Raw genomic sequence first — 57,671 nt, forward strand, 5'->3', positions numbered from 1 at the left:
TTTGGAAAAGGAAGGAACATTTACTAACACAGAGAGGAGAATTCAGCGTCTTTACCAGGCGTTCGAGCCGCTTGGGGATTCGAAGCCGGATTGGCAGATTATCATTGAAGTTGCAAATCGGCTGGGAGCAGGCTGGACATATACGCACCCAAGCGAAGTAATGGACGAGGCAGCTGGACTTATGCCATTATACGCAGGAGTTACTTATGATAGATTGGAAGGATACAATAGTCTGCAATGGCCCGTGGCTGAAGATGGAACAGACAGTCCTCTCCTCTATACGGAAGGCTTTCCTTTTCCGGATGGCAAGGCAAGACTTTTTCCGGTAGATTGGACTCCTGCTCTTGAATACCCAATGGAATATGATATTCATGTCAATAATGGGCGTCTTCTGGAGCACTTCCATGAAGGTAATATGACCTATAAGTCAAAAGGAATCAGCTTGAAAACACCGGAAGTTTTCCTGGAGGTATCACCTGAACTAGCCGAAGAACGAGGGTTGAAGGATGGTACACTTGTTCGTTTGACATCGCCATATGGCAATGTGAAAGTAAAGTGCCATATAACGGATAGGGTTAAAGGAAAGGAAGTTTACCTTCCTATGAATGATAGGGGCGAAGCCGCCATAAATTTATTAACAAGCAGCTATGCCGACAAGGATACCGATACACCGGCATATAAGGAAACGAAGGTAAAGCTTGAAATCCTGAGTGAAGAAGGAAGCAACCCGCTTCCAAGAATTAATCACCGCTATGGCAATCCGCAGCCGCAGATAGGTGTAAACGTGCAAAAGAAATGGGCAAGAAAAGATTATATTTTCCCGGGAGAAATGGTGAAAAAGGAGCGAAAGCAGCATGGCTAAAGCGATTAATAACATCAAGCGTTTTGAATTAAGCCCAGAGGATAAACGCAAAAAGGACCTGGAAGAAGTGGAGAATGCCCTGATAGATAATAAGGATTCCATTCTTGAGCTACTGACAGCAGTAGGACATATGCATGATCGGGGAATTCTTTCATTATTAAATGGCTTATTTGGACAGGGAGATAAAGTATTGAATGTCCTTGTTAAAGCAGTGGATAAACCGGAAGCTACCAATACAATCAAAAACCTGCTTCTCATGGTTGGAACTCTTGGCACCATTAATGTTCAGCAGCTTGAACCCTTGCTGTTAAAATTAAATTCCGGTATTGCCAGGGTGGCGGAACATAAAGAAACGGATGAAAAAACAAGCTACTTTGAACTGGTAAAGGCATTAAAAGATCCAGAAGTCAATCGTGCGGTTACACTTCTGATTACTTTCCTAAAAGGGATGGGAGAAGATACAAGCGCCATGGAAAGGAACACACAGCTTCCAGAAGACCAGAAAATACACAAAATGGAGAAAAACGAAAGAGATGTTCCTCCTAACAAAAGAGAATGACAACAAGCCGGTGACCCCATTTAAGGTCACTGGTTTTTTATTGGAAATGATAAAATCAGGCAAATAGCCTTAAATATTGTCAATATTCTCTTTAATATCAATTTAATAGCAAAATTTTTGTGGAAAAATGGAAAATCATGTACTAGAATGGCAATATAGGAAAGTTTATTAATTTGCCACCCAAAACATACATCATTTGCGAAGTATAAGAAAGAGGGTAATAAAGTGGGCATTATAAATGAAGATAGTTTCATTGAAACAGTCCACATGAAAGGCTTGCAAATCTCCCTGATTGCTTCGGGGGACGGGACAGAGGTTATTTATCATAAGCTTGATCCGGGCATAATGTGGGGGATTGAACCCCAAGAAGGCTGGGAAGCACTAGAATATTTATGTGTACTTTCAGGGGAATTAATTCTTAGAAATGGAAATGAAACCAAGAAAATAAAAACAGGGAGTTCTTTTTTTAGGGCACCAGTAGAAGAACATTATGTTTTTGAAGCAGCAGCTACCACTGAATTTCTTTATGTAACATCAAGGCCAGTTTTTTTTCATTATAGTAAAGTAACAAAGGAAATGATGGAGTTATCAATATCAATTGAAGAAAAAGATGGATATACCAGAGATCACTGCCAAAGAATTAATAAGCTTTCTATGCTGGTTGGAAAAACATTAGAGTTAGATTCTAAGCAACTAGTAAACTTGAATTTAGCTTCTTTTCTTCATGATGTGGGGAAGTTGCGCATACCCCTGGAAATATTGCAAAAGCCGAGTAAACTCACTCCAGAGGAATGGGAAATAATGAAGAAACATTCTGTTTTCGGAAGAGAAATACTTGAGGAAACAGGATTGCCGCTCTTGATAGATGCAGGAAAAGTAGTCGAACAGCACCATGAGAGATTTGATGGAAAAGGTTATCCTCTTGGATTGAAAGGCAGCGAGATTTCTATTGAAGCTTCGATCATTTCGATTATTGATTCTTATGATGCTATTACCACGGATAGAGTGTACAAAAAGGGCAGGAGTAAGGAAGAAGCTAAAAAAGAATTATTGAATTACCGTGGAACCATGTATCATCCTGAAATTCTGGATGTTTTCCTGGGGCTTATAGATCAAATTTAAATTTATGGGGGAAAAAAATGAAAAAGATAGGGTTTATTTTAATGGCAGTAATCTTGACTGCCGCATTAGGAATTAAAACCGCGGAGGCTGCATATTTACCGGAGTATGATAAATATGTCGAAGTTTCCTATGAAGATGCAAGGAAAATTGCTGATTTGCTGGGATTGAAAGATATACCATTAGGAGAGGAAACAGCAAGGTTATCGTTTGAAATGCAAGAAAAGTTAATCGCTAAAATTGAAGTGATACTTAAAACAGAGATTGACCATTATTATGTATGGTTAACAGTCGATGGACAGCCTGTATTAGGAATTGATCCTCCCGTTCCATTGTATAATTAAATTATAAATTGATTTCAGTGTGAAAAGCCGATCAGAACTTGATTGGTTTTTTTGTCTGAAAAATTAAAATAAAATTGAAACCAAGGTGTGTACAAACACCTTGGTTTGCTAGCTAATAATAATTAGGTTCCTCTTTTATTAATCTTCCGCCCCTGAAACGATCCTTTCAGGATGAGAATAAACATTAAAAGACTGACCGCGTATAAAGCCAACGGCTGTGATATTAAGATCTTCTGCCAGTTTTATGGCCAGATCAGTCGGAGCTGATTTTGATAGAATTATGCCTACTCCGATTTTGGAGGCTTTTAGAAGAACTTCCGAAGAGATTCTGCCGCTGAATGCAATAACTTTATCTCTTACAGGAATCCTGTTTTCAATGCAATACCCAAGGATTTTATCTAGAGCATTATGCCGGCCAATATCTGTTCTGCTGACAATCACTTCATCTGCAGAAAATAAGGCGGCATTATGTACTCCTCCGGTTTCTTGAAAAGTCAGACTGCCTTCCTGCAGCTGTTTCATAAATGAGATGCATTGGCTGGGAGACAAGGTCAGCTTTGATGTAGAAGTTCTGGCTGTCCTGGCATCATTGTGAAAATAAAATTGCCTGCTTTTCCCGCAGCATGAACCAATAAACCGTTTGGAGTGGAACTCATGGCTTGCTGTTGAAGTTTGGGTATGTAACTCCACATATGCAAATCCTTTGCTTTCATCTATTTGTATATCCTTGATTTCGTCAATACTCCTGATGAAGCCTTCAGAAGCCAAAAAGCCGATTGTTAATTCCCGAATATTCTCTGGGCTGCAGACCATTGTTGCGAACTCTTCTCCATTTAGATGAATTGTGAGAGGGTGTTCGGAAACAATTGAATCTTCTGCATCCTGCAGAACTCCATTCTGAAATCTGACAATTTTTCTGCTGCTTAGAATATCCATAATTCTTCCTCCTAGAACCTTTCAACTAACAAAATAGTAGCATATAATTCAGTTAAACAAGAAATTTAGATTGTTTAGTTTGACAATAATTGTATTAATTGATTAACTTATTAAAGTGAAACCTGCATTGGACATGTATAATTGGGATTATACATGAAAATAGGTTAATGAGGGTTGGAATATGAACAAGTATGAAGCTGAATTCAGTAATTTAGTGCGCTCCTTCCGAAAAAAACATATGGGCAAAGGACCTAGCAAAGTTAGGACAACTTTCTGCAAACATTGGGCTATATGTGAAATGGAAGGTAATTTATCTCCTGTGGAAAAATTCATAGCAAGTGCAGACGAAGGGAAACAAATGCTTCGGGCTGCCAGAACAGAAATGGTCAAGGAGATGTATAAAAAGAACCGGCCGGCTGAAATGGAAGAATTTTTGCAGGCAAGACTAATTGACCTGTTTGTGGATATAGATATCGAACGGGATTTTGGAATGTCGGTATTTGTGTTCGATCAGGATATCCAAAGCAAGTTTATGGATTAAAAGTATTCATTAAAGACTGAAATCTGGAAGATAGAATCCGGATTCCAGTCTTTTTTTATTCTTTCCGGAATACAGCACACAACTGTCGTTGGACATCTTCTCTGAGTAAAATAGGGAATTATGTCATATAAGGATGGCGAAAAAAGGGGTTTAATGTCACGTTTGAAATATTTTTGTAATATTTCTATAACAAGTCTGTCAAATAAGGATGGTATAATCCTCCATGGAAAGACAAATTTACTAGAGATATTTATTGTAATCACTTAACAAAATATACATAGATAAATAGTTTTATATTCTTACGGCCAATAAATGACCAAGTACATATTAGAAAGCAGGGTAATGACTTTGAGAAAAAGGCTCATCGTTTTAAATACAACTATTATCCTTGGGCTTGGAAGTGCTTTTTCAATCCCAGGTGTAAATGCTGAATCAATCAATAAGCTCGAAAACCAAAAAAGCCAAATACAGCAGCAGCGTTCCAGCTTGCAGGCCACACTGGCTGAAGCGGATAAGGAATTGGTAAGTGTACTTAAAGAAATCGCTGAATTAAATAATAAAATTAGTAAAGTTGAAAAGGCGATTGAAGATAATAATAAATTAATAGCTGAAACTCAAACTAAAATTGCCAGCACTAAATCCGAAGTAGATCAATTGAAGGCAGAAATGGCTATCATTGAGGAAAGAATCGAAAAGAGAAGCGCGATCCTAAAACAGCGTGCACAATCTTTTCAGGAAAGCGGCGGAACAGTGGCATATTTAGATGTTCTTCTTGGTGCGTCCAGTTTCAGTGACTTTGTTGACCGTGTCGGAGCAGTAACCACATTTGTTCAGGCAGACAAACAATTACTGGAAGAACAGGAACAGGATAAAAAGGCATTTGAAGAAAAGAAGGCTGCAGTGGAAGAAGAGTTAGCGGGATTAACCAGCATGATGACCGAATTAAAAGGCATGCAGTCCATCATGGAAGAGCAAAAGCAGCAAAATAGCTCATTAATCCAGCAGTTAAAAGATAAAGAAAATTCAATTGCAGATAAGAAGGCAAAGCTGCAAAGCGAAGATGTTAAATATGCTTCTATGATTGCTCAAATCGAACAAAGCATTGTGGCGCAAACAGCGCCAGTAGTACAGACAGCTGCATCGACTTCATCATCAGCAGGTTCGGCTTCAGTGACTTCTGCACCAACAGGTTCATCATCTGTCAAAGAGCAAAAAACTGCTGCACAGAAAACAAAAGGATCCAGCAACTCTGCTCCTAAGCCAAGCGTCAAGGGCGGAAGCGCAATTAGCATTGTTACAACTGCAGGCAATAAATATATCGGTAATTCTGTTTATGTTTTTGGCGGCGGCAGAAATGCTTATGATATAGCCAATGGAAGATTTGATTGCTCAGGTTTTGTGCATTGGGCATTCTCCCAGGCTGGAATTAGTGTTGGAGCCAGCACAGATTCTCTTAAGTTTGGCGGGCGCCAGGTTTCAGCAAGCGAAATGAGAGCTGGAGATCTTGTTTTCTTTGATACTTATAAAAGGGATGGCCATGTAGGCATTTACCTCGGCGGCGGTAAATTCATCGGTTCACAAAGCTCAACGGGTGTTGCGGTTGCAAACATGTCCAGTGGCTATTGGAAAACTAAGTTTAATGGACGAGTTGTACGCGTTATAGAATAGTAAAATTAACCTGACTTCCATGTTAAAACGTGGAAGTCAGGTTTTTTATGTTGAACTCACTTTTAGATTATTACCAAATCAGAGTTGGGGATTTATATTTTTTTGGGCCGTGCTGCTTGCAATAACTTGACTGGTTCGGACCCAAAATACGGGATAACCTCAACCAGAGTCCGAAGTTGCACTAGGTTCGGACTCAAATTCCAGGATGAGCTCAACCAAAGTCTGAAGTAGGCTCAGGTTTGGACCCAAAATACGTGATATCCTCAACCAGAGTCCGAAGTTGTACTAGGTTCGGACTCACATTTCAGGATGAGCTCAACCAGAATCTGAAGTAGACTCAGGTTCGGAGCCAAAAAACAGAATCTCTCTACCAGAGTCCAAAGTGCCATCAAGTCCGGACCCAGTTTACTAAACTACCTCAAACTGAGTTTAAAGATACCTCAAGTTTGAGACTCCATCTCCTCAAAAATCCGAAGTTCTCCAGCAATCAAACTCATCCCGCCCATCAAGATAAAATAATTTTTATTAAATTCTAAATATTTTATTGATTATTACAATTAAGCGTGCTTAAATAGTAAATAACAATTAACTTATCAGATATGTGATGTCTGCAAAGGGAGGAGGCGTAAGAATGAATGTAAAAAAGATCTCAACGCGCAAAATTTCTGAGGTTGCTGCTGAGCAAATTCAAGACATGATTGCAAAAGGTTCCTTTAAACCTGGGGATAAGCTTCCTTCTGTAAGGGAGTTGTGTGAACTATTTGGTGTTGGACGGTCAGCTGTCAGAGACGCGCTAACCTCTTTGCAGGGCAAGGGGATTGTGCAGGTAAAGCAAGGAGAAGGCACTTACATAACCCGCTTTGATTCTTCTAAACTGTTTAATAATCCACATTTGCACCCGGATATAAAAGATATCCATGAGTTATTCCAGGCAAGAAAAATGGTTGAGACAGGTCTCGCTGAAATGGCAGCCGCAAATCGGTCTGAAGCGGATTTGGCGAAGATGAATAAGCTGATTTCCGATGCAGCCATCCATGGATGGGAGGAGGATTATCAGTTTCATATGGCGATTGCCCATGCAGCAGGCAATGATATACTTATCCAATTTGTGCAATTTATATCTGAAACACTGAAAAAATCCATGATCGATTTCCATCATTATCTTCAAACACGGGATGATATCGCAAAAAAGATTGAAGAGCAGCATCTGGGTATCTATTTGTCTATTAAAAATAAGCAGCCGGATCAGGCGCATAAGAATATGATTGAACATTTAGAGCTGGTTGAGAAACTTTTGCAAATGAGTATCCTGCAAGAACGTTAATGTTTTTTTGAAATTTATCAGAAACGTTGTTTGCTATTACGAAACAAACGGGGTGGATATGTTGATTGCAGCAGAATCGATAAGTGCTTTAAAAACTTATTTTAGAGAAGACCAGATAATTAAAAATGAAGTTTCAAGCCCATTTGGCAACTCAGGAGAAATGATTATATTACCGGAAACAGAAGATGAGATTGCAGCGGCAATTAAGCATGCAGATTTGAATGGTCTAACCATCAACATTATGGGCGGTGGCACAAAACGTGGATTCGGAGGGTTAAATGAAAAAGCGGATTTTCTTTTATCACTTGAAAAATATACAGGGATTGTGGAACACACACCTGGTGATATGACAGTAACAGTAAGATCCGGAACTCGCTTTAAAGACCTTCAGGATTATCTGGCCAAACATAATCAAAAGATATCTCTCGATCCTTTTTGGCCCGAAAATGCCACAATAGGCGGAATCATTGCAGCAAATGAAAGCGGACCCAAAAGGTTGGGCTACGGTTCAGCCCGTGATGCAGTTATTGGATTAAGGACTGTTTATCCGGATGGAAAGGTAATACGTTCGGGTGGCAGAGTCGTAAAAAATGTTGCCGGCTATGATATGAATAAATTGTTTATAGGATCGATGGGCACACTTGGTGTGATTTCTGAAATTACCTTAAAGCTTCGCCCAATCCCTAAATGTGAGAGTCTGGTTCTCGTTTCGTTTCCAGCCGGAAATCTGGAGGATATAAAGGCGTTTGCAGTGAAGGTTTTGGATTCTATGATTGAACCAGTTTCGCTTGAACTGCTGAATCCGGCACTTTCAGATAGACTCAGCGGAATAAACTCTTACACGATAGCTATGAGTTTTGAAGATGTTGAAAGCTCTGTACGTTATCAGGAAATTTTTGTGGGAAATATGCTGCCGAAAGATGCGAAATTGAGTATAAGCTCCAAGGAAAAAGCGGATTTGTTTTGGGATCGCTTTTACAGGCATATTCCGAATGGGGCAGACAAGGAATTGCTAATTCAAACAGAAGCCTCCTTTAAGGTTGGAACTGTTAATCTCGACGCGGTGAGAATATTAAAGGATACTGAACTGCTTCAAGATAAATTCAATGTGAAAGTCGAATCACACGGAGGTCTGGGCCATGGATTGAGCCAAGTGACCATTAGAGGAGCAGAGCCAGATGTCGCCGATGCCGCTTTACATGTAAGGCAGATCGCTGAAAGAGCAGGGGGATATGCGGTTGCAAAGCACCTGCCATTTGAGCTTCGGAAAAAAGTGGATGTTTGGGGAAATAAACCTTCTCATTTCTTTTTGCTTCAGGGGATTAAAACAAAAGTCGACCCAAATAAAACAGTAAGCCCAAACAGATTCATAGGAGGGATATAAATGAGTGTCCGTGAACTCGATTTAAAGCAAGAGCCGCCATGTACCTCGGGATTGGGAAACTATTTATGGAGCGATCCGCCAGATGAAAAGAAATGGGCTGACTGTGTCCATTGCGGCATGTGTCTGGAATCATGCCCGACATATGAACAGACAGGTCAGGAACAGCATTCTCCAAGGGGGCGTGTACACTTGATCAAATCTGTGGCTGAAGGGAAGCTTCAAGTAAATGAGCAATTCATGGACCCGGTATTTCAATGTCTGGATTGCCGTGCCTGTACAACTGCATGCCCAGCTGATGTCGATGTTGGCGGTTTGATTGAGGAAGCACGCGGCCAGATTCGGCAGGCAATGCCATTAACTGGAGTGAAAGGAGCCATCAGCAAGTTTTTTCTTCATGACCTTTTCCCTCACCAGAATCGCTTAAATACGCTGGGCGGCCTTCTGAAATTCTACCAAAAAAGCGGCATGCAAAAAGCAGTCCGGAAAACCAAATTAATCAATATTATGCCGCAGCACCTTGCCGATATGGAATCCATCATGCCTGAAGTGAAAGAGCCTGTAAAAAAGAAATATAAAGACGTAAAAGTAATCAAAGCAAAAGGGGAGACAAAGCAGGAAGTTGCGATGCTGACCGGCTGTGTAATGGATGTCATGTTCAGTGATATTAATGAATCCACCATAAATGTACTGACCCGAAATGGAAATGATGTTGTCATTCCCCAAAACCAAACATGCTGCGGAGCCCTGCATGTTCACGCGGGAGACCGTGATATGGGCAGGAAGCTGGCGAAGCAGAATATGGAAGCATTCAAAGACTTTGATAAAGTAATTGTTAATGCAGCCGGATGCGGGTGCATGATGAAGGAATACGCAGAATTATTTAAGGAAGACCCTGAAATGCATGCAAAAGCGGAAGAGTTCTCTGAAAAGGTAGAGGATATTTCAAAATTTCTTCATGAAACAGGCTATGAAAAACCAAAGGCAGAAATGAAAACCAGAATTACTTACCATGATGCCTGCCATTTAGCACATGGTCAGGGAATCCGGCAGCAGCCGCGTGATATTCTCCTTGATATTCCTGGTGTTGACATGGTACACATGCCTAATTCAGACCGCTGCTGCGGAAGTGCAGGAATATACAATATTACCAATCCGGAAATGGCCAATGCGGTCCTTGAAAGCAAGATGGAAAATGTTCCAGATGATGTGGAAATGATCTCAATGGGAAATCCCGGCTGTATGCTTCAAATGGCCATGGGAGTTCAAAAATACGGCAGGAATCAGAAAATTGTCCATACTGTCCAGCTTCTTGACTGGGCTTACCAAAAGGAAGACCGTGTGAAGGAGGGAAAAGAGTGAGAACGAAAGATCGGGTTAAATCACAGGACCAACACATCTTAAATTTGGCTGAAATTGTGGGAGGTTCCCGTTCCATTCTTTACCAGAAAGAAGATCTTGTTGCTTATGACTGTGACGGCTTTACGATCCATAAGCACTTGCCAAGAGCAGTCGTTTTTCCAAAGAATACACAAGAAGTGTCGGAGATTGTCACGTACTGCTCGGAAAACAATCTTCCCTTCCTGGCCAGGGGGCAGGTACGGGGCTGAGCGGCGGAGCCATACCTCTTAATGGAGAAATAATAATCAGTATGGTTAGGATGAAAAAACTTATTAGCGTTGATCTTGAAAACCGCCGCGCCGTTGTGGAGCCTGGGTTTGTAAATCTGAAACTCACAAATTCAATATCCGATAAAGGCTATTATTACGCACCGGATCCATCCAGCCAATACTGCTGTACAATTGGCGGAAATGTTGCAGAAAATGCCGGCGGTGCACATTGTCTGAAGTACGGAGTTACTACAAACCACATTCTTGGACTTGAAGTGGTCATGCCTAATGGTAAGATAGTGGAAATTGGCAAGGACGGTATTCCCGATGCTCCCGGATATGATTTACTGGGTCTGATTACTGGTTCTGAAGGGACCCTTGGAATTGTAACAAAAATAACTGTGAGGGTACTGAAAAACCCTGAAGGAAAGCAGACTGTCCTCGCCTACTTCGATCGGGTTGAAGATGGGAGCCAGGCAGTATCAGATATAATATCTGCGGGTATTGTACCAGCAGCTCTTGAAATGATGGATAAGACTGCTATTGAAGGTGTGGAAGCTGCAGCTTTTCCGGTAGGCCATCCAAAAGATATAGAAGCAGTTCTTTTAATTGAAGTGGATGGAATTGCAGCGGGAATTGAGGAACAGATCGACCAAATCCTTGAGGTTTGCAGAAAGAGGAATGTCCGTGAAGTCCGTGCGGCAGGAAGTGAAGAGGAAAGAGCAAGATGGTGGGCGAACCGTAAGACAGGCTTTGGTGCCATGGGAGCCATTTCTCCCGATTATCTGGTTCAGGATGGGGTCATTCCTCGAAGCAAACTGCCTGAAGTTTTAAGCAGAATCAATCAGATTAGCAGTGAATCGGGATTAAGGATTGCTAATATTTTTCATGCGGGAGATGGAAACCTGCATCCTCTTGTCCTATTTGACGCAAGGATACCAGGAGAATCAGAGAAAGCACTTGAAGCTGGAAGCCAGTGCCTAAAAGTCTGCGCCGATGTTGGAGGGACCATAACTGGAGAACATGGAGTCGGCATTGAAAAGCGGGAAGAAATGCGATTTGTTTTCACAGAAGAAGAAATTGCTGCCCAGACAGATATCCGGGAAGTCTTTAATCCTCATAATCTGCTGAATGCTGGAAAACTGTTCCCATCGCCGAGCAGATGTGCTGAAATCAAAAAAGAGATGAAGGCCCAGGCAATTTCATAACAGAATACCCAGCCTTCAATAGAAGGCTGGGCAGTTACCGAATGTTGAAAAACTAAATTCAGCCTTATCAATTAGAAGAATAAAGTTGTGTGAAAATTATTGAAAATCCATTTGGAAACATGCTATTATTTTTTTAAGAGAAAGTTAGAAACGCCGTTTCGTAATAAGAAACAAGGATCGGCAGCCGCATTAAAATTAGAAATGGTAAAAGCAGCAACCAAAGGAGGAAATGAATATGGGAAACTATGTAAAAACAGGAAGCCTGCAAGTTGCAAGAGAGCTTTATGAATTTATCAATTCCGAGGCTCTGCCGGGAAGCGGAGTGGATCAGGAACAATTTTGGCCAGGTTTGGAAGCGCTTATAAATGATCTGACACCTAAAAATAAAGCATTGCTGGCGAAGCGGGATGAAATTCAGCATAAGCTGAACAATTGGCACAGAGAAAATCAAGATTTTGATTTTAATAGCTATAAGTCTTTTTAGAAGAGATCGGCTATCTTGAGCCAAAGACCGAAGATTTTAAGATTACTACGGAAAACGTGGATGATGAAGTAGCTGTGAAGGCTGGACCGCAATTGGTCGTTCCAGTTAATAACGGGCGTTATGCGATTAATGCAGCAAATGCCCGGTGGGGAAGCTTATATGATGCACTTTACGGCACAGATGCAATCAGTGAAGAAAACGGGGCAAATAGAGATGGCGGATATAATCCTGTAAGGGGAGAAAAGGTTATTGCGTTTGCCAGGGAATTCCTTGATCAAACCGTTCCTTTGTCAAGAGGTTCTCACAAAGACGCTGTTCAATATAAAGTGGAAGACGATAAGCTGTCTGTTGTACTTAACAATGGCGAAACTGCAAATCTAAAAGAAGAAGCAAAGTTTGCCGGATACCAGGGAGAGCAGGATCAGCCTTCTGCGGTACTTCTAAAGAATAATGGCCTTTATTTTGAAATTCAAATTGACAGAAGCCACCCAATTGGAAAAACGGATGATGCCGGAGTAAAGGATGTTTTGCTTGAAGCTGCAATTACCACAATTATGGATTGTGAAGACTCAGTAACAGCAGTTGATGCTGAAGACAAGGTCCTTGTGTACCGCAACTGGCTTGGTTTAATGAAGGGAGACCTTTCCGCCGCCTTTACAAAGGGTGCTAAATCAATGACACGTACATTAAATCCCGACCGTTCGTATGTTTCTCCAGATGGAGAGAAGTTCTCATTATCTGGACGCTCATTAATGTTTGTCAGGAATGTCGGACATTTAATGTCCATTAATGCGATTTTAGATGCGGATGGAAATGAAGTACAGGAAGGTATTCTGGATACGGTAATTACCAGCCTGATTGGCAAGCATACATTGCTTGGAAATGGCCCATACCAAAACTCATCAGAAGGTTCCATTTATATCGTTAAGCCAAAGATGCACGGTTCCAAGGAAGTTGCTTTTGCAAACGAGTTGTTTGACCGGACAGAAGATCTGCTCGGACTTGAGCGGAATACACTTAAAATTGGTGTAATGGATGAAGAGCGCCGTACATCTTTGAACCTGGCAGCCTGCATTCGTGAAGTAAAGGAGCGCATCGTCTTCATAAACACTGGGTTCCTGGACCGGACTGGGGATGAGATGCATACTTCCATGGAAGCTGGCCCAATGATCCGCAAGAATGACATGAAGGCAACAGCTTGGCTAAAAGGCTATGAAAAATCCAATGTCAATACAGGCCTTGAAACAGGCTTCCAAGGCCGTGCGCAGATTGGAAAAGGTATGTGGGCTATGCCTGATATGATGGCTGATATGATGGAGCAGAAAATCGGCCATCTGAACGCTGGAGCCAATACAGCCTGGGTACCTTCTCCAACTGCTGCAACCCTTCATGCTTTACACTATCATCAGGTGGAAGTTCAAAAGGTGCAAAACCAGCTGCTGGAAGAAATTTCGGACCTTCGTGATGAAATCCTGCAGATTCCGGTTGCTGAAAATCCGCAATGGACTCCAGGGGAAGTTCAAGAAGAACTGGATAACAACGCACAGGGTATCCTGGGATATGTTGTCCGCTGGGTTGAGCAGGGCATCGGCTGTTCCAAAGTTCCTGATATCAATAATATTGGTTTAATGGAGGACCGTGCGACATTAAGAATATCAAGCCAGCATGTTGCGAATTGGCTGCACCATGGAATCTGCACGAAGGAGCAAGTGCTTGAGACACTTAAGAAAATGGCTAAAGTTGTGGATGAACAAAATAGTGGAGATCCAGCATACCGCCCAATGGCTGCTGACTTTGATCAATCAGTTGCATTCCAGGCAGCATGTGACCTCGTTTTTGAAGGTTATGATCAGCCAAATGGCTATACAGAACCTATTTTGCACCGCCGCCGTCTTGAAGCTAAGTCCAGGTATGCTGTTAAACAGTAATAGTTTTAGAACAGGGCATGCATGTGCCCTGTTTTTCTAAAGATCTGCAGACTTAAAGTAATTGAGGGGAGAGGGAAAAAGATGAAATTTACTAGATTTGAAGTTAAAGGGGCAGTACATACAGGAGTAGCAGAGGGGGGCATATTTAAAGAAATTAAAGGTGATATTTTCGGAGATTGGGAGTATACTGGCCAGAGCTTTTCGCAGGATGAAGTTAAGCAGCTTGCTCCGCTGGTTCCAAATCAGATTATTGGTATTGGAGCTAACTATGTGTCAGTGAAATCAGATTTGCCTGAGACACTCCCGGAAATCCCTGTATTCTTCTTTAAGCCTGTATCTTCTGTTATAGGGCCTGATGAGGATATTATCATTCCTGAAGGCATTGAAGAGGTGAAATTTGAATCAGAACTGGCAGTGGTCATTGGCAGGGAAGCTAAAAATGTAGCAGAGTCAGATGTGCTTGATTATGTTTTTGGCTACACAGTTGGGAATGATGTTACTGCACCGCAATTCTTCCATAATGATGGACATTGGACAATTGGCAAATCCTTTGACACATTTACTCCGCTTGGTCCGGTTATCGAAACAGACCTGGATCCATTTCAGGTTAAAGTTGAGGCTAAATTAAACGGCTCAGAGAAGCAGAGCAGCAGCACAGAATTAATGATTATCCCAATTCGAAAAATGATTTCCTACCTGACTAATGTCATGACGCTGATGCCAGGTGACGTAATCCTTACAGGAAGCCCTGTTGGGGCTGAAATGGTTAGGTCAGGCGATGTTATCGAATGTGAGATCAAAGAGATTGGAACGCTGCGGAATACCTTTGCAGTGGCACGTGAAAGCGCAAAAACGGTATAATCTATTTGTAATGGATTAAGGTTTTTGCACCAGAGGTGAGTATTGTGGAAAGAGAAAACATGGTCAAGTCCGTCAGCAGGGCACTGGATATTATTACATTGATCAGCCTGAAAAAAGCGGTCTTGGCGTAACGGAAATTGCCAATCAGATTGATATCAATAAAAGCTCTGTTTATCGTATCCTCTCTACTCTTGTTCAGTACGGATATATAGAGCAGGATAGCGAAACCGGCAAGTACAAATTAGGGTATAAATTCCTGGAGATCAGTTCAAAACTGCTTGAATCAATCGATTTGCGTGCAGAGGCAAGACCTTTTCTTCAGGAGCTGGAAAATGAAACAAATGAAGTCATTCATTTGGTCGTCTACGACCAGGGAGAGGTTGTGTACATCGAAAAGCTTGAGGGCAATGAGACTTTAAGGATGCATTCTAAAGTTGGCAAACGAGCTCCGATGCATTGCACTTCTGTCGGAAAAGCCATTCTGGCTCATCTGCCTTCAAGCGTTGTTTTTGATATCCTTGAAAGAAAAGGGATGCCGGTTCATACAAATAAAACCATAACGGATAAAGATGAATTTATGAAAGAATTGGGGCAGGTCAGGCAAAATGGATATGCCCTTGATCTGGAAGAAAATGAATATGGGATTACTTGTGTTGCCGTTCCTATTTTTGACCACCTCGGCAAAGTTATTGCTGCAGTCAGTATCTCAGGCCCGACAATGCGGATGACTAGTGATCGACTTGATGCATTAAAGTCTATAATGGTAAAAACCGGACAAGGGATTTCCGCCCGGCTCGGACATGTCAGCCGAATAAGTTAGGATTAGCCCAATATATCTTGATAAAAAGATATATTGGGCTAATTTTTTTGTATATACATACAAATTTTTTTGTGTAAATGCATAGATTAAATTTTCCAAATATTATTGAAATTATGAAAAATGTTTGTATAATAAAAATAAGCTTGATTCATTGTTGTATAACAAAACAATTATAGTTATATAACATGTTTCGCAGTCCGCAACAAAGTGCAATTATTGTTCGCTATTACAAAACAAAAGGGGGAAAAGTAAGTAATGAGTACTGGAATGTTAGCTTTATTATCATTATTGCCAATTATTGCAGTTGCAGTATTCCTTGTCGGACTAAGATGGCCGGCAAGTAAGGCCATGCCCATCTCGTACCTTGTAGCTGTTGTCCTGGCTCTATTTGTCTGGAAGGTGTCGGGTGCAAAAGTGGCGGCTGCATCCATTAATGGCCTGGTTGTCGCCGGAACACTCCTATACATTATTTTTGGTGCAATACTGCTTCTGAATACTCTGCAGGAAAGCGGCGGCTTAAAGACCATCCGCCAGGGATTTACCGATATCTCTCCTGACCGCAGAATTCAAGTGATTATCATTGCCTGGCTATTCGGTTCTTTCATTGAAGGCGCATCCGGGTTTGGGACTCCTGCAGCAGTAGCTGTACCGCTATTAGTGGGTCTGGGCTTCCCGGCTATGGCAGCTGTAATTGCCGGGATGGTTATTCAAAGCACACCAGTTTCATTCGGTGCAGTAGGCACTCCGATGCTCGTTGGTGTGCAGTCCGGTTTATCTGGCAATGCGAGCCTTACAGATAATCTGCTTGGCCTTGTAACGCAAATTGCCGGACAAGTAGCTATTCTCCATATGATTGCAGGCACATTAATTCCTTTATTTGTAGTAGCTTTAATGACAAGATTCTTTGGCAAGAACAAATCGTTTACAGAAGGGATAAAGATTTGGAAGTTTGCCCTGTTCGCATCTTTTGCCATGACAATCCCTTATGTAATTGTTGCCAATGTTCTTGGACCTGAATTCCCGTCTATGATTGGAGGATTAACTGGTTTAGCAATTGTTGTTGTTGCGGCAAAAAAGGATTTCTTATGCCTCCTAAGGATCAGGTTTGGGATTTTGAAGAGAAATCCAAGTGGGATCCGGAGTGGACTGGTAAACTTGAAATCAAAGCAGTTGCCCACAAAAGCGGAAGCATGAGCATGCTGCGTGCCTGGACTCCTTATGTTTTAGTTGGCCTGTTCTTAGTATTGTCCAGATTGAAATCGCTTCCATTCCTGGAGTGGCTCCAGGCGTGGACGGTTAAGTTTGAAAACATTTTCGATTCCGGCATCACCTCAAGTTTCCAGCCGCTGTATTTGCCGGGGACCATTTTTATTCTTGTATCCGTTATCACCTATTTTATTCATGGAATGAATTCTGGTTCATACAAAAAAGCCTGGGCAGATTCAGGAAAAACAACCGTTGCTGCTTCAACCGCATTAATTTTCACTGTTCCGATGGTACAGGTTTTCATCAATACCGGCGGGGGAGAGGCAGGCTATAATCAGATGCCGATCGAACTTGCAAACGGTGCTGCAGCACTTGCAGGGGAATTCTGGCCGTTCTTTGCAACGTTTATAGGAGGCATGGGTGCTTTTATCGCGGGAAGCAATACTGTCAGTAATATGATGTTTTCTCTATTCCAATATGATGTTGGTTCACAGATTGGAGTGGATGCAACCTGGATTGTAGCTCTTCAGGCAGTCGGCGGAGCAGCTGGAAACATGATTTGTGTCCATAACGTAGTTGCTGCATCAGCTGTTGTTGGTCTTGTCGGAAAAGAAGGCACTGTCATTCGGAAAACCCTTTTCCCATTCTTCTATTATGCCTTGCTGGCTGGGTCAGTGGGCTACTCGATTGTATGGTATTCGCAAAAAGGGATCTTCAATCTCGGATCCTTCATTGCGGTTGGCATCGCATTCGCAGCTGTTTATATTATCGCAACAAACAATAGACGTTCCAACATGATTTTGCCTCCGCCTCCGGTGAATGTGAAATCAGCTAAATAATTAATTATAACTGGTTTAGCCCTTTGGCTGAGCCAGTTTTTTCTTTTATAAAAATTTAAATTTCCTCTTCTCTTTTCCAATTACTTGTAATATAATCTAACTGTATTAACTGTACTATGAATGATAGTACACTACGTACAGATGGGAGGGTAAACATGTTTGAATTGGACGTAAGGAGCCGAAAGCCTATATATGAACAGCTGGTTGAGCGGCTTAAAGAGCTGATCATCACCGAGGTCTTAACAGCAGATGAACAGCTGCCTTCCGTTCGAACACTGGCCCATCAGCTGACAATCAATCCCAATACGATTCAAAAGGCATACAGGGAACTAGAATCTCAGGGCTATATTTATTCTATAAAGGGGAAGGGCAGTTTTGTCAGTCCAGCAACTCCCAATCTGAACAGAGAAAAAATAGAAAAAGTGAAAAGTGAACTTTCAAAGCTTTTATCAGAAGCTATATATCTTGGAATTACAAAAGATGAATTATTTAATATGATTCAGGAATTAGAAGCAGCTATAGGGGGAGGGATAGAAGATGATCAAAATCCGTAATGTACGTAAATCATTCGAGGAGATGGAGGCTGTTGAAAATGTCTCCATCGAAGTCAATAAAGGGTCCATATACGGCTTGCTTGGTTCCAATGGAGCCGGAAAAACAACGCTCTTGAAGCTTTTGGCAGGCATCTATGTGGAGGATGAGGGGTATGTTGCCATTGACGGCCAGCCGGTCTTCGAAAATCCGGTAATTAAGGAAAGGATCTTTTTTATTCAGGACCATCCCTATTTTCTGCCTCAATATACAGTTAAGCAAATGGCACAATTTTATCAAAATATTTACAGCAGATGGGATGACGGCCGCTTTGAAGAACTTGCTGCTATTTTTGAAATGGACATACATAAAAAGATTCATAGATTTTCAAAAGGCATTCAGAGGCAGGCTGCTTTTATCCTGGCTTTGTCTGCCAGGCCGGAAGTTTTAATTTTGGATGAGCCTATGGATGGGCTGGACCCGGTCATGAGAAAAAAGTGAAAAGCCTGCTTATAGATGAGGTTGCCGAAAGAGAAATGACCATCCTTATTTCCTCTCATAACCTGCGTGAAGTGGAAGATTTATGTGATTTTATTGGCATCATGCATAAAGGGCGTATGATCCTGGAAAAAGACCTGGATGACCTTAAAACAGATACACATAAGATTCAAGTGGCTTTTAAAGGATCTGTACCAGCCATTTTCGATCCGCTGAAAATCCTTCATAAAGAAAAAAGAGGCAGCATTATGATCTGCATTGTAAAGGGAGATGCGAAGGAAATATCATCATATGTAGAACAATTTAAGCCTGTGATTTTCGATATGCTTCCCCTTACATTAGAGGAGATCTTCATCTATGAAATGGGGGATATTGGATATGCAGTCCAGAACATCCTTGGTTAAAAGGGAAATTTTAAAAACGATTTTCAGAAGTGTAGGCTGGGTTTCCATTGTATATTTTCTCGGTCTGTTCTTCGCTATTCCACTTGATATAATAATGAATTCTTCAGAGGAACAGCGGAAATTTCTGGACATTGACAATCTGTTTCAACACAACTTCCAAATCCAGTTTATTTTTAATATATCAGTGCCGGTGATCTTGTCAGTGTTCTTATTCAGATACACACAGGTAAAACAATATAGCGATTTAATGCACAGTCTCCCAGTCAAGCGGGCATCCATTTTTCATCAGTATGCTTTAACTGGCATCATGCTATTAATTTCGCCGGTTTTACTCATTGCTTTGATAGTTCTGATACTGTACCAGCCCATGAATTTGCAGGAGTTCTATTCAATTGGGGAGATATTCAATTGGGTGGGCATCACCCTTTTGTTTAATATTGTGATTTACCTGGCAGGAGTTTCTGTGGGAATGCTGACGGGATTATCCGCCGTTCAAGGTGCCTTAACGTATATTTTCCTCTTGCTCCCTGTAGGCCTGATCATTTTAGTTTCTATTAATTTGCCATTCTATTTATTTGGCTATCCAGACCAATATTATATGGCAAGCAAATTTGAGAAGTTTTCTCCCTTAATTGCACTAACTCAGATGAACATGCGCACTCCCTCAAGCGCAGAGGCTGTTATTTATCTCTTTCTTATTTTGTCTCTGTATTGTCTTGGTTTGCAGATCTATAAAAGGAGAAGGATGGAGGCTGTCTCCCATGCCCTGGTTTTTCCGATTACAAAACCCATCTTTAAATATGGTGTAACTTTTTGCACGATGCTTTTAGGGGGAGGATATTTCGGTGAGATGCGCGGCGGCATGAGCTGGCTTATAGCTGGCTACGTGTTTGGAGCATTGATTGGATATGCGGCTGCCGAAATGGTTCTGCAAAAATCATGGCGTGTGACCATTAATATGAAAGGATTGCTGGCATACACAGCTTTAATGGCGGCTTTATTCGCCTTATTCCAATTTGACTTTACTCAATATGAAAAAAGCATACCACGGGGCAATGAGATTGAGCGGGTTCATTTTAGCGAGAGTTTTTACCTTTATAGTGATATCGATACTGAGGAACCCTTATATTTGAAAGAATACGAGAATATTGATTTGGTCAGAAGATTTCATGAGACGATTGTAAAGGATGAAAACAGGCTTGCGGAGATTCCGGGCCGCGATTCAGTTTTTATCGTGTATGAACTGAAGAATGGTGAAAAGCTAATCCGTGATTACAGGATTAATAAAAAGGAATACAAGCCATTTCTTAAGCTGATTTATGAATCAGATGAATATAAAAAGGCAACAAATGAAATTTATCAGGTTTCAGCAGATGCTGCAACGAAATTGACGATTACTCCAACTGGCCCAGTTACGAAGCGGGCGGTCATTACAGACGATAAAGATCTAAAAGAGGCTATTGAGATATTAACTGAAGAAGTTGATTCTGCTTCCTTTGAAGAACTCCAGGGAAGTGACGAGCCATATGCGCACATTGAGATTTTTTATAATGACAGCAATAAAGCTTATATGCCCTGGTATCCTTCTTATTCAAGATTTGAGAAATGGCTGGAAGAAAAGTCACTGCTGAATGAAGCAAGAGTGAACAGCAATGATATCTCTTATGCTTTGGCTGCAAAAGCGAAGGATATCGATATCAACTTTGCAGCAGGGTACTCGTATGAAGAAGTTTTTGAAGAAATGAGAGATAGCAAATCTGCCGTCAAATTAACGGATAAGGAACAAATTGAAAGCAGCTTGAAGAATTCAGAAGGATTCGTGGATGGAGACTATATTATTGCGTTCTATTTTGATGAGCAAAGGACAATTGATATTAAAAGCTTCACGGAAAAAACAGTTCCAGCCTTTATAAAAGAACGGCTTCAATAAAAGGTTAGAAACCTATAGGAGAGGGGGATTAAAGTGATTAAACCTTCAATGGATATGAGAGAGATCTGCAGGCTCTACAATAAACGGCTCTATCATATTGCTTATAATATAACTCGGGATCATTATCTTGCACAGGATGTTGTGCAGGAATCCCTGCTCAAAGCATATAAAAAAATGGACAGCATTGATGATCAGGAAAAGCTGGGGGCCTGGTTATCCTCGATTGCAACCAGAACTGCGATTGATTTTGTCCGGAAAGAAAGAAGGACAAATGAGAGAATACAGGATTCTTTTGATTTTGAAAACTGCATGGAAAGTAAATTTATTGATGCTGGGCAGGAAGCAGAAGTTAATTTGCTTGAGGAGCAGATATACGCTTATGTGGATTCCCTCTCCTATGAACAGAAAAGGGTTTTCCTGCTTAAAACAAAGCACGGGCTGAAAGAGAAAGAAATAGCGGACATTCTCCATCTCAACCCAAACACTGTCAAAACTAAATTGTATCGGGTCAGGCAGCACCTTAGAGAAATTCTTGGCGATCGGTATTTGGCATAGAAAAACAGCTTCTGAAAAGGAGCTGTTTTTTTGTGCAATTACAAGGAATTGATAAATAATCAGCAGGGAATTCGGCCAGTCAGCAGGAAAATCTCCATTCTTAATGGAAATGTCTTCATAGAAAACCTGATTAATAAAAGGAGGTTCACTATGGAATTGAAAGATTGCAGGGCCATAATCACTGGCGGCGCCTCAGGGCTTGGCGAGGCGACTGTGAGAAAAATAGCCGGATGCGGCGGAAAAGTTCTTATTGCAGATTTGGCGGAAGATCGGGCAAGCCATCTTATCAAGGAACTGGGAGGGAATGTTTATTTTTTAAAACGGATGTAACAAAAGAAGAAGACGTGCAGGGAGCAGTTGCATTCGCTTCTGAAAAATTTGGCAGCTTTAATACTGCCGTTAACTGCGCCGGCATCGGAATTGCCGCCAAGCTGCTTGGCAGAAAGGGAGTCCACACACTGGATATGTTCCAAAAGGTCATAACGATTAATCTGGTCGGGACTTTTAATGTCATTCGCCTGGCTGCTGAACAAATGGCAAAGAATGATCCGAATGATCAAGATGAAAGAGGCGTCATTATTAACACTGCTTCCGTAGCAGCCTTTGAAGGACAAATTGGCCAGGCTGCATATAGTGCATCGAAAGGCGGTGTGGTTGCCATGACCTTGCCAATTGCCAGAGAGCTGGCGGATTATGGGATTCGTGTTATGACGATTGCCCCTGGATTGTTTAATACACCTATGTTTGATTCACTGCCTGATGAGGCAAGGGATTCATTGGGGAAAATGGTGCCCTTTCCTTCAAGACTGGGATATCCTGAGGAGTATGCCAGGCTGGCTGAGAGTATTTTAGTGAATCCGATGCTGAATGGAGAAACGATCCGTCTGGATGGCGGCATCCGTATGCAGCCTAAGTAAATAGAGAACCTGCCCTTTCTGCATAGAATAGGTTCTTTTTTTGAAAAATTATTTTAATGTTCTAAAAATATCGATAATTATTGTACAATATAAATGTAAGCCTTTTCAAAGGTGAGGAATAGTACTTTGTGTTATGTCAAAAAAATTTTAGATTCGGAGGATCATAATATGGCTGCTTCATACATACAGGAAGAGCATGAAATTTTTCGGCAATCACTGCGTAAGTTTTTAGAGAAGGAAGCCTATCCGAATTATGACAAATGGGAAGAGGACAGGATCATTCCCCGGGATTTTTGGTACAAGATGGGGGAGCAGGGTTTTTTATGCCCTGATATTGAAGAAAAATATGGCGGAAGCAGCGTTGATTGGGGCTTCTCAGTAGTCATCAATGAAGAACTTGAACGTGTTGGCTCAGGCATGGTGGGAATTGGGCTTCACAATGATATCGTTGTTCCGTATATTACTGCTTATGGAACAGATGAGCAAAAGGAAAGGTGGCTGCCAAAGTGTGCGGCAGGAGAAATCATTACTGCTATCGCAATGACTGAACCTGGCGCCGGATCTGATTTAGCCGGCATCAGAACGACAGCAAGACTTGAAGGGGACCATTACATAGTGAATGGCGAAAAGACCTTTATAACCAATGGAATTCATTCCGATTTAATCATCATTGCCTGTAAAACCAATCCCAATGCAGTTCCCCGGCATAAAGGAGTAAGCTTGCTTGCGGTCGAGAGGGAAACCAAGGGGTTTACAAGGGGAAGAAAATTAAACAAGGTCGGACTTCACTGTCAGGATACGGCAGAGTTAATTTTTGAAGATTGTAAGGTTCCGAAAGAAAATCTGATTGGAGAAGAAGGGAAAGGTTTTCTTTATTTGATGGAAAAGCTGCAGCAGGAAAGACTTGTCGTAGCAATCGCTGCCCAGGTGGCTGCAGAGGAAATGCTTAATTTAACAATGAATTATGTTAAGAATCGCGAGGCATTCGGAAGACCGGTCAGCCAATTTCAAAACACTCAATTTAAGATTGCCGAAATGGCAACAGATATAGAGATGGGAAGGTCGTTCCTTGATCAATTGATCACAGAACATATGGCAGGCAAAGATGTAGTTACAAAAGTCTCCATGGCGAAATGGAAGCTTACAGAAAATGCCCGGAATATTGCCGCAGAATGCATGCAGCTTCATGGCGGCTATGGCTATATGGAAGAATACGAGATTGCAAGGAGATACAGGGATATACCGGTTGCCAGCATATATGCAGGTACAAATGAAATCATGAAAACCATTATTGCGAAGAACATGGGTTTATAAGGAGGAGTAAACATGCGTGAAGCTGTCATCGTCGAAGGTGTCAGAACGCCAGTAGGAAGAAAAAACGGCTTTTTAAAAGATATCAGGGCGGATGATCTGGCTGCTGAAGCACTAATGGCACTTGTCGAACGTGCAGGTATAGATCCGCAAATTATTGATGATGTCATTCTTGGGTGTGTCTCGCAAATAGGCGAACAAACAGGGGATATTGCAAGGGTCGCAGCTTTGATCGCAGGGTTTCCGATTGAAGTGCCAGGTACCACCATTGATCGTCAATGCGGCTCCAGCCAGCAGGCTGTCCATTTTGCAGCTCAGGCGATTTTGGCGGGAGATATGGAAATTGTTATCGCAGGCGGTGTCGAAAGCATGTCCCGTGTCCCAATCGGCTCCAGTTATCAGGGTGTAGGATTCAGTGAAAAACTGACAGACAAACATGAAATCATCCACCAGGGCTTATCAGCTGAACGCATTGCTGAAAAATATGGTTTTACAAGAGAAGAACTTGATCGCTATTCATTAGAGAGCCACCAAAAGGCTTTAAAAGCCCAGGACGAAGGACGTTTTGAGAGAGAGATTGCACCATTAAATGTGAAATTGCCTGATGGACAGCTCATGACGGTTTCGGAGGACTCTGGCCCCAGAAAGGAAACGTCGCTGGAAGCACTTGGAAGTTTAAGGGCTGTTTTTAAGGAGAATGGGGTCATTCATGCAGGAAATTCAAGTCAAATCAGTGATGGAGCCGCAGCACTATTAATTATGTCACGCGATAAAGCAGAGGAGCTTGGAATGAAGCCGAGATTCAGGATACTTTCCCGCACAGCAGTTGGCTCTGATCCTACTTTAATGCTGACTGGACCGATACCTGCAACCGAGAAAGTGTTAAAGAATGCTGGACTGGCTATTGAGGACATCGATGTGTTTGAAGTGAACGAAGCGTTCGCTCCTGTTCCGCTTGCCTGGCTGAAAGAAACTGGAGCCGACCCTGCAAAGCTTAACCCAAACGGCGGAGCCATTGCACTCGGCCATCCTTTGGGAGGCAGCGGTGCACGGCTGATGGTCACCATGATGCATGAACTAGAAAGAACAGGGGGCGCTATGGACTTCAGACCATGTGTGAAGGCCTTGGTATGGCCAATGCGACTATTATTGAACGTTTAGACTGAAGAATGGGGAGGAATGAAAATGACTACTACTATTGGAAGAATTTTCGATCTAACTGCCGGAAAATTTCCGAATAAAGAAGCCCTGTATGATGTCAGAAAAAATCTGCGTCTTACCTATAAGGAATGGAGCCTTGAGATCAATAAATTGGCGAATGCCTTAATGAATGAGGGAGTCAGGAAGGGTGACAGGGTTTCAACCTACCTTTTTAATACTGAGGAGCTTGCAACAGCATTTTTTGCATGTGCAAAAATCGGCGCCATTTTTAATCCGATCAACTTTAGGCTGATGTCAGAAGAAGTTGCTTATATCCTTCAGGATGCAGAGCCAAAAGTAGTGTTATTTGAACAAATGCTGGAATCCGGCATTACCCCAATTGCTAAACGTTTTCCGCATACAGCCTTTTGGTACATTGATGACAAGGCACCCGGATATGCTTCATCCTATCGGGAAAAAGTGGATGCAGCATCACACGATGAAATTGAAATAGAAATGGACGAAAATGACTTATACGCGATCATGTACACAAGCGGTACCACGGGAAGGCCAAAAGGAGTTGTCCACAGGCACCGGGATATGGCTGAACAAAGTTTAATCGTAATAGGAGCCACAAAGCTTGAAAGCAGTGACAATGGTCTCGTGACTGCACCAATGTTCCACTGTGCAGAGCTTCACTGTGCCTTTTTGCCAAGGGTGCATGTGGGGGCAAAAAATACCATCCTCCATCACTTTGATGCAAAAGAAGTATTACAGTTAATCTCAGATGAGAAGATTACAAAGTTTTTTGCAGCACCTACCATGTGGAATATGCTGCTGCAGGAAAACTTAAGCCATTATAACCTGGAAAGCCTGAAGCTGGGACTGTATGGAGCAGCTCCAATGGCTCCGGCACTTGTTTATGCCTGCCGGGAAAAATTAGGCGTATCCCTCGTACAGGCATATGGAATGACCGAGATGGGGCCAGCGATTACGTTTTTATCTGAAAATGATCAAATCCGGAAAGCAGGGTCTGCCGGGCAGGCATGTTTAAATCATGAGATTAGGATTGTAAGGCCGAATGAAAATGGTCCATCAGATCCTGAGAATGTGGTGCCGACAGGGGAAACAGGTGAAATCATCGTAAAAGGTCCATGCATGATGAGTGGTTATTTTAATCGGGATGAGGCAAACGATCTTGCCATGCACGGGGGCTGGTACCATTCAGGTGACATAGGATATCTGGATGACGAAGGCTACTTGTACGTTAAAGACAGAGTCGATGATATGATCATTAGCGGCGGTGAAAACATTTACCCTAGGGAAGTGGAAGATATTTTATATACGCATAATGGCGTACTGGATGTGGCAGTGATCGGCCAGCCTGATGACCGCTGGGGTGAGACGGTCACAGCATTTGTAGTTAAAAAAGATCCGGCACTATCTGAAAATGAGCTGGATGAACTGTGCAGGAATAGTGATGAACTTGCTAATTATAAGCGGCCGAGAAAATACGTATTCTGTGAAGCTCTGCCAAGGAATGCAAGCGGCAAGATTCAAAAGTTTATGCTCAGAAAGCAGCTGGAGGATCTGTTCGCTGACGGAAAAATTTAGCCGGAAGAAAGGGATGCATGATGTTAAAAGGCATTAGAGTAATTGATTTTTCCAATTATCTCCCCGGTCCGTTTGCTTCCCAGAGACTTGCAGAGCTTGGAGCTGAAGTGATTAAGGTTGAATCCTTGACTGGTGACCCCGCAAGGCAGCTGGATATTAAAATAGAGGGTACAGGAGCCGTGTTTGCCGCCAACAACCGCGGTAAAAAAAGCATTACACTCAATCTGAAGAGTGAGGATGGAAGAAATGCAGCCCTAAAGCTGATTTCTGAAAGTCATGCCGTGCTGGAAAGCTTTCGGCCAGGAGTCATGAAAAAGCTCGGACTTGATTATGAGACTGTAAAAAGACACAAGCCCGCTATCGTTTATTGCTCCCTTACAGGCTACGGGGGCAATGAAGACTATCAATATTTAGGCAGCCATGATTTAAACTATATGGCAGTAAGCGGCGCCCTTTCCCAGCTGAAGGACCCCAGCGGCCGTCCAGTTCACCCGTCCAATACAATAGCGGACTTTATGGGAGGAATGGCCGCGAGTGAAAGGATACTGGCAGCCCTGCTTTCCAGCAGGATTTCCGGAAATGGCGGGCATCACTGCATTTCCATTGCTGAAGTGATGGCTTCCATCATGGGAAACCATTTGCTGATTGAAAACGAAACGGGTTATTCAAATGGGCTATCGGTACTAAGCGGGGAGATCGTCGCCTACTCTATTTATGAAACAAAGGATGCGAGGTTTGCTGCTCTTGCTGCATTAGAGCCGAAGTTTTGGATTAACTTCTGCAAGAGTGCCGGCAGGGAGGATTGGATTGATTCCCATTTCTCCCGTGCTTCTGGCAATAATCCTGTATATTTGGAGATGACCGAATTATTTAAAAGCAGGACATTAAAAGAGTGGACTGAATTCGGGCAAAGAGTTGATTGCTGCCTGACTCCGGTATTGGAGACGGGTGAATTAAAAGACTTTCCACTTTTTAAGGAGATTTATGAACAAGACGGGAATTACCCTTTAGTTAAAATGCATGGAGGAATTGACTCAGCATTGACTGGCCCTCCAAAACTGGGAGAACATAATGAGGAAGTTTTAAGCAATATTGCTGGAATGTCAGCGGAGAATGTTAAAGCTCTGACAGCAAAATAAATATTCTAAATAAAAGTCGGCGAACTTGTCTTTCAGATAGCCGATCTGTAACTTATGAATTCATGAAGAGCCCTAAATCCATATGATGGATTATGGCTCTTTCTTTTTTGGCGGCGAATGTTTCTATGAAAGAGGAGGGCTTTAAAGAAGATTAAATGGTATAATGAAAGGGAATATATAATAAAATAAACTTTTTTCTATTTTTGGAGTGTGATGGTCACTAGTGCGTTTTATTAAAACAATTCCCAATATGGTCACTTTGGGTAACTTATATTGCGGTTTTCTTTCAATCGGAATGGCTGCCAATGGCGAATTTAAAAATGCAGCAATATTAATTTTAATCGGCATGATGCTTGATAGCATGGACGGCAGGCTGGCAAGAATGCTGAAAGCGGATAGTACGCTTGGAAAAGAACTTGATTCACTGGCAGATATTGTTACATTTGGGGTTGCCCCTTCATTTTTGGTCTTTTATACATACTTTTTTCAATTTGGAATCCTTGGATTAATCGTTTCAGGTCTTTTTCCTCTATTCGGGGCATATCGGCTTGCCCGATTCAATATCAGTCCCCCAAAGTCCTCATTAAATTATTTTATAGGAGTTCCAATAACAGCAGCAGGAGGGATAATGGCCATACTGACCCTTTTTGGTGACCGTATTCCCAATATCATTACAACTGTTGTGTTCACAGCACTATGCTTTCTGATGGTAAGCAGAATTCGGATTCCCAGCTTTAAGGAAGTTCCTCTTCCAAAATACGGGACGATTGTTACCATTTTTCTTGGAAGTGTTCTGTACGTTATTTATAAGGGCTCCTATGGACCATTTCCCGATTTAATTTATATTGCGATTCCGCTTTACATAGCGTATTTGACATACCGATTCATTAAAGGTAAAAACAAAAAAGAAATCGATTAATTAGAAATGCGGAAGCGCCTTGCCCGCGAAGGAACGCAGACTTAGACCGCCACCCTCCCAAAAGCTGTTGCTTTCGGTCGTGTGATGTTTATGCTGACGCCCTGGGGCCTCACCTCGAGGAGGCAGGCTGCTTGCGCAAACAGTTATCAGAGTTCAAAGTTATACTTTTTTACAAATAAAAAAGGCCGGGATGGCCTTTTTTATTTGTAAAATACCTTGTCTATATTAAATTTTGCATGAAGGGTATTAATGATATAAGTTTCATAAATTTCGCGCTCCATGCTGTCTTCCACGTAAATGACCGCAATTTTATAGATATCATCGCGATGATTTTTTATTGGAGAAACATTATCTTCAAAATGTTTTTTCACGCGCTGCCTTAATTTTCGTGCCTTCCCTACAAATAGCAGATCTTCATTCGCATCGAAAAACAGAATCATGCCGCCCTTGTCTCTTGGTATTTTATGATAATCTGTGAAACCATAGACACTGCTAAGGTCACTTTCTCCTGCCTGTCCCGTTTGCCTGCTTCTTGTAATTACGAGATCAGGCTGAGGGATTTCAATTTTTATCAATATCATCACTTCCTATTCTAAGATTAAAGAGTACCATAAATTTCATATGTAATCTACATTAAAAAGTATCATTGGATCCTGCCTTGCCGCAGAAGCTCCTTATATGAAGTGTAATTGTTTTTGTCTTTCTTTTGTCATATTCAGCAGCACTTCATTATTAAGCGAGCGTGCCATTTTAAGGGTAAGATCCAAAATCTTTTGATTCCTTCCTTCTGGCCGTAATCAATAGCAACCCGATCACATTGAACTTCAGTATCTGTACAAATTATATTCTTTCCAGCAGGATAGGTAATATGTCCAATTTCATGCCAGATTATCGCTTCTTTTATTTCTCTGTCTGAACAGAACTTTTCATAATCATAGACGACAATAAACCAGTCATAATGCGCATACAGGGATTGATAAAACATAGTCAGGAGTCTGCAGTCAATATTCCACAAGTTCAGCCAGCTTCCATCGTTTAGACCAAAGTTTTTTAAAACAGTATGTTTATCTTCTAAAATGGCTATTATTCCGTCCAGGCCGCAATAGGATAAGGAAAGCTCTTCACACAAACAGATCAAGTCAGATTCTCCTTTTAATTAATTTCGGTTTACTAGCATTGTTATGTAAGCGGCACTTTTTTAATCACCAGCCTATAAAAAAATAAAGAAATGAATGGATTTGTTTGCAAACTGCCATGCGGCAGTATGATGCAAAAACGTGGCAGCAGATACATTTCAAGAAAATCTGCAAGGTAATTAATTTAGGTGTGATTTAACTAGTAATCCAAAAGCGGGGCCTCAGCAGCCTTCATGGAGGGGTAAAGGTTGCTCGAGACCAAACTTTCATATGCACAGCGGCTTTCCAGCACACTTTCAGCTAAGCCTGGTTAACGGCACTTTAAGAAGTTAATCGTGTTTTTTCCTGATTATAGTAAACCAAAATGGGTATATTCTAATAAAAATTAACATTGAACGGGTGAATTCCTAAGCTGAGCACATCTGTGTTAGCTTTTTTTCGTTCTTTTTACATAAAGAGTTTCCCTCATAATTATTACTTAGCTTATAGTGAAAAATACTTACACATAAGGAAATTGTCATATCAATATTCCATTTCACATAAAAATGAAAAATAGCTAAGGGCTAAAAAATATTTTAAATATAAAAAGGAGAAAATAAATATGTAAAGAATATTAAAACTATTCATAATTTTATAAAAAATATTTTGTGTTTCGAAATAAAGGGGTTAGCAAGTTGGGGATATTAGAGATTAAAGATGCTACTTTGAGGTTTGGAGGCGTAGTGGCGCTTGACAACGTCTCATATGAAGTGCAGGAAGGAGAGATTTTTTCACTTATTGGGCCAAATGGCGCAGGGAAGACAAGTATGCTGAATTGCATTAGCGGACTATACAAGCCTTCATCTGGTTCCATCCATTTCAAGGGGGAAGATATCACCCGCTATAAACCTCACAAAAGAGCCAGTATGGGCATTGCCAGGGCATTCCAGAACATCGAACTTTTTCCGCATTTATCTGTTTTGGACAATCTGATGCTTGGCAGGCATGTGAGAATGAAAACCGGACTCCTTGCAGGAGGATTTTATTGGGGAAAGGCGCAAAGAGAGGAAATTGAACATCGGAAAAAAGTTGAGCAGGTGATCGATTTTCTTGAAATTGAGGATATCCGCAATACTCCCGTGGGTACCCTTTCGTATGGATTGCAGAAAAGAGTCGAAACCGGCAGGGCTCTGGCACTGGAACCTGACATCCTTCTTCTGGATGAGCCGATGGCAGGCATGAATAGTGAGGAAAAAGAGGACATGGCCAGATACATTATCGACATTCATGAAGAAATGAATACAACTATTATATTAATTGAACACGACATGGGGGTTGTAATGGATTTATCCGATCACATTGCAGTTCTTGATTTTGGTAAGCTGATTGGTTACGGGACGCCTGAAGAGATTCAGAATAATCCTAGAGTCATAGAAGCTTATCTGGGAGAGGAGAATGCCGTATAAAAGATGATTCGTCTAAACGGTAGATTAATAGTTTTGTAGGGGGAGAGATTCTTTTGAGCATGACATTTCCGCAGCTGCTTATTGAAAGGGCATACATAAATGGGTCACAAGTTGCTTTAAGAGAAAAAGAATTTGGAATTTGGAATGAGATAACGTATGAAGCGTTCTTGGAGAAAGTTAAGAATTTCAGCTTGGGATTGGCCTCTTTAGGACTAAAAAGGGAGGATAAGCTAGCCATTATCGGCGATAACAGACCTGAATGGGTAATCAGTGAGCTTGCTGTGCAAAGCTTGGGCGGCATTTCAGTTGGAATCTATCAGGAATCCTTATCTGCAGAACTTAGTTACATTATTGATAATTGTGACGCAACTATAATAGTTGCGGAAGATCAGGAGCAAGTGGATAAGCTGATGGAGATTAAAGACTCCATTCCTAAAGTCAGAACGATTATTTATTATGATTCACGGGGCATGAGAAGTTATCGGGAGGATTTCCTGTTTGAATTTGAAGAGGTTCTGCAAATGGGACAAAGCTGTCACTCGGAGCAGCCTGATTTATTTTCGCAGGAAGTTGATAAAGGCACTGCAGATGACGTGGCGATTTTATCATATACTTCAGGAACGACAGGCAATCCGAAAGGAACGATGCTTACCTACCGGAATCTGCTGGATATGGCTAAAAATTTGTCAGACATTGATCCGCTGACGGACAAAGATGAATATGTTTCATTCCTTCCGCTTGCCTGGATCGGGGAGCAGATGATGACCCTTGCGATGGGCTTATACAATGGAATGACAATTAATTTCCCTGAAGAGCCTGCAACCGTTTTGGAAGATCTGCGGGAAATTGGGCCACAGGTTATGTTTTCGCCGCCAAGAATCTATGAAGATATGGTGTCGCGCTTTCAGGTCAGAATTCAGGATAGCGGCTGGCTGAAAAGAAAGATATATAACTGGTGCAAGCCGATAGGCGAGAAGGTAGCTAAAGCCCATTTTGGGAATAAACCTGTCAGCGCAGGTACGAAGGCTCTTTATAAAATTGCTGATTATGTGATGTTCAGTGCAATTCGCGATCACTTTGGACTTTTGAAGATCAAGCGTGCTTATACCGGCGGTGCTCCTTTGGGCCCGGATGTATTTGAATTCTTTCACAGTATTGGAGTCAATGTAAAAAGCATTTACGGGCAGACAGAAGTTGCCGGCATATCCATTGTGCACAGGGATGGCGACATTAAGCTTGATAGTGTCGGAATTCCTATTCCGGGAACAGAAGTGAAAATTTCTGATGAAGGGGAAATTCTGATCAGGAGCTCGAGTGTGTGCAAAGGGTACTACAAAAACGAGAAAAGCACAATCGAAACCATACAGGAAGGCTGGCTGCATACAGGGGATGCAGGGAGGCTGGATAAGGAAGGGCATTTGTATATCATTGACAGGATTAAAGATGTCATCCGTCTTGATACAGGTGAGATGTTCTCCCCGCAATTTATCGAGAATAAGCTTAAATTCAGCTCGTTCATACAGGAAGCGGTAGCAATCGGGAAGGATCGCCCATATGTGGTTGCCATGATCAATATTGATATGAAAAATGTAGGGCGCTGGGCCGAGAAAAATCAAATCAGCTATACCACGTATACCGATTTATCTTCCAAACCTGAAGTGCTGGAATTAATCGAAAAACAGGTGCAGGAAATCAACCAGACCCTGCCTGAAAAAGCCCGGGTTAAGAAATTCGTACTTCTATATAAAGAACTGGATGCCGATGATGAAGAGCTTACAAGAACAAAGAAAGTCCGCAGGCAATTTGTTGCTAAAAAATATCAGGCATTGATCGACGGGCTTTATACAGAGGACAAAAAAATACGTGTAAATGGCACGATCAAATATCGTGACGGCATGGAACAAACCATCCAAACAACGCTTCAAGTCATTTTTATGGATGAAGGAGAGGGGGCAGCTTAATGACTTTTTCTTGCAGATGCTTGTAACAGGAATCGTGGTAGGAAGTGTTTATGCACTTGTGGCATTGGGCTTTGTGCTTATTTATAAATCCAGTGACGCCATCAACTTTGCACAGGGTGAGTTCCTTTTAATTGGAACGTATGTATGTTTAACGCTTATTACAGCCTACAACATCCCGTTTATAGCAGCCCTTTTAATTGCGCTTATGTTCAGTGCCGTTTTGGGATTTGTCATTGAACGGATTGTTCTGAGGCCGTTTATCGGAGAGCCGGTCATATCCATGATAATGGCGACGATCGGTTTATCGAGTGTTCTTGCCGGGATTGTCCATATTATTTGGGGCCATGAAACACGTGTGTTTCCAAAAATCTTCTCAGAGCAGCCTGTTAATCTGGGTGAAATTGTCATTGCGCCCGTCTATTTATGGTCACTTTTAATCGTTGTGGCTATGCTAATCATTTTCACTCTATTTTTCAAATATTCGAAGCTGGGAATTGCGATGAGGGCAACCGCAGATGATCAGCAGGCAGCGATGTCGATGGGAATCAGCGTAAAAATGATTTTCGCAGTTGCCTGGGCGATTGCTGCCATTGTTTCAGCAGTTGGAGGCATCCTTCTCGGGAACATAAATGGTGTTAATGCATCCCTTTCAGCGATCGGGTTAAAGGTACTTCCGGTTGCCATCCTTGGGGGACTTGACAGTATCCCAGGGGCCATCATCGGCGGACTGATTATCGGCATTCTTGAGAGCCTGACCGGGGGATATCTGGATCCATTGGTTGGTGGCGGTCTGAAAGAGGTTATGCCGTTTGTCATCCTCGTATTTATCCTTATGTTCAAGCCATATGGTTTGTTCGGAAAAAAGAAATCGAGAGGGTGTAGCCGAGTGAGAAATCCTTTTGTAATGGATTGTGGAGAATTCCATGTGAATTATAAACAAGATATGGCTATCTGGAAAATAACCAGAGTAAGGATGCGTGTCTTCATTCTTCTGGCTGTATTTGCAGTATTCCCGATGTTGGCATCCGATTATATTATTGGACTGGCTACGCTTTGCGGAATTGCCGCGATTGGTGCTATTGGTTTGAACATCCTGACGGGTTTTACCGGCCAGATTTCCATAGGGGTAGGCGCCTTTCTGGGGGTAGGCGGTTATACATCGGCCATTCTGACAGCAAAGCTGGGGTTAAGCTTCTGGATTGCTATGCCGACAGCCGGCATTGTGACGGCGATTGTAGGCGGACTATTCGGATTGCCTTCCTTAAGGCTAAAAGGATTATATCTAGCCATTGCCACCCTGGCAGCACAGGTAATCATCCTGTTTGTTATTTCCCGCTGGGATGCGCTGACTGGCGGAACAGCCGGAATGGTCCTATCCAGGCCTGAACTTGGCAGTTTTGTCTTTTACAGTGAGCGGAGCTATTATTATCTGATGTTTACGGTGCTGATTATTACAGCCGCCTTTACCTTAAACCTCTTCCGATCGCGGGTCGGCAGGGCATTCATAGCAGTCCGTGACCGTGATGTCGCTGCAGAAGTTATGGGAATCGATTTGTTTAAGTATAAGGTATTGGCATTTATTGTTAGTTCCTTTTTCGTCGGCATCGCCGGAGCTTTACTGGGTCACTATACGATGGTTGTAAGTCCCGAGCTTTACAGCATCACAGTGTCCATTGAATACTTGGCAATCATACTGGTAGGCGGTTTAGGGAGTGTATTCGGGTCGATTTACGGAGCCGTTTTTATTACACTGCTTCCGGTTGTCCTCAGGTCAGGTGTAGAAATGATGAGCGGGGTTTTCCCAGACTTATCTGCAGTCTTAATAGGAATGAAAGAGGTGGTATTTGGCCTCGTGATTATCTTATTCCTGATTTATGAACCGCAGGGGCTCGCAAAAATATGGAAGAATATTAAAGACTACTTTAAGCTGTGGCCGTTTTCTTATTAATTCCCGGGTAATAATTTCTGAAAATTTTGAAAGCAAAACTTTCAAATTTTTATAAAAAAGAGGTAAAAATGAGGGGGAACATTATGAAGAAGGTGTGGAAAGGTTTATTGGCAGCAACATTAATGGCTGGAATGCTTGCTGGCTGTTCAGGAGGCAGCGAGGGAGCATCCGGTGACAAGAAAGGCACTGTCAAAATCGGCGGTATCTTTGACCTAACGGGCGGTACCGGTGATGTAGGAACACCATATGCAGAAGGTGAAAAAGCATTTTTTGAATCCATTGCAGGTGAGGAGATCAATGGCTATAAGCTCGAATTAATCGGTGATGACTATGCTTATAAAATTCCTGAAGCTCAAAAACTTTATCAGAAATTAAAATCAAAGGATAAAGTATCGGCTATTTTAGGATGGGGAACAGGTGACACAGAAGCTCTTCGCCAGCAGGTGGCAGCCGACAAGCTTCCATTCATCTCGGCTTCATACTCAGAGAATCTAAAAAATATTGACGAAAGTCCATATAATTTCCTGGCCGCCGCTTCTTACTCCGACCAGGCAAGATCTGTACTGAAATGGATAAAAGACAATCACACTGGCGGCACACCTACTGTTGCCTTAATTTACAACGATACGGCTTTTGGAAAATCCCCAATTGAAGATGCCAAAAATTATGCACAGGAAAATGGCATTGAAATTGTTGATGAGCAAATAGTTGACCTGAAAACACTTGATGCAACCTCCCAATTACTGAACATGGAAAAGAAAAATCCTGATTATGCGATTATCAACCAAACTTGGGGGCAACCGCAACGATTCTCAAAGATGCTAAAAAGCTTGGCCTTGATACAAAATTCATCGGTTTAAACTGGGCTACCGGAGAAGGCTTGCTTCCAATTGCGGGCGATGCGGCTGAAGGATTTATCGGGGTTGTCACACATGCATTCCCTTATGAAGATCTTCCTGGAATGGAAGAAATCAAGAAGTTCGTAGAAAGCAAGGGAGAAAAGCTGGAAGACAAAAACCAGAAATTTATCCAGGGATGGGTTTCCGCAAAAATTATGGTTGAAGGCCTAAAACTTGCTGAAGACCCGACTTCAGGCGAAGGGATCCGATCTGGCCTTGAGAAAATCTCAAATCTTGATCTTGGCGGTCTAGCTGCCCCAGTTACATTTTCACCTGACAATCATGCTGGTACAAACCAAATTCGGTTGGCAGAAGTCAAAAACGGCCAGTTTGAAGTGTTCACTGATTATATCGGCTACTAAAATGGTGGGGGCGAGGTTTTATACCCGCCTCCTGTTAACTTTTAAAGGCTTGGATCATTACTAGATTGAGAACTTGGCAAATAAACTCGAAATTTGGCAAACAAACGATTTGAATCCGCAAACAAATCTCAGATTTTGCAAATAAACCGAGAAAACCAGCAAACAACAAATGATTCAGAACTTGACCTTGGGACGAATAAATAGAGAAAGAGTTTATAAAGCTGGGAGGACAGATGAATGCTGACAATAAACAATGTCGAAGTGATGTACGATAAGGTCATCCTTGTACTAAAGGGGATGTCAATGGTGGTGCCCAAAGGGAAAATAGTTGCGTTGCTCGGCAGTAATGGCGCCGGGAAAACGACTACCCTTAAAGCCATTTCCGGACTGTTGAAAAGTGAGAATGGTGAAGTAACAGACGGATTTATCGAGCTGTATGGGGAGCGCATTGATGTAAGCGATGCTGAAACCATCGTAAAGAAAGGCATTTTTCAGTGCATGGAAGGAAGGCGCGTATTCAAGCACCTATCTGTGGAAGATAACCTGATTGCGGGTGCACATACCAGGAAAGACCGGAAGAATATTAAAAGTGATATTCAAAAAGTCTATCATTATTTTCCAAAGCTTGAAATGCTGAAGCACAGGCAGGCCGGCTATCTGTCAGGAGGAGAGCAGCAAATGCTGGCCATTGGCAGGGGGATCATGGCAAAGCCAAAGGTGCTGCTTCTTGATGAACCTTCATTAGGACTGGCCCCACTATTAGTAAAAGAGATTTTCGGGATCATAAAAAAATCAATGAAGAAGAGGGGACCACGATATTGGTAGTTGAACAAAATGCCAATGTTGCCTTATCGATTGCCGATTATGGATACATCATGGAAAACGGCCGGATTGTGATGGATGGAACGGTGGACCGGCTCCTTTCCAATCAGGATGTGCGTGAATTTTACCTGGGAATGGGGGATAAGGGACGGAAAAGCTATAAAGATATTAAATCTTATAAAAGAAGAAAGAGGTGGCTGTAGTGGAAAAGCTGAAGGAAGTGATCCAGCATGCCTATGACAATGCAAGAGGCTTTAAAAGTCAGCTTGATGAGGCACATATTTCTCCAAGTGACATTCTATCTCTAAAGGATTTACAAAAAATTCCCGTGCTTAAAAAAGACCAATTGCCGGAACTGCAATCTGCAGATCAGCCCTTCGGAAGCCTTTCAGCTGTAAAGCCTAATGAGATGGCACGAATCTTTATGTCACCAGGACCAATTTATGATCCGCAAACCACCGAGAAGGATTTTTGGCGTTTCTCAGAAGCTCTCAGGGCAGCTGGTTTTAACAGTAATGATATTGTTCAGAATACATTTTCCTATCATCTTTCACCGGCAGGCTTTATGTTTGACTCGGCACTCCGAGAATTAGGAGCAACTGTCATCCCGGCAGGAACCGGGAATCGGGAACTGCAGATTCAGATCATGAAGGATACCAGGGTAACCGGCTATGTGGGAACTCCCAGCTTCTTTAGCCTTTTACTTGATGCCCTTGAAGAAAAGGGATGGAAGATGGGAAATGATGTTGTCTTGAACAAAGCTTTCTTTACTGCTGAAATGCTGACTGAACAAATGCGGAAAAGGTGTGAAGACAATGGAATTTCGGTATATGAAGGCTATGGGACTGCGGATTGCGGATGTATTGCTTTTGAAGACAAGCAGGGCCCGGGGTTGAGAATAACTGATTCTGCCATCGTGCAAATCTGTGACCCGCAGACTGGATGGGAGGTTTCAGATGGAGAAGGGGAAGTGGTTGTCACTCTATTTGATAAGAGCTACCCGCTCATCCGCTTTGGCACGGGCGACCTCTCCCGCTGGGTTAAAGGGTACGAAGGAAAAAGGATTGCAGGAGTGCTGGGGCGTGTTAGTGATGGTGTAAAGGTAAAAGGAATGTTTGTAAGAGAAAAACAGCTTGCAAAGATCTTGAATGAAGCAGGGTATTCGATTTTCCAGGCTGTTGTCACAAATGAGAACGGGCAGGATCAGCTTGCCATTTTCATAGAGTCTGAGGAAGGCTTGGAATCTGAGCTTTCAGCAAAAATTCAGGATGTGATCCGGGTCAAGCCAATCCTGAAATTAACAGCGGCAGGCTCAATTAAAAAGGATGATAAGAAGCTGGTGGATAACCGGAATTACGAATTAAAGAAGGTGTAGTCAAAGGAGGCTGATTGAATCGGCCTTCTTTTTTATAGAGAACTGAAAAGGATTTCTAATTTTGAACTATGAATAAAGGCGAAAGTGGATCATGAATAAGAGAATGGGAGTAAATCTTTCACATTAATGACGAAAATGCGCTAGGGGAGAGGAAAATGGTAGTTAACCAGCCGGATTAACGCTGAAAATGTGGTTGTGAAGAGGAAACTGGTAGTTAATCGACTGGATTAACGCCGAAAATGTGGAGGGGAGGAGGAAAAGGGGAGTTAATCGACTGGATTAACGCCGAAAATGTAGAGGGGAGGAAGAAACTGATAGTTAACCAGCCGGATTAAGGCCGAAAATGTGATAGGGGAGAGGAAAAGGGTAGTTAATCAGCCGGATTAAGGCCGAAAATGTAGAGGGGAGGAAGAAACTGATAGTTAATCAGCCGGATTAAGGCCGAAAATGTGGTAGGGGAGAGGAAACTGGTAGTTAATCGACTGGATTAAGGCCGAAAATGTGGAGGGGAGGAGGAAAAGGGTAGTTAATCGACTGGATTAAGGCCGAAAATGTGGAGGGGAGGAGGAAACTGGTAGTTAATCGACTGGATTAACGCCGAAAATGTAGAGGGGAGGAAGAAACTGATAGTTAACCAGCCGGATTAAAGCCGAAAATGTTAAGAGGGAAAAAACGGTAGCTACTCAGCTGCCAACAACAAAGATAGAGTAGCAATCCCAAATGGTGCCGCTAATTAAACATTAAAGGCTGCCATCGCTATTCTCACACTCCATTACCAGAAACAATCCTTTATAATAGGAAGCCACATTCGTAACCTTCATGCCGGATTTCTGAATAGACAGAAGTGTATCACGGTTTAGGTGGCAGCCGTCACAAATTCGTTTCCATAGAGGATTCAGGGCTTCCTGGGCAAATGCCAGAGCGGGCTGCTCCATTTTAACATGCTCAAAGAATAGTATTTTTGCCTTTGGCTTACATACTCGTCTGATCTCCGCTAGCGCTTTGTCAGGATTTGGTATCGTGCAGAAAACAAGAGTGGCAACTGCTGAATCAAAAGTTTTGTCCGCAAATTCAAGAACTTCAGCTGACTGCCGGTGGATATGGATAGGTACTGCGGCCGCATTTTTGCGAGGAATAGATTTTTCAATCATTGCCTGGTTTGGTTCAATGGCATCGACCCGATCCGCCTTTTTGTATAAAGGGAAGTTAATGCCTGTGCCGGCACCAACTTCGAGTACCCGGCCGTCCACCATGGAAAGAATTTCACTTCTGATTTTCCGGAATTTTCTTTTTTCTAGAGGCTGCATGGCCAAATCATATAGGGATGGGAATAAGCTGCTCAAAAAATTCACTCTTTTCATAATAGCTGTCTTTTTCTATTTTACTCTTATCCTAAAATGAAACAAGCCGGTACCTCTCTTAGGGGCACCAGCATCAAATAATCAGGGAGGCTGTCGAACATCTCGTTAAGCTTCTCATACGTGTCCGGATACTTTGCCTCATACTGAAGGTAGGTTGGAACTGGGTAGCGCACACCGCCTTTGTGGGTTTGCTGTAATCCCTCAGCAAACTCATCTGCCATGGAAAAAGGAATGGTAAAGGCCATTTCGTGATCATGTGTCTGCCCGAAAACCCGATCTCCATAGCATGGCAGGATCACTTGCGGCTTACCGGTTTTTATGGTCTTAATAACGATATCGGCACAGTCAGCTCTAGCCGTAAAAGTGGATGTAATTTCACCGCCCGTATGATAGAGGGCAGCCGCAACCATTCTCATGACTTGGGCTGAATTACCATAAACAGTGATTACTTCCGGTTCAAATGCTGCTCTCCCCAGAGGAGCCATTAATACAGTTCCGGCTTCCTCTTTTGAAAATTTAGGAACTGCCGCTTCGGTTAAGGCGCCAAGGTCACAGGTTTTTGTATACATGCCATCTGTTAAGCTGCCTTTTGAGTAATAGTCGAGTTCCTCTTCAAATCCAAAAGCGATTTTGGCAATTGGGCATGATAAGTCTTCTTTGCCCATGGCAATGGACCAGCCATATCTTCTAGACATTGTCACACCCTGACAGATGCTGAATGTTTTGCCAAAGTCTCTTGCCGGACGTTTTACCCTGACAGGCAATTCCTCCTCTTTTTTCAAAACTCTTATAGCCAGCGGAAAAGTATCGGGTCTCACATATGTAAGAATCGCAGTTTCCAGATCAGAAAGTTTTTGGGCTTGAATCGTTTCCTGCATCATGATCCCTCCTTTAGATATTAGATTAATTCTGTAAATTATATGGATTAACCTGCATATTTAGGCTTTATTTTAGAAAACATCATAATATTCCAGTTGACATGAAACCAAAAGGTTGTATATGATTTAAATGAAACCAAAAGGTTGTATTTTATAATTAAAGGAGAGTATGTAAATGGAAACACTTCAGGATATTAAACAAACAGTTATACTTAGTGCCCCGATTGAAAAAGTTTGGAAGACAGTCTCTACTTCGGAAGGGATCGAAGCGTGGTTTATGCCAAATGATTTTAAGGCTGAGCTGGGCTATGAATTTCATATTCAGTCCCCATTTGGTCCGTCCCCGTGTAAGGTCACAGAACTGGATGAGCCCAACCGGCTTTCTTTTAAATGGGATACAGATGGATGGTTTGTATCTTTCCTATTGAAAGATTTGGGCGGCAAAACTGAATTTACTCTTATACATGGCGGCTGGAAACAGTCAGATGAACTGGTTGAGAAAGCTCAAGCTGAGAGTGCAGTTATCCGTGAAAGAATGTCACATGGATGGACTGGAATTCTTGCGAAGCTTGGCAAGGTTGTTGAGGAATAATGGGTGCTTCTGCCAGGAAACATGATGTGTTTCAGGCAATCGCCGATCCAACTAGGAGAGAAGTATTGAGGCTGCTGGCTGAAAAAGAACGCCCGATCTCAGAGATAAGTGCTCATTTTCCCATAAGCCGTACCGCCATATCAAAACATCTTCAGATCCTTTCTGAAGCTGAGTTAGTAAAAGGGAAAAAGGCAGGCAGAGAAAGAATCTACCATCTCCAGCCTGAGCCGCTGACAGAATTGAAGCAATGGCTGTCCTATTATGAACAATTCTGGAATAATAAGCTGCAAAAACTTAAATATATACTTGAAGAAGAAAATGAGTGATGTCCTGAAAAAGAGCTTCTGCAGCTCTTTTTTCTTTTGTCTAAAAATAAGGTCTTTATTCTTAAAGATATAATATAATGATATTTATGATTAATATTTTGAGAAGGAGTCCTTAGGATGTATCAGACATTTACTTTACAGGAGAAGATCAGGCAAATTACCATCATGTTAATTCCCATTTTAATCACGCAGCTTGGCATGTTTGCAATGGTCTTTTTTAATACGATCATGTCGGGAAGATATAATGCTTCCGACCTTGCTGGCGTAGCGATAGGCTCCTCCATTTGGAATCCTGTTTTTACCGGGCTCAGCGGAATTTTAATGGCTGTATCTCCAATTGCGGCTCAAGCGTTTGGAGAGAAAAAGAACAAGGAAGTAACTTCTATCGTAAAAAATGGAATATTTCTGGGCTTTGTTATTGCCTTTGCAGTCATTCTGTTGGGTTCATTTTTGCTTGACCCGCTGCTAGATAGCATGAATCTGACTAATGCTGTGGAAGCAACGGCTCGGGGCTATCTTGTGGGACTCAGCTTTGGAATCGTTCCTTTATTCATATTTAATGTTTTAAGATCTTTCATCTATGCACTCGGCAAAACGAGAGTTGTAATGGTGATTTTGTTTTGTTCGCTTCCAATCAATTTCTTTCTGAATTATGTCCTGATATTTGGCTATTGGGGATTTCCTGAACTGGGAGGAGCAGGTGGAGGGTATGCAACTTCTATTACTTATTGGTTCATCCTTGTCATGACTGCTTTTATTATAAAAACGAAGGAGCCTTTTTCAAACTATACGATATTCAGCGGTCTTAATGATTTTTCATGGGATAAATGCAAAGAAATCTTAAAGATTGGAGTACCCATGGGATTGTCAATCTTTTTTGAAACGAGTATGTTTGCAGTGGTGACCATCTTAATCAGTAAATTCAATGTGACAACTATTGCCGCTTATCAGTCTGCATTAAACATTGTTTCCTTCCTGTATATGATCCCGATCAGCATTTCCATGGCGCAGACAGTGTTAGTCGGATTTGAAGTGGGTGCAGGCAGGTATAAGGATGCAAAAGCCTACAGCTGGCTTGGCATCTATTTAGCCGTATTGATTGCCTTGTTTACTGGGCTGCTGGTCGTATTTTTCCGCTATGAAGTTGCAGGTTTTTATTCTACTGATAGTGCCGTTATTGCCTTAACTGCCCATTTTCTGATTTACGCCCTGTTTTTCCAGATTTCTGATGCCATCCAAGCTACTGCACAAGCTGCATTAAGAGGATATAAAGATGTGAATATTTCGTTTGTTATCACATTGATTGCTTATTGGCTGATTTGTCTGCCTGCTGGCTACGTTCTTGCACATCATACCAGCCTCGGGGCTACTGGATATTGGCTTGGCCTTACCTTCGGGCTTCTTGCTGCAGGTGTTTGTCTTTCAATGCGGCTCATCTTTATCCAGAAGAGGAAATTTATCAATGAAGAAATTCGGGAAGCAGGCTAAAAACCGTCTGGCCGTTTATTGCGGCATTGACGGTTTTTTTATTTGTTAAGTTTTTTTTGACATCTACCTGACATATTGCCCGGATATAGTAAAGTCGAGGTTAAGAATGCTTGGCCTTGAAAATATTCAGGAGGTATAGGAATGAAAAAGACAATCATTGGTTTTAGCCTTGCAGGTTTATTATTGGCAGGTGGATATGCGACAACATCTTTTGCATCTGATACAGTAACTTCTGCAGAAAAAGGCGAGTTAAGCTGGAAATTTAAAAACAAGTGGTTTGGACATCATGGCAGGGGGTTTACTAATGACTCTGAATCTGTCCTTCAAAGGGCTGAAGAGCTCGGCATTAAAACAGAAGGAAAAGATGCCGAAACTTTAATTGGTGAAATCAGGGAAGAAGAAATTCTGAAAGTAGCGAAGGAGCTTGGGATTAAAACGGATGGAAAAGATACTGAAGACCTTATGAAGGAAGTAATGCTTGCTAAGCTGAAAAAGGAAGCTGCAGAATTGGGCATCAAGACAGAAGGAAAAGATGCAGAAGCTCTTCATGAAGAAATCGGTACAGCAAAACTGAAAGAGGAGGCCAAAGAACTGGGAGTATCGACTGAAGACAAAGATTTGGATACTCTTAAGAAAGAAATACAGGCTGCTTCCTTAAATAAGAAGGCAAAAGAGCTTGGGATTTCTACTGATGGAAAAGACTTGCAGACCTTATCAGAAGAAATATACACAGCGTCCGTAAAAAAAGAGGCAGAAAAGCTGGGAATCTCCATAGAAGGCAAAGATATCAGGGAAGCTTGGCAAGAGGTATTTTCCGTGATGGTCAAAATAGAAGCGAAGGAACTGGGCATATCAATAGATGGGAAATTTATTCAGCAAATTGCTCAAGAGGTCAGGGAGAAAAAAGTGACTGATCTCGCTAAGGACTTGGGTATTTCCACCAATAATAAATCAACAGCAGAACTTATCTCGGAAATAGAAGAGAAGGACAGTGCTAAATTACAGGATGTACTCGGAGAAAATTTTATGGATATTAAAGGGTTGGGCATGAAGGAAATGAGAGGCAGTCATGGGCATGGGAAAGATGGCAGCATGAAGCAGCGCGTATCTAAAGAAAGTCTAACTGAAACAGATACAGACTCAGGCTCTTTGTAATAAGTTTTAAAAATCCCCGTGTACAAATCCGGGGATTTTTCTTGTATAGTTAACATATTGGAGGAAAGTAAAATGAAAAAGATCCTTGTGGCAGAAGATGAATTGGCTATTTCCAGGGTTTTAAGCGCCTATTTGCAGCGAGAAGGGTTTGAAGTTCTAACAGCATATGACGGCACCAGTGCTCTTGAGCAATTTTTCAGTCACTCACCACAGCTTGTGATCCTGGATATTATGATGCCTGGCATGGATGGCTGGAGTGTGCTTGAAAAAATTCGTGAAAAAAGCGCATGTCCTGTTATCATGCTTACAGCGCTGGGGGATATTGATTACAAGCTGAAGGGCTTGAATACAGGTGCAGATGATTATATTTCAAAGCCTTTTATCGGAGATGAGGTTATTGCACGTGTGAATGCCGTATTGAGGCGATCAGCAAATGTGTACACGGATGAACATATAAAACAATATGGAAGTTTAACGATAAATTTTAATGCGCATACCATTTTCCTGAATGGCAAGGAAGTAAGTTTGACTCCGCGAGATTTATCATTGCTTCTGTTTTTGGCTGAACGGCCTAACAGAACTTTCACCAGGGATCAGTTGATTGAACATGTCTGGGGAATGGATTATGACGGAAGCGACCGTGCTGTCGATTTGGCCGTAAAGAGGATACGGCAGGCATTAACAGACTGGCCGGAAACAGAAGGTGAAATAAGGACGCTCAGAGGAATGGGGTACCAATTCCATGTTTATGAAAAATAACAAAAGAACAACACTGCTCCGCTATTGGACAACCCGCTATCTTATTACACTTGTCATCGGACTTATCTTACTGGCAGCGGGATCTATGTGGTGGATCAGGCAGACAACTCTTGAAAACCGGCTGAATTTGCTGCAGTACGTTGCTGTTGAAACAGCAGATCGTGTCGTACAGCAGGACGGCGGCATCGAATTTGATCCATTTTTTAATAGAATGCTGGAGGAAAGAGCGAAGCTGCTGGAATTTAAGTTTGATCCCCAGGTTTTTATAAGCGATTTAAATGGACAGATATTATATAAAAAATCTGGACGTATGCAGAGAAATAACCAGGCTGGTCCCAATCTCGGAACTTTGCCTGCAGATTTGCTTGAGAACCAAAAGAACGTCCAAAAACTGGAGACAGAGGATGGTCAGGCGGTGTATGCTGTTAAGTCGGAGATATCATTCGATAATAACCAGGTTGGATGGGTCGTGGTGGTCCAAAGCGCAGATGATTTGACGAATGTAAATCAGGAATATTCCTTGTTATTTATCATGCTCACAGGATTGGTTTACTCGGATGGAGTGTCATTTATTTTCTTTCCAGGAAAATTTCGAGACCCATTCAGGAAGTGGCTCAAGCTGCCTCGAAGGTCAGCGAAGGTGACTATAAAATCGAACTGAAAGCCAGGGCCAATGAGGAAGAGATTCATAATTTAATCATATCGTTTAAAGAAATGACTGAGCGGCTTATGCACCTTGAAAAACTTAGGGCAGAATTGCTGGCTGGGGTCACACACGATTTGAAAACACCTGTCACATCTATAAGCGGTCTAATTCAGGCAGTGCGTGATGATGTTGTAAGCGGGGAAGAAAAAGAGGAATTTCTTGATATTTCTTTAAAAGAAGTCAGCCGTTTGCAGAAAATGATTGAGGACTTGCTCGATTTTAATTCTCTTTCGTCCGGTGCTTTTTCAATCAGGCCCGAAAACTGTGATATGAATAAGCTCGTGCAGAATATTGTAAGGCAATGGGCACTGGCTCAGAAAGGCCATTTTCACTATCGTGTAGAAGTGCCCTCTGAAACCATCTGCAGATCAACAGACCCGTACCGTCTGCAGCAGATTATGATTAATTTATTGAATAATGCTTATCATGCCATTGATGAAGATGGCAGCATTACTGTTATATTGAGTGAGAAATTTATTGAGGTTCATGATACTGGTTCAGGAGTAGCGGAAGAGGAGCAGCCTTATATTTTTGAGCGTTTTTACAGGGGTGAACAGAAAAAGCTGAAAGTAAGAGGGCTTGGCTTGGGGCTTCCATTCAGCAAACTGCTGGCTGGTGCTTTGCACGCAAATTTATTTCTAAAAGAAAGTTCGGCAAAAGGCAGTACATTTACGATTATGTGGGAAGAAGAAGGGTAGGTATAAGCTGGGAGACTTGCTTGCCTATCTCTTTTTTTGGAGGTGAATAAAAAACTCTGCACGATAAGATGCTGAAAGTTGAATGGATTTTGACTCGCAGGCGGCAAATTTCAGCAGCTATATTTCAAAGGTTTTTTTCATATTTAATAAGGGTTTAACAGAAGCATATACATTTTTGACTCCGAAATAATCTTGAGGGTAGAATAATAATGTTCTTTAAATAGATGACTAGACAGCAACGAAAGTATAAAATGAGGGGGCATTCGATGGAGACTAAATCTTCCAAATATGAAATAAATGTAAATGGATCTTTATTCGATTGGGATTTGGATGATGCAACGTTTAGATTTGAGAACGACGATGTGGTAGTATTTTGGATAAACACAGCTTTCAAGACACTGCTGGACTCCATTGAAGAAATCTCTGGTGAAGAGTCGGCCAAGCTTGTGCTGGAAACAGCAGGGTACCGTACAGGGAAAATTGTCAGCAAATTTTATTTGGAATCGAATAAAGAAAAAGAAGACATTATCAATCATCTGCCCAATATTTATCTAACTGCTGGTTGGGGAAAAACAGACATTGTTTCCTTCTGTCTCGAAGAAAAGAAAGCCATTGTACGTGTTAACAGCGGCTGGGAATATAAGATTAATATTGCTCAAAAGAAAAAAACAGAAGGCACTTTTTTGCCTGGACATTGGGCAGGGGTGTTAAGCGGCCTGTTTGAAACAAATATATGGTATAAAGTGAGGCAAAGCCAGGTCCAGGGGGACCAGTATTCCGAATACGAATTTTTCGAATCCGAAATTACACCTTCCCAGAATATTAGCGCAATGATAAAAGAGCGGACACAGAGCTCCCAGAAAGAGCTGGAAAAGGAAATTGCTGAGCAGACCAGAGTATTGTCTGAAATCATTAAAGAGATTTCTTCTCCTATTATACCTGTGATCGATTCCATTTTAGTCATCCCTTTGGTTGGAAGATATGAAGAGCTGCGGGCAGAGGAATTGCTGAACAGAACATTACTGAATCTTCCCCGATATAAAGCTGAGTATCTAATACTGGACTTAACTGCATTAAAAGGGGTAGATCAATATACTCTGGATTTCCTGAAGAAATTTGTCCGAGCCGCTTCCCTATTGGGCAGCAACTGCATATTTGTCGGGATTTCACCAGAACTTAGCCTCCAAATAATAGAGAGCGGAAATAAAGAAACACAAATTCCTTGTTTTTCTATTCTGCAGCAGGGTATCACCCACGCACTGGATCAATTGGGATTGGAGATTTCTACTAAAAGATAATGAGGAAAAACCAGCATTTAGGGCCAGTGCTGGTTTTTTACTGCTTATTAATGCAACTAGACTTTAACGATATTTCCTTCTGCAGGTATCGGATGAGCTTTCAACATTCTAGCAAAATGGATTAAATTATAGGCCATTATTTTGGCATGCTGTCTTGTGAAGTCATTTTCATAGCCCTTTGCTTCAATGAAGGATGGGCCGGGACCAGCCTCTCCAACCCAATAGGTGTCAACATTTGGCGGTATGGTGAATCCCATATGGGAGAGTGAATATAGCACAGAACGCGAAACATGTTTGGCTCCATCTTCATTGCCGGTCACCACTACGCCGCCAACCTTATTGTAATAAATATACTGCCCTTTTTCATTGGTCAGACTGCTCCCTCCATATAATCTTTCGATCACTTTAGTGGTGATGCTGCTTTGCTCGCCAAGCCAGATGGGAGAACCAAGGATAAGGATATCTGCCTCTTCAACCTTCTTAAAAATATCCGGCCATTCATCCTCCTGATCCACAGCTTCAGAAGTAATGCCATATCCAATCTTAAAGTCTGCAGCTGTAATGACCTCTGTTTCCACTTCCGTTTCATCAAAAAATTTAATAACCTCATCTATAAGTGCATCGGTATTGGAGGGTTCACTGCTCTTTTTTAGCGTACAGTTTAATACTAAAGCATTAATTGTCATGGTTAATCAACTCCCTTTCTATTATCCAATACTCTTAATTCCCTTTACTTTGGTTCAAAAACAATAAAATAAAGGAAATGTGATGATTTTAACGAATTACATAAATTGGAATGGGATGGGAGGACTGAAAATGATCTATGAAATGACGATTCAATTCAGGGTGCTGGACATGAAAAAGGGACTGTGGTGGTACGAAACTTTACTTAATAAACAACCTGATTTCATTCCGCATGAAGGTTTTGCAGAGTGGGAACTCATCACAGGGTGCTGGCTTCAGATAGCTGAGGGAACTCCCAGTATAGGAAGCGGTCCAATTAGGCTGGGTGTGCCTGATCTTGAACAGGAACGTGAAAGGCTGATCACAGAATTAAAAATAACACCATTTGATATCCATTCGAGGAAAGAAGTCCCTGTTAAGTGGGCAACATTCTCGGATCCCTGGGGAAATAGAATTGGATATTTTGAATATATCGATAAGCATGAACGGGAAACTCAAATAAAAAAGGTAATCAAAAATGAACGGGGGAGATGACAGCTATGGAGCATCATTTTATAGAAAGAGAGGAAGGCTTTACCCTTCATTATCTGGAATGGATACCTGCATTCGAGAATGACAGCCTTCCTGTAATATGCATTCATGGGAACCTTTCAAATGGAAGAATGTTCAGGTGGATTGGGGAAAAACTATCTCAAGGAAAATGGGGAAAACCAAGACGGGTCATTTCAATTGATTTAAGAGGGTGCGGGGACAGCGGCCTTCCGAAGACCGGCTTTACAATCCGGCATCTGGCCAGTGATATTGAGGCGGTTCTCCAGCACGCCGGAATTGAGAAAGCACACTTTATTTCATTTTCCAGGGGAGTCCCGAATACTGTGCAGTTTGCAGTAGATTATCCGGGCAAAATAAAGGGCTTTGTGGTAGGGGACTTTCCTGCAAAAAGCTTTGTTATGAAAAAGGAATGGGTTGAAAACATAATCGCCAGAAATAAAGTTCATCAGACATGGGAGGAGCATTATCAGGCTATCTCCCCTAATCAGGAAATCAGCCCGGAAGAATTTGCAGAAAGAAAGGAAGAATTCTATGTGAAAAAAGAAGATGGAATTCACGCAAGGGTTCATAAAGATCTCCCCATGAAACTTCAGATGGATTCAGAGGATTTGGACTTAACCTATGGGCTGGATCAAATTGAAGGGCCGGTCCTTTTATTGCGCGGAGAGGAAAAAGGCACTCTGATAAAGGAAGAAGAGGTGCAGGAATTTAGAAGATATCACCCTTCATTAAAAGAAGAATTGATTGCAGGGGCAGGACATTCCGTTTTTGATCCGAAAGAACAAACAGAAAGTATTTTCAAAGATTATTTTGAAAGCCTTGACATAAAAAGGAGGACATAATGAAGATTCGAAGTATTGGCCATTCAGAGCCCCCTCCTATGAACCTGCTATTATTGGCAGATCCTTCAATTGAATTTATTGAGGATTATCTAAATCGAGGGGAAACATATATTGCTGAACTTAACGGAGCAGCAGTCGGCGTTTATATCCTTCTTGCCACAAGGCCAGGAACCTGTGAGATTGTTAATATTGCCGTTAGTGAAAAATATCAGGGAGAGGGCATCGGCAAAAAACTTCTTCAGCATGCAATAGAGCTTGCTTTTCAAGGTGGAAATAAAACCCTTGAAATTGGTACGGGGAATTCCAGTATCGGGCAGCTGGCTCTTTACCAAAAATGCGGTTTTAGAATCACTGGGGTCGATAGAGATTTTTTTGTGCGGCATTACAAAGAAGATATCCATGAAAATGGAATTCTTTGCCGGGATATGATCAGGCTGTCTATGGATTTACAAAGACAGAGCCCAAAATGATTAGGGAGGGCAATGAAAAGGGCAAACTAAAAGCTGATTTCATGAATGTTATGCTGTAATGTGTTACGTTAAAATTAGAACAGTCAGAAAAGGAGTGTTTGGTTTTGCGTGAAAAGGAAACTTTAAAGGAAGACATTCTGAATGCCTATCAATTCAGGCATGCGACAAAGGAATTTGATCCAAATAAAGAAATTCCCGAAGAAGATTTTCGATTTATATTGGAGACAGGCCGTCTGTCACCAAGTTCATTTGGCTTTGAACCATGGCGTTTTGTGGTTGTTCAGAATCAGGAGCTCCGTGAGAAAATTAAGAATGCCTCCTGGGGAGCATTCGGTAAACTGCCTGAAGCAAGTCACTTTGTTTTAGTCCTGGCAAGAACGAAAAAAGATACTAAATATGATTCCCAGTATCTGCAGGATCATTTTAGAAATACTCTGGGGATGCCCGAAGAAATGATGGAAAAATATTTGCAGCGGATAGAGGAATTCCAGAAGTCTGATTTTGATCTTCTGGAAGGAGACCGCCCTCTCTTTGATTGGGCCTGTAAGCAAAGCTACATCGCACTGGGGAATATGATGACCGCTGCTGCACAAATTGGCATAGACTCCTGCCCAATTGAAGGTTTCGATATTGAAAAAATGAATAAGCTGCTGAATGAGGAAGGTTTGCTTGAAGAAGGAAGCTTCGGGCTGTCGGTAATGTGTGCATTTGGGTACAGAGTGAAAGACCCAAGGCCGAAAACACGCAGACCATTCGATGATATTATAAAGTGGATTGATTAGGAAAAGAGCTTTGACTCTTTTCCTTTTTTATTGCTTAAGAAAGGAAATTGAAATTATAGCTAGAAAACTAATAAGAAATCAAATGCGCCTAATTAAGAAAGGAATAATTTATGAAGATAACGAAAGAAAGATTTGAGAATACAGGCAGATGGATTAAAAGAAATGCAAGGCCGCTTGAATCAGCTTTATGGTCATACCATTTTGAGGATCTTAATGATGAAGGGGTAATAAAATGTATTGAAGCTTTTCAGAATGACGATGGAGGATTTGGCCATGGCATTGAACCTGATTTCTGGTCCCCTTACTCGTCACCGATGGCTTCATGGGCGGCCGGACAAATTTTGATGGACATTGAAGCAAAACCCGAGTTAAATGTTGTACAAAAACTAGTAAATTATTTAGAACACAGCTATATGCATGAGAAGAAAATGTGGCCATCAGTTATGCCTTCAAACAACGAGTACCCACATGCTCCATGGTGGCATTGGACAGAGAATGTCCAGGAAAATTGGTCTTATAACCCAAGTGCGGAGCTTGCCGGGTTCTTATTGCATTGGTCACCACCTGGTACCAGTTCTGCTGAAATAGGGTGGGAAACAATTAAGGATGCAGCTGATTACATAATGGAAGCTGATGAGATGGATAGGCATGAAATTAACAATTTTCAGAAGCTGGTAAAGTTAATGTCTAAGCAGGAAACTGAATTTGATTCCAGAATTAATTACACTCTCAAGCATACGGCTGAGAAAGTGAATGCTCTTGCATACAAAGCTGCCGGGAAGAAAAAGAAGATTGGGGATTAGGCTATACAGCCACTCCCTTGGATTTTGCTGAGCATCCAGAAGATTCTCTTTCTATGAAATTTGGAACGTTAATTGATGATAATCTTGATTTCTATATTGAGCAGATCTCAAATGAAGGAACATGGGATATTTCCTGGAGCTGGGGACAATTTGATAATGAATTCCAAATTGCACGCAATCATTGGAAAGGAATACTTGCAGTTAAGCGATATAAAATATTGCATTCTTTTGGAAGGCTTGACGTTTAATAAATGAGGTGAAAATTATGAATCTAGTGATGAAAAGTGACTTAGCTGAGAGGCTGGACCAGGCAGAGACAGATGTGCTGCACTCCAGATTGACAGCTATTAAAAATCGGGATGAAAACCCAATGGGCGTTGAGATTAAAAGAATTGGCCAGACAACCGCTTTTTTTGCCAGGAATATTCCGGGTCCATCATTCAATCTCGTTAAAGGATTTAAGGAAGCCGATACAGAAGTTCTGGATCAAATAGTTGATTTCTACCAGGGAAAAGGAATCCCAATTCGATTGGAGATCACACCATCAAACGGATCATCAGATTTACTGAAGCTGCTTCATCAAAAAGGATTTTATCAATGTGATTTCCATACCACTTTGTTTGCGGAGCCTTCAGATCTTGTGGATCTTCCCATTCATGCTGGCATTGATATACGCAGGATACAAAGAAAGGAATTTGATCTTTTCGGCGAGGTATATACAAAGGGATTTGGCATGCCTGGTTTCCTTAGCCAGGGGATAGCTGAAAATAATGAGGTGCTTTATGGCAATGAAAACTGGGCCTTTTACCTAGCATTTGTAAACAACGAACCAGCTGGAATAGGTGTCATTTTTATGGAAGAAGGGGTGGCAAATCTTGCGGCCGCGGCTGTTTTGCCTTCTTTCAGAAACATGGGAGTCCACAGCGCGCTTATTCAAGCCCGAATCTGCCAAGCGATTACAAATAATGCCGAGCTGCTGACTGGTCAGGCAAGGTTTGGTTCGGTAAGCCAGAATAATATGGAAAAAGCAGGTTTGAAAATTGGATATACAAAAGCAATTTGGATAAGGGAATAAAACCGCTTGAAGGCAGGAAGGTGCAAAATGAAGCATAAGATACATATCAGGAAAACGGCTATTGAGGATATTCCCAAGCTTGCCCGTTTAATGGGAGACTTGGGTTATCCTGTATCGCAAGAGCAAATGGAAACAAGACTTAATAACATCGGCTCACATCCTGATTACTGCACATTAGTGGCATGTCTAAAAGATAAGGTTATTGGCATGGCTGGATTCCATACAGGTCTTTTATACAATACTGACGGCATTCATATCCGTGTTATTGCTTTAGTTACTGATAGTAATTACAGAGGGATTGGTGCAGGCAAGAAACTGATGCTGGCTGTGGAAGATTTTGCAGAACAATTGGGGGCTGCCGGAATCGTACTAAATAGCGGAAACAGGACTGAGCGTGAAGACGCTCATCATTTTTATTTAAGTTTAGGGTATCAGGCAAACAGTACCGGGTTTGTGAAAACTCTCAACTAGGCAGCGGGAATTGAGGTGAAGGAATAGGAAAACCAGGCTGTTTAAGAGCCTGGTTTTTCTTTATAAAGAAGCTTTTGCATCCATCCCAGAAAGGGACGAGTCTATACTCGCGATACCACTCTAATTCTGCAGTTCAAAACTGTAGCACTCAGCTACGTACAATCATACGCGTTCCAATGTAACGGTGGAAAACCCGTCAAAGCTTACTGTATTTCAGCTTTGCATCTCAGAGATGATCTTCGGATCAGGTACTGGACACCGGCTTTCACCATATGCCGGCTCTCTTTGGAAAAGCATTCCTGTCTTACTCTTCTCGTCAGCGACTTATTATTTGAAATTAATTAGTTGACAAGTAAATATTTTTTGTTAATTAAAATTACTTTTTTGGATAAAAGCGTTAAAGTAGACGGATATAGAGGTATTTACCGAATTATTACAGTAGACTGACTAGAATAAGAAAGTATTTTCTTGTTTAACAGTGCAAGGTGAAGAGGTAAATAATAAATATTCAATTGGAAGAGTGCTCATTAGGATATCGTTATCAAAAGTGGAAAAAATACGTTTACAGAATGGAAAGACTAGGAGACAATCATGATTAGAATACAAGCTGTAAATAAGAAAGATGAACTGCAGAAAGATATTACATTTGAGAGGCTGAAAGCAGAGTGGGAAAGTTATAAGTGGTTTTGGGTTGATTTTGATCAGCCAAACGAGGAGGAAACAGCTGAACTCGACAAGACTTTTCATTTTCATCCCCTGGCAATAGAGGATTGTGTTGTTAAACTCCAGCGTCCTAAAATGGATTATTATGAAGACTACAGCTTTTTTGTCACCCATAGCTTAAATCATATTAACGAAGATAAGCAGGAAATCAACTTTTTCATCGGTTCAAATTACATAGTATCGTACCACCATGAGCTCTCCAAAGAAATGAATGATGTTTGGGAAAGGCTGAGCCAGAGTAAGAAAATCAATAAATGGGACCCCTATTTGGTCATGTATCATATCATTGATAAAATAGTGGATAATTACTTTCCCATCGTTTATCACCTGGAAGATCGTTTGAGTCTCATTGAAGATAATCCAAATGATGAAACAATGGAAGAATTATTGGAGAAATTATTTGATATCCGTCATCATTTATTGCAGATAAGATATACAGTCATTCCGATGCGGGATTTAATATACCGTGTCATTAATTCTCACAGGCTTAAAGGCGTAAAGGAAAGATACGAATACTTTGCTGATATTCATGACCATTTGTTGAAATTGACTGAAATGATTGATGAAAACAGGGAATTGACGACCGATATCCGTGACAGTTATTTATCGATCAACTCCCATCAGACAAACCGGGTGATGAGAGTCCTTACCGTGATAACCACCATATTCATGCCATTAACCTTCATAGCGGGCATTTACGGAATGAATTTTGAAAACATGCCGGAATTAACATGGAAATATGGTTACTTTGAAACGCTGTTTTTAATGTTTATTATTGCCTTAGGCATGTTTTGGTGGTTTAAGAAGAAGGGCTGGTTTCGATAAAAGCATAATGAAAGCTTTGCCTGAAATTTTTGGCAGAGCTTTTTTATTGGTTTTGTTTTGAGGAAGGGAGGAGAACTTTTTACTTATATGGAATGTTAATGTAATAGATTCGCCAGAGGCGGATTGGATAGAAAAATTAAGAAACGGGTGAACGGGTATGGATATTTTCGAGGTTAAATCCATTGAAGGATATAAAAAAGAGCTGTCCAAACTATTAATTGAGGTGGTAAATGAGGGAGCGTCAATAGGGTTTCTGCCTCCGCTTGATCAAGCTAAGGCAGAGGAATATTGGGAGGATTTATTAAAAAACAATGATGTGGTTTTGTTTTTAGCTGTAATGGATGGAAAAGCTGCCGGAACAATCCAGCTCCATTTATGCCAGAAAGAAAATGGAAGCCATCGTGCGGAGATTGCAAAATTAATGACTGACCCCTCCATCCGCAGAAAGGGTTTGGGACGATTGCTATTAAAAGCGGCAGAAGATAAAGCGAAACAGGAGGGCCGAAGCCTGCTTGTACTTGATACAAGAGAAGGTGATGTTTCCAATATCCTTTATCAATCAGCAGGATATCTTAAAGCAGGCATCATACCAGGCTTCGCACAGTCTGAACAAGGCAATCTGGAGGCGACAGTGATTTATTATAAAAATCTAAACGTGACTTATGACACAAAAACTTCAAGTTAATAGAATGCTTCACTAAATTTTTCATTTATAATGATAAGGTATATTATATTTACAGATGTATTTCTATTTACAAAGGAGTTTATATGATTATTTTCAATCAGCTGGGAGTATTAAAAGAGAGTAAAAACCGGGATACGGAACAGCTTTTCTACGTATTTATGCAATCTGAACAAGGTATGTCTAAATGGAGCAATACGGTTTTTCTTACCTGCTGAAATGATTCAATCCGAATACTTTTGGTCACCGGTTAAACTCTCACTGGAAATTGCCTCTATATCGCTTCTCGCTGTTTTAGTGATAGGGGTTTTAGCTGCAAAACTGATGGCAAATCGGACGTTTAAAGGCCAGGCAATTATAGATACTTTGCTGCTTTTGCCATTGGTCCTTCCACCTTCCGTTGTAGGATTTCTGCTTATTGTGGTTTTTGGAAAGCAATCTTTCGTCGGACGAGGGATTGAATCGCTGTTTAACGGGCCAGTCATTTTTACGTGGTGGGCTGCTGTCATTGCCGCGGCCGTTGTAGCATTTCCACTGATGTATCAATCTGCCAGGGCTGGTTTTGAATCCATTGACAATGAGATTGAAGACGCCTCAAGAGTCGATGGTGCATCAGATTTAAAGGTTTTTCTGTATGTAACGATGCCGCTGGCTTCTAAAGCCATCATGACAGGAGCAATATTAAGCTTTGCCAGGGCAATAGGGGAATTCGGCGCCACATTAATGTTTGCAGGCAATATTCCCGGAAAGACACAAACACTTCCCACCGCGATCTACGTTGCTATGGATTCAGGGGATATGGAACTGGCTTGGATGTGGGTTTCAATTATATTACTTATTTCAACTTCCATGCTTGTGTTCATGAATTTTATTAAGAAACGTTTCTAGAAAGGCGGAATGCAGTCATGTGCAAACCGCCTTTTTTTGTGTGAGCAATTGGATTAATTCACATCAATAAGCGCCACTCGTTCATGAGTATTCTATCTGAAAAGCACTATTCCTAGTGATAAGCGCCATTGGCTGATGATGATTCAGTCCAAAAGGCATTATTCTCATTCATAAGCGTCATTGACTGCTGTTAATTCAGCCTGAAAGGGCGCTATTGGGAATAGATTAGCGCCATTCACACAAGCTGATTTTGCTTGAAAGGCAATATCTAATCATAAGAGAGCCATTCGTTCTTTATTGTTGAACCTTGAATCGTATAGCCAAGCTAAGGGAGAGAGAAATGCTTGCATACATATACGAAAGCATTATTATCACAGGGATAAGCCTGTTAACAGCCAATGTATTTTTTCAGAGCGAAGGTGCTCCTGGTGAGTGGCAGTTTATAAGAAGGTATATTGAAACTGGTATTTCTTAAATAAACTTTTAACAAATTGATTTTTAAATAAAGAAAGGCACAGGAATTTCCCTTTTTAATCTTTTATCAGCTGGTACAGTCTAAACATATCATCTCTGCTGAAGATTTTCGGAACAGGATACAGGGGATTGGCTTCCTTTAAGGCACGTTCAGCCATGATTGGAATGTCCCTGTCTTGAATTCCGCTTACTTTTGGCGGGATCCCCATTCTGCTGTTTAGGGATTTTATGCTAAGAATAAAATTTTTAGCATTTTCTTCAGCCGAATCTGACGCATTGCCGATACCTGCGGCCACTGCCAGCTCGGCCAAAGGGTCCCATACTGCCTCTCCATAATGCTCCAGGACATATGGAAGGATGACGGCATTTGCCAAACCGTGAGGGACCGAATAAAAACCTCCGAGTGTATGGGCAATAGCATGAACATTGCCAACATAGGCCCTGGTGAAAGCCAATCCTGCAAGATACGCAGCTTTCTGCATATTGGCTCTTGCCGTCAGGTTTTCGCCATTCTGGTATGTTTCATAAAGATTATCATAAATT

At 41.7% G+C, this 57,671-nt stretch carries 48 protein-coding genes, 10 pseudogenes and 1 other annotated feature (2 of these 59 only partly in view); of the genes and pseudogenes, 51 read left to right on the forward strand and 7 right to left on the reverse strand.

All coding sequences use genetic code 11. The annotated features are described in order from the left end of the window. The 4 genes from fdhF to M5V91_RS03180 all read left to right on the forward strand — a co-directional run. Positions 1-862, forward strand: the 3' portion of a protein-coding gene (gene fdhF, locus M5V91_RS03165; RefSeq protein WP_217025492.1) for a formate dehydrogenase subunit alpha. Its footprint begins 2,105 nt before the window's first position; the window shows 862 of its 2,967 coding nt (coding positions 2,106-2,967); the start codon falls outside the window, past its left edge; the stop codon is at positions 860-862. Further along, complete coding sequence (locus tag M5V91_RS03170) at positions 855-1,421, forward strand: helical membrane plugin domain-containing protein (protein WP_217025493.1); 567 nt, start codon at positions 855-857, stop codon at positions 1,419-1,421. The genes fdhF and M5V91_RS03170 overlap by 8 nt, the downstream gene beginning before the upstream one ends. 345 nt (positions 1,422-1,766) lie before the next feature. Next, positions 1,767-2,543, forward strand: a complete 777-nt coding sequence (locus M5V91_RS03175; RefSeq protein WP_251174989.1) for an HD domain-containing phosphohydrolase — start codon at positions 1,767-1,769, stop codon at positions 2,541-2,543. A gap of 17 nt (positions 2,544-2,560) precedes the next feature. Next, on the forward strand, positions 2,561-2,884 hold the full coding sequence (locus M5V91_RS03180) for a hypothetical protein (RefSeq protein WP_019381201.1): 324 nt from the start codon (positions 2,561-2,563) through the stop codon (positions 2,882-2,884). 138 nt (positions 2,885-3,022) lie between these two features. Here the strand turns inward: M5V91_RS03180 and fdhD are convergent, their stop codons facing one another. Then, positions 3,023-3,820 carry a formate dehydrogenase accessory sulfurtransferase FdhD gene (gene fdhD / locus M5V91_RS03185; RefSeq protein WP_019381202.1) on the reverse strand — a complete coding sequence of 266 codons (798 nt, stop codon included), beginning with the start codon at positions 3,818-3,820 and terminating at the stop codon, positions 3,023-3,025. Positions 3,821-4,001: 181 nt separating this feature from the next. Here fdhD and M5V91_RS03190 point away from each other — a divergent pair, with 181 nt between their 5' ends. The 20 genes and pseudogenes from M5V91_RS03190 to pssA all read left to right on the forward strand — a co-directional run bounded on the left by M5V91_RS03190 (position 4,002) and on the right by pssA (position 28,648). Then, complete coding sequence (locus M5V91_RS03190) at positions 4,002-4,361, forward strand: Na-translocating system protein MpsC family protein (RefSeq protein WP_009333537.1); 360 nt, start codon at positions 4,002-4,004, stop codon at positions 4,359-4,361. A gap of 342 nt (positions 4,362-4,703) precedes the next feature. After that, positions 4,704-6,029 (forward strand): C40 family peptidase, encoded by a 1,326-nt coding sequence (locus M5V91_RS03195; RefSeq protein WP_009333538.1) that lies wholly within the window; start codon positions 4,704-4,706, stop codon positions 6,027-6,029. 631 nt (positions 6,030-6,660) lie between these two features. Then, the gene (locus M5V91_RS03200) at positions 6,661-7,353 is read left to right on the forward strand and encodes a FadR/GntR family transcriptional regulator (protein WP_019382478.1); all 693 of its coding nucleotides are present in this window, start codon (positions 6,661-6,663) and stop codon (positions 7,351-7,353) included. Positions 7,354-7,414: 61 nt separating this feature from the next. Further along, on the forward strand, positions 7,415-8,737 hold the full coding sequence (locus tag M5V91_RS03205) for an FAD-binding oxidoreductase (protein ID WP_251174988.1): 1,323 nt from the start codon (positions 7,415-7,417) through the stop codon (positions 8,735-8,737). After that, the gene (locus tag M5V91_RS03210) at positions 8,738-10,096 is read left to right on the forward strand and encodes a (Fe-S)-binding protein (RefSeq protein ID WP_019382480.1); all 1,359 of its coding nucleotides are present in this window, start codon (positions 8,738-8,740) and stop codon (positions 10,094-10,096) included. Further along, a pseudogene (locus M5V91_RS03215) lies at positions 10,093-11,552 on the forward strand (FAD-linked oxidase C-terminal domain-containing protein). Before M5V91_RS03210 ends, M5V91_RS03215 begins: the two are co-directional and overlap by 4 nt. A 235-nt stretch (positions 11,553-11,787) precedes the next feature. Then, positions 11,788-13,964 (forward strand): annotated as a pseudogene (locus tag M5V91_RS03220) (malate synthase G). Between the two features lie 81 nt (positions 13,965-14,045). Next, positions 14,046-14,825, forward strand: a complete 780-nt coding sequence (locus M5V91_RS03225; protein ID WP_019382483.1) for a fumarylacetoacetate hydrolase family protein — start codon at positions 14,046-14,048, stop codon at positions 14,823-14,825. A 44-nt stretch (positions 14,826-14,869) separates the two neighbouring features. Further along, a pseudogene (locus M5V91_RS03230) lies at positions 14,870-15,645 on the forward strand (IclR family transcriptional regulator). 255 nt (positions 15,646-15,900) lie between these two features. After that, positions 15,901-17,690 (forward strand): annotated as a pseudogene (locus M5V91_RS03235) (L-lactate permease). Between the two features lie 155 nt (positions 17,691-17,845). After that, positions 17,846-18,244 carry a GntR family transcriptional regulator gene (locus M5V91_RS03240; protein WP_009333547.1) on the forward strand — a complete coding sequence of 133 codons (399 nt, stop codon included), beginning with the start codon at positions 17,846-17,848 and terminating at the stop codon, positions 18,242-18,244. Beyond that, positions 18,228-19,123, forward strand: a pseudogene (locus M5V91_RS03245) (ABC transporter ATP-binding protein). The gene M5V91_RS03240 and the pseudogene M5V91_RS03245 overlap by 17 nt, the downstream one beginning before the upstream one ends. Then, on the forward strand, positions 19,077-21,053 hold the full coding sequence (locus tag M5V91_RS03250) for a DUF6449 domain-containing protein (RefSeq protein WP_251156796.1): 1,977 nt from the start codon (positions 19,077-19,079) through the stop codon (positions 21,051-21,053). The pseudogene M5V91_RS03245 and the gene M5V91_RS03250 overlap by 47 nt, the downstream one beginning before the upstream one ends. Before the next feature lie 33 nt (positions 21,054-21,086). After that, positions 21,087-21,608: an RNA polymerase sigma factor gene (locus M5V91_RS03255; RefSeq protein WP_019382486.1), complete on the forward strand. Its 522-nt coding sequence runs from the start codon at positions 21,087-21,089 to the stop codon at positions 21,606-21,608. 150 nt (positions 21,609-21,758) lie between these two features. Next, a pseudogene (locus M5V91_RS03260) lies at positions 21,759-22,525 on the forward strand (3-hydroxyacyl-CoA dehydrogenase). A 168-nt stretch (positions 22,526-22,693) separates the two neighbouring features. Next, complete coding sequence (locus tag M5V91_RS03265; protein WP_009333552.1) at positions 22,694-23,839, forward strand: acyl-CoA dehydrogenase family protein; 1,146 nt, start codon at positions 22,694-22,696, stop codon at positions 23,837-23,839. A 12-nt stretch (positions 23,840-23,851) separates the two neighbouring features. Then, positions 23,852-25,002, forward strand: a pseudogene (locus M5V91_RS03270) (thiolase family protein). Positions 25,003-25,021: 19 nt separating this feature from the next. Continuing rightward, a complete protein-coding gene (locus M5V91_RS03275; protein ID WP_217025502.1) occupies positions 25,022-26,590 on the forward strand; it encodes a fatty acid--CoA ligase in 1,569 nt (522 codons plus the stop codon). A gap of 20 nt (positions 26,591-26,610) precedes the next feature. Beyond that, a complete protein-coding gene (locus M5V91_RS03280) occupies positions 26,611-27,729 on the forward strand; it encodes a CaiB/BaiF CoA transferase family protein (protein ID WP_019382491.1) in 1,119 nt (372 codons plus the stop codon). Positions 27,730-27,952: 223 nt separating this feature from the next. Next, the gene (pssA, locus tag M5V91_RS03285) at positions 27,953-28,648 is read left to right on the forward strand and encodes a CDP-diacylglycerol--serine O-phosphatidyltransferase (protein WP_009333556.1); all 696 of its coding nucleotides are present in this window, start codon (positions 27,953-27,955) and stop codon (positions 28,646-28,648) included. A gap of 200 nt (positions 28,649-28,848) precedes the next feature. Here the strand turns inward: pssA and M5V91_RS03290 are convergent, their stop codons facing one another. Next, positions 28,849-29,223, reverse strand: coding sequence for a nucleotide excision repair endonuclease (locus M5V91_RS03290; RefSeq protein ID WP_019382492.1), 375 nt, complete (start codon positions 29,221-29,223; stop codon positions 28,849-28,851). Between the two features lie 140 nt (positions 29,224-29,363). After that, complete coding sequence (locus tag M5V91_RS03295; protein ID WP_284521713.1) at positions 29,364-29,786, reverse strand: hypothetical protein; 423 nt, start codon at positions 29,784-29,786, stop codon at positions 29,364-29,366. Positions 29,787-30,458: 672 nt separating this feature from the next. Between M5V91_RS03295 and M5V91_RS03300 the strand changes: the two genes are divergently transcribed. The 7 genes and pseudogenes from M5V91_RS03300 to M5V91_RS03330 all read left to right on the forward strand — a co-directional run bounded on the left by M5V91_RS03300 (position 30,459) and on the right by M5V91_RS03330 (position 38,596). Then, the gene (locus M5V91_RS03300) at positions 30,459-31,229 is read left to right on the forward strand and encodes an ABC transporter ATP-binding protein (RefSeq protein WP_009333559.1); all 771 of its coding nucleotides are present in this window, start codon (positions 30,459-30,461) and stop codon (positions 31,227-31,229) included. Between the two features lie 59 nt (positions 31,230-31,288). Then, entirely contained in the window at positions 31,289-33,190 is a 1,902-nt protein-coding gene (locus M5V91_RS03305) for an AMP-binding protein (protein WP_192908963.1), read from the forward strand. 16 nt (positions 33,191-33,206) lie between these two features. Further along, positions 33,207-33,962, forward strand: a pseudogene (locus tag M5V91_RS03310) (branched-chain amino acid ABC transporter permease); the annotation flags it as partial. 114 nt (positions 33,963-34,076) lie between these two features. Then, a complete protein-coding gene (locus tag M5V91_RS03315) occupies positions 34,077-35,138 on the forward strand; it encodes a branched-chain amino acid ABC transporter permease (protein ID WP_019382495.1) in 1,062 nt (353 codons plus the stop codon). An 83-nt stretch (positions 35,139-35,221) separates the two neighbouring features. Beyond that, positions 35,222-36,399: pseudogene (locus M5V91_RS03320) on the forward strand (ABC transporter substrate-binding protein). Positions 36,400-36,636: 237 nt separating this feature from the next. Next, positions 36,637-37,424: pseudogene (locus M5V91_RS03325) on the forward strand (ABC transporter ATP-binding protein). Next, positions 37,424-38,596 carry a phenylacetate--CoA ligase family protein gene (locus M5V91_RS03330; RefSeq protein ID WP_019382498.1) on the forward strand — a complete coding sequence of 391 codons (1,173 nt, stop codon included), beginning with the start codon at positions 37,424-37,426 and terminating at the stop codon, positions 38,594-38,596. The pseudogene M5V91_RS03325 and the gene M5V91_RS03330 overlap by 1 nt, the downstream one beginning before the upstream one ends. Before the next feature lie 740 nt (positions 38,597-39,336). Here the strand turns inward: M5V91_RS03330 and M5V91_RS03335 are convergent. Together M5V91_RS03335 and M5V91_RS03340 are read right to left on the reverse strand one after the other, a co-directional pair. Beyond that, positions 39,337-39,939, reverse strand: a complete 603-nt coding sequence (locus tag M5V91_RS03335; protein WP_251174984.1) for a class I SAM-dependent methyltransferase — start codon at positions 39,937-39,939, stop codon at positions 39,337-39,339. Positions 39,940-39,983: 44 nt separating this feature from the next. Beyond that, the gene (locus M5V91_RS03340; RefSeq protein ID WP_284521714.1) at positions 39,984-40,838 is read right to left on the reverse strand and encodes a DUF169 domain-containing protein; all 855 of its coding nucleotides are present in this window, start codon (positions 40,836-40,838) and stop codon (positions 39,984-39,986) included. Between the two features lie 172 nt (positions 40,839-41,010). On the opposite strand from M5V91_RS03340, the gene M5V91_RS03345 reads away from it, so the two are divergent. The 8 genes from M5V91_RS03345 to M5V91_RS03380 all read left to right on the forward strand — a co-directional run bounded on the left by M5V91_RS03345 (position 41,011) and on the right by M5V91_RS03380 (position 47,857). Further along, positions 41,011-41,427, forward strand: coding sequence for an SRPBCC family protein (locus tag M5V91_RS03345; protein ID WP_251174983.1), 417 nt, complete (start codon positions 41,011-41,013; stop codon positions 41,425-41,427). Next, entirely contained in the window at positions 41,427-41,753 is a 327-nt protein-coding gene (locus M5V91_RS03350) for an ArsR/SmtB family transcription factor (protein WP_251174982.1), read from the forward strand. Before M5V91_RS03345 ends, M5V91_RS03350 begins: the two co-directional genes overlap by 1 nt. Before the next feature lie 117 nt (positions 41,754-41,870). After that, positions 41,871-43,241: an MATE family efflux transporter gene (locus M5V91_RS03355; RefSeq protein WP_009333570.1), complete on the forward strand. Its 1,371-nt coding sequence runs from the start codon at positions 41,871-41,873 to the stop codon at positions 43,239-43,241. Positions 43,242-43,382: 141 nt separating this feature from the next. Next, positions 43,383-44,396, forward strand: a complete 1,014-nt coding sequence (locus tag M5V91_RS03360) for a hypothetical protein (protein WP_251174981.1) — start codon at positions 43,383-43,385, stop codon at positions 44,394-44,396. A gap of 72 nt (positions 44,397-44,468) precedes the next feature. Beyond that, on the forward strand, positions 44,469-45,155 hold the full coding sequence (locus M5V91_RS03365; RefSeq protein WP_251174980.1) for a response regulator transcription factor: 687 nt from the start codon (positions 44,469-44,471) through the stop codon (positions 45,153-45,155). Next, a complete protein-coding gene (locus M5V91_RS03370; RefSeq protein ID WP_284521715.1) occupies positions 45,139-45,816 on the forward strand; it encodes a hypothetical protein in 678 nt (225 codons plus the stop codon). Before M5V91_RS03365 ends, M5V91_RS03370 begins: the two co-directional genes overlap by 17 nt. Then, entirely contained in the window at positions 45,765-46,559 is a 795-nt protein-coding gene (locus tag M5V91_RS03375) for a HAMP domain-containing sensor histidine kinase (protein ID WP_284521716.1), read from the forward strand. The genes M5V91_RS03370 and M5V91_RS03375 overlap by 52 nt, the downstream gene beginning before the upstream one ends. A 266-nt stretch (positions 46,560-46,825) precedes the next feature. Further along, positions 46,826-47,857: an STAS domain-containing protein gene (locus M5V91_RS03380; RefSeq protein ID WP_251174978.1), complete on the forward strand. Its 1,032-nt coding sequence runs from the start codon at positions 46,826-46,828 to the stop codon at positions 47,855-47,857. Positions 47,858-47,913: 56 nt separating this feature from the next. Here the strand turns inward: M5V91_RS03380 and M5V91_RS03385 are convergent, their stop codons facing one another. After that, the gene (locus tag M5V91_RS03385) at positions 47,914-48,543 is read right to left on the reverse strand and encodes a flavodoxin family protein (RefSeq protein WP_009333575.1); all 630 of its coding nucleotides are present in this window, start codon (positions 48,541-48,543) and stop codon (positions 47,914-47,916) included. Between the two features lie 130 nt (positions 48,544-48,673). On the opposite strand from M5V91_RS03385, the gene M5V91_RS03390 reads away from it, so the two are divergent. From M5V91_RS03390 to M5V91_RS03445, 12 genes are all read left to right on the forward strand, one after another. After that, a complete protein-coding gene (locus M5V91_RS03390; protein WP_019382508.1) occupies positions 48,674-49,075 on the forward strand; it encodes a VOC family protein in 402 nt (133 codons plus the stop codon). Positions 49,076-49,080: 5 nt separating this feature from the next. Next, positions 49,081-49,935 (forward strand): alpha/beta fold hydrolase, encoded by an 855-nt coding sequence (locus M5V91_RS03395; RefSeq protein WP_251174977.1) that lies wholly within the window; start codon positions 49,081-49,083, stop codon positions 49,933-49,935. Next, on the forward strand, positions 49,935-50,405 hold the full coding sequence (locus M5V91_RS03400) for a GNAT family N-acetyltransferase (RefSeq protein ID WP_009333578.1): 471 nt from the start codon (positions 49,935-49,937) through the stop codon (positions 50,403-50,405). The genes M5V91_RS03395 and M5V91_RS03400 overlap by 1 nt, the downstream gene beginning before the upstream one ends. Positions 50,406-50,509: 104 nt before the next feature. Continuing rightward, positions 50,510-51,187 carry an NAD(P)H-dependent oxidoreductase gene (locus M5V91_RS03405; protein WP_192908882.1) on the forward strand — a complete coding sequence of 226 codons (678 nt, stop codon included), beginning with the start codon at positions 50,510-50,512 and terminating at the stop codon, positions 51,185-51,187. A 110-nt stretch (positions 51,188-51,297) separates the two neighbouring features. Beyond that, positions 51,298-51,990, forward strand: coding sequence for a hypothetical protein (locus tag M5V91_RS03410; protein WP_284521717.1), 693 nt, complete (start codon positions 51,298-51,300; stop codon positions 51,988-51,990). A gap of 53 nt (positions 51,991-52,043) precedes the next feature. After that, the gene (locus M5V91_RS03415; RefSeq protein WP_284521718.1) at positions 52,044-52,238 is read left to right on the forward strand and encodes a hypothetical protein; all 195 of its coding nucleotides are present in this window, start codon (positions 52,044-52,046) and stop codon (positions 52,236-52,238) included. A 17-nt stretch (positions 52,239-52,255) separates the two neighbouring features. After that, positions 52,256-53,065 (forward strand): GNAT family N-acetyltransferase, encoded by an 810-nt coding sequence (locus M5V91_RS03420; protein WP_251156804.1) that lies wholly within the window; start codon positions 52,256-52,258, stop codon positions 53,063-53,065. Positions 53,066-53,092: 27 nt separating this feature from the next. Next, positions 53,093-53,536, forward strand: coding sequence for a GNAT family N-acetyltransferase (locus M5V91_RS03425; RefSeq protein WP_009333582.1), 444 nt, complete (start codon positions 53,093-53,095; stop codon positions 53,534-53,536). An 88-nt stretch (positions 53,537-53,624) separates the two neighbouring features. Beyond that, positions 53,625-53,865: a binding site (T-box leader), on the reverse strand. Between the two features lie 262 nt (positions 53,866-54,127). Further along, a complete protein-coding gene (gene corA / locus M5V91_RS03430) occupies positions 54,128-55,084 on the forward strand; it encodes a magnesium/cobalt transporter CorA (RefSeq protein ID WP_009333583.1) in 957 nt (318 codons plus the stop codon). Positions 55,085-55,241: 157 nt separating this feature from the next. Beyond that, entirely contained in the window at positions 55,242-55,769 is a 528-nt protein-coding gene (locus tag M5V91_RS03435) for a GNAT family N-acetyltransferase (RefSeq protein ID WP_251174975.1), read from the forward strand. Between the two features lie 216 nt (positions 55,770-55,985). Further along, a complete protein-coding gene (gene modB, locus M5V91_RS03440; RefSeq protein ID WP_009333585.1) occupies positions 55,986-56,654 on the forward strand; it encodes a molybdate ABC transporter permease subunit in 669 nt (222 codons plus the stop codon). Between the two features lie 340 nt (positions 56,655-56,994). Beyond that, positions 56,995-57,129: a hypothetical protein gene (locus M5V91_RS03445; protein ID WP_019382515.1), complete on the forward strand. Its 135-nt coding sequence runs from the start codon at positions 56,995-56,997 to the stop codon at positions 57,127-57,129. Positions 57,130-57,184: 55 nt separating this feature from the next. On the opposite strand, the gene M5V91_RS03450 is transcribed toward M5V91_RS03445, so the two are convergent. Continuing rightward, a protein-coding gene (locus tag M5V91_RS03450; protein ID WP_251174974.1) for an iron-containing alcohol dehydrogenase crosses the window boundary here: on the reverse strand, positions 57,185-57,671 show its end. The gene runs 713 nt beyond the window's last position; only the last 487 of its 1,200 coding nucleotides appear in the window; its start codon lies beyond the right edge, outside the window — the gene reads right to left on this strand; its stop codon occupies positions 57,185-57,187.

The sequence above is a fragment of the Cytobacillus pseudoceanisediminis genome (assembly GCF_023516215.1).
GTDB lineage: Bacteria > Bacillota > Bacilli > Bacillales > Cytobacillaceae > Cytobacillus > Cytobacillus pseudoceanisediminis.

Bases quoted from the DNA above. Each gene is read 5' to 3' on its own strand.
- M5V91_RS03445 (WP_019382515.1), top strand. From the start codon at position 56,995: ATGCTTGCATACATATACGAAAGCATTATTATCACAGGGATAAGCCTG.
- M5V91_RS03265 (WP_009333552.1), top strand. From the start codon at position 22,694: ATGGCTGCTTCATACATACAGGAAGAGCATGAAATTTTTCGGCAATCA.
- M5V91_RS03365 (WP_251174980.1), top strand. From the start codon at position 44,469: ATGAAAAAGATCCTTGTGGCAGAAGATGAATTGGCTATTTCCAGGGTT.
- M5V91_RS03360 (WP_251174981.1), top strand. From the start codon at position 43,383: ATGAAAAAGACAATCATTGGTTTTAGCCTTGCAGGTTTATTATTGGCA.
- M5V91_RS03280 (WP_019382491.1), top strand. From the start codon at position 26,611: ATGTTAAAAGGCATTAGAGTAATTGATTTTTCCAATTATCTCCCCGGT.
- M5V91_RS03395 (WP_251174977.1), top strand. From the start codon at position 49,081: ATGGAGCATCATTTTATAGAAAGAGAGGAAGGCTTTACCCTTCATTAT.
- M5V91_RS03225 (WP_019382483.1), top strand. From the start codon at position 14,046: ATGAAATTTACTAGATTTGAAGTTAAAGGGGCAGTACATACAGGAGTA.
- M5V91_RS03195 (WP_009333538.1), top strand. From the start codon at position 4,704: ATGACTTTGAGAAAAAGGCTCATCGTTTTAAATACAACTATTATCCTT.
- M5V91_RS03180 (WP_019381201.1), top strand. From the start codon at position 2,561: ATGAAAAAGATAGGGTTTATTTTAATGGCAGTAATCTTGACTGCCGCA.
- M5V91_RS03425 (WP_009333582.1), top strand. From the start codon at position 53,093: ATGAAGCATAAGATACATATCAGGAAAACGGCTATTGAGGATATTCCC.
- M5V91_RS03355 (WP_009333570.1), top strand. From the start codon at position 41,871: ATGTATCAGACATTTACTTTACAGGAGAAGATCAGGCAAATTACCATC.
- corA (WP_009333583.1), top strand. From the start codon at position 54,128: ATGATTAGAATACAAGCTGTAAATAAGAAAGATGAACTGCAGAAAGAT.
- modB (WP_009333585.1), top strand. From the start codon at position 55,986: ATGATTCAATCCGAATACTTTTGGTCACCGGTTAAACTCTCACTGGAA.
- M5V91_RS03415 (WP_284521718.1), top strand. From the start codon at position 52,044: ATGAAATTTGGAACGTTAATTGATGATAATCTTGATTTCTATATTGAG.
- M5V91_RS03305 (WP_192908963.1), top strand. From the start codon at position 31,289: ATGACATTTCCGCAGCTGCTTATTGAAAGGGCATACATAAATGGGTCA.
- M5V91_RS03275 (WP_217025502.1), top strand. From the start codon at position 25,022: ATGACTACTACTATTGGAAGAATTTTCGATCTAACTGCCGGAAAATTT.
- M5V91_RS03200 (WP_019382478.1), top strand. From the start codon at position 6,661: ATGAATGTAAAAAAGATCTCAACGCGCAAAATTTCTGAGGTTGCTGCT.
- M5V91_RS03190 (WP_009333537.1), top strand. From the start codon at position 4,002: ATGAACAAGTATGAAGCTGAATTCAGTAATTTAGTGCGCTCCTTCCGA.
- M5V91_RS03250 (WP_251156796.1), top strand. From the start codon at position 19,077: ATGAAATGGGGGATATTGGATATGCAGTCCAGAACATCCTTGGTTAAA.
- M5V91_RS03240 (WP_009333547.1), top strand. From the start codon at position 17,846: ATGTTTGAATTGGACGTAAGGAGCCGAAAGCCTATATATGAACAGCTG.
- M5V91_RS03175 (WP_251174989.1), top strand. From the start codon at position 1,767: ATGTGGGGGATTGAACCCCAAGAAGGCTGGGAAGCACTAGAATATTTA.
- M5V91_RS03340 (WP_284521714.1), bottom strand. From the start codon at position 40,838: ATGATGCAGGAAACGATTCAAGCCCAAAAACTTTCTGATCTGGAAACT.
- M5V91_RS03435 (WP_251174975.1), top strand. From the start codon at position 55,242: ATGGATATTTTCGAGGTTAAATCCATTGAAGGATATAAAAAAGAGCTG.
- M5V91_RS03420 (WP_251156804.1), top strand. From the start codon at position 52,256: ATGAATCTAGTGATGAAAAGTGACTTAGCTGAGAGGCTGGACCAGGCA.
- M5V91_RS03410 (WP_284521717.1), top strand. From the start codon at position 51,298: ATGAAGATAACGAAAGAAAGATTTGAGAATACAGGCAGATGGATTAAA.
- M5V91_RS03390 (WP_019382508.1), top strand. From the start codon at position 48,674: ATGATCTATGAAATGACGATTCAATTCAGGGTGCTGGACATGAAAAAG.
- M5V91_RS03210 (WP_019382480.1), top strand. From the start codon at position 8,738: ATGAGTGTCCGTGAACTCGATTTAAAGCAAGAGCCGCCATGTACCTCG.
- M5V91_RS03370 (WP_284521715.1), top strand. From the start codon at position 45,139: ATGTTTATGAAAAATAACAAAAGAACAACACTGCTCCGCTATTGGACA.
- M5V91_RS03350 (WP_251174982.1), top strand. From the start codon at position 41,427: ATGGGTGCTTCTGCCAGGAAACATGATGTGTTTCAGGCAATCGCCGAT.
- M5V91_RS03385 (WP_009333575.1), bottom strand. From the start codon at position 48,543: ATGACAATTAATGCTTTAGTATTAAACTGTACGCTAAAAAAGAGCAGT.
- M5V91_RS03400 (WP_009333578.1), top strand. From the start codon at position 49,935: ATGAAGATTCGAAGTATTGGCCATTCAGAGCCCCCTCCTATGAACCTG.
- fdhD (WP_019381202.1), bottom strand. From the start codon at position 3,820: ATGGATATTCTAAGCAGCAGAAAAATTGTCAGATTTCAGAATGGAGTT.
- M5V91_RS03170 (WP_217025493.1), top strand. From the start codon at position 855: ATGGCTAAAGCGATTAATAACATCAAGCGTTTTGAATTAAGCCCAGAG.
- M5V91_RS03345 (WP_251174983.1), top strand. From the start codon at position 41,011: ATGGAAACACTTCAGGATATTAAACAAACAGTTATACTTAGTGCCCCG.
- M5V91_RS03380 (WP_251174978.1), top strand. From the start codon at position 46,826: ATGGAGACTAAATCTTCCAAATATGAAATAAATGTAAATGGATCTTTA.